This window comes from Streptomyces sp. NPDC029216, from assembly GCF_040648015.1.
Lineage (GTDB): Bacteria > Actinomycetota > Actinomycetes > Streptomycetales > Streptomycetaceae > Streptomyces.
On the sequence record NZ_JBEZWL010000052.1, the window covers coordinates 1 to 49,446 of the forward strand.

The following is a 49,446-nucleotide window of genomic DNA, read 5'->3' on the forward strand; positions in this document are numbered from 1 at the left end:
CCGACAGTCCTCGTTTTTCCGGGGCGGGACGGGCTGTCAAGGGTGGCCGAAGGCCATCGCGAAGCGACGCGACCGAAGGGAGCGCCCTTGACAGCCCGGCCCGAACCGGAAGGACGATGGGACTGACGGGAAGCCCCCAGCCCCTCTCCGAGACCGCCCGACCTGGGCTCGGCTCCCCGACACCCGGACCCGCAGACGGGGAGGCGGGTGGGCAAACACCGCCCACCCCCGACCCCTCGCGGGGGAGATGGCGGGCCCGCACCGCGAGCAGGCAGCTGGCGTCTAGCCGCGGCCCCCCGGCGCCCCCTACCCCGGCCCCGGCCCCGTGGACCCCCGCACCACCAGCTCCGGCTGGAACACGTACTCCGTCCGCTGGACCGGCGTCCCCGCCACCGCCTCCAGCAGGGCCCCCACCGCCGCCGTGGCCATGGCGCGCACCGGCTGGCGGATCGTCGTCAGCGGGGGGTCGGTGAAGGCGATCAGCGGGGAGTCGTCGAAACCGACGACCGACACGTCCTCCGGCACCCGCAGCCCCCTCTCCCGAGCCGCGCGGATGACGCCGAGCGCCATCAGGTCGCTCGCGCACACCACCCCCGTGCAGCCCCGCTCCAGCAGTGCGCCGCCCGCCGCGTGGCCCCCCTCGACGGTGAACAGGGTGCGCTGGACCAGCCCTTCCGCGTCCGCCCCCGGCCGGGCGGCCAAGAAGCCCTGCTCCTTGCGCGCCGAGGGGACGTACCGCGTCGGCCCGATGGCCAGCCCGATCCTCCGGTGGCCCAGCTCCTCCAGGTGCCGCACCGCCATGTCGGCCGCCGCCCGGTCGTCCGGGGAGACGAACGGCGCCTGCACGTGCTCGTTGAACCCGTTGACCATCACGAACGGCAGCCCGCGCGCCGCCAGCCGCTGGTACCGAGCCGGATCCGCCGTCGCATCGGCGTGCAGCCCGGACAGGAACACGATCCCGGTGACCCCCCGCTCCTCCAGCTGCTCGACCAGTTCGTCTTCGGTCGCCCCGCCCGGCGTCTGCGTACACAGCACGGGCGTGTACCCGTGGCCGGCCAGCGCCTGCTCGATGACCTGCGCGAACGCCGGAAAAATGGGGTTGGTCAATTCCGGGATCAACAACCCCACCAGCCCATTGCTGCGCCGCTTCAGCCGCACCGGCCGCTCGTAGCCCAGCAGGTCCATGGCGGCCAGCACCCGGTGCCGGGTGCCGGCCGCCACGCCCGCCTTGCCGTTGAGCACACGGCTGACGGTCGCCTCGCTGACCTGGGCCTGCGAGGCGATGTCCGTCAGCCGCAAGGGTGAACTCACCCCTGCCACCACACAGCGGTGTCGGCCGGCAGCACGCCGGCGTCGGCGACCGGCCCGCTCGCCAGCAGGACGGCACCCGGCGCGGGTATCCGCACAGGACCGTCCGTCGTATTGGCGGCGCACACGAAGGAACCACGCCGGAACATCAGGACCCCCTCCGGCGCCTCCAGCCACTCCACCGCGTCCCCCGCCCCCAGGTCCGCGTTCTCACGCCGGATCCGCAGCGCGGCGCGGTAGAGCTCCAGCGTCGACCCCGCGTCCCCGGTCTGCGCCTCCACACTCAACGCGGCCCACTCCTCGGGCTGCGGCAGCCAGCTGCCCCCCGGCCCGAAGCCGTACGGAGCGGCGTCCCCCGACCACGGGATCGGCACCCGGCAGCCGTCCCGCAGGCCGTCCTGCCCGTTCGCCTTGAAGAACGAGGGGTCCTGGCGCACCTCGTCCGGCAGATCGGTCACCTCCGGCAGGCCCAGTTCCTCCCCCTGGTACACGTACGCCGACCCCGGCAGCGCCAGCATCAGCAACGCGGCCGCCCGCGCCCTCTCCAGGCTGCCGAACCGGGTCCGGTGCCGGACCACGTCGTGGTTGGACAGCACCCAGGTGGTCGGCGCGCCGACGGGCCGCATGGCGTCCAGCGATTCGTCAACGGCGGCCCGCAGCGCAGCCGCGTCCCACCCCGTCGTCAGGTAGTGGAAGTTGAACGCCTGGTGCAGCTCGTCCTGCCGCACGTACAGAGCAGTACGCGCCACGCTCGGCGCCCAGGCCTCGGCGACCCCGATCCGCTCGCCCGCGTACTCGTCCAGCACCTTCCGCCACGACCGGTAGATCTCGTGGACACCGTCCTGGTCGAAGAAGGGCAGCACCTGGTTGCCGAGCAGCTTGAGCTGCTCGTCGCGCCCCAGATCGGGCAGCCCGGCGGCCTTCACCAGGCCATGGGCGACGTCGATCCGGAAGCCGTCCACCCCCAGGTCGAGCCAGAACCTGAGCACGGACCGGAACTCGTCCTGCACAGCCGGGTGTTCCCAGTTGAAGTCGGGCTGCTCGGGAGCGAACAGGTGCAGGTACCACTCCCCGTCCTCGACCCGCGTCCACGCCGGCCCGCCGAAGATGGACTCCCAGTCGTTCGGCGGCTCCTCGCCCGACTCCCCCTTCCCCGGCCGGAAGTGGAAGCGTTCGCGCAGCGGGGTCCCCGGACCCTCCCGCAGCGCCTGCTTGAACCATTCGTGCTGGTCGGAGCAGTGGTTGGGGACGAGGTCCACGATGATCCGCAGGCCCAGCCCGTGCGCTTCGCGGATGACGGCGTCGGCGTCGTGCAGGGTGCCGAACATGGGGTCGATGGCCCGGTAGTCGGCGACGTCGTAGCCGGCGTCGGCCTGCGGGGAGGCGTAGAAGGGGCTCAGCCAGACGGCGTCGACGCCGAGCTCCTTGAGGTAGGGCAGTCTGCCGCGGATGCCCTCCAGGTCCCCCATGCCGTCCCCGTTGGAGTCGGCGAAGCTGCGCGGATAGACCTGGTAGATCACCGCGTCTCTCCACCAGCCGGACCGGGTCCCGGTCGGGGTGGGGAGTGCGTCGGCGAGGTGCTGGGTCATGGTGTCCTTGGAGAGATCGGGCCGGTCGTACGACGGACGCGGGGAACGCAGGGGTGGTCAGCCCTTGGTGGCGCCCGCCGTCATGCCGGCGACGAGGTGACGCTGGGCGAACAGGAAGAAGATGGCCGCGGGGATGGCGATGAGCACCGAAGCCGCGCTCATGGCACCCCAGTTGGAGGTGTACTGCGTGACGAAGGTCTGCAGTCCGCCGGCCAGGGTGAGGTTCTCCTCGCCGACCATGAAGGCGGAGGCGTAGGCGACCTCTCCCCAGGCGGTGATGAAGGCGTAGAAGCCGGTCACGGCGAGGCCGGGCTTGGCGAGCGGGAGGATCAGGCGCCAGAAGGTGCCGAAGGGGTTGAGCCCGTCGACCCGGCCGGATTCGTCGATCTCGACCGGGATGGTGTCGAAGAAGCCCTTCATCATCCACGCGCAGAACGGCACGGCGATGGTGAGGTACGTGATGATCAGGCCGAGCGGCTGGTTCAGCAGCCCGAGCTCTCCCATCAGGTTGTAGAGCGGGACGATGAGGATGGCCATGGGGAACATCTGCGTGATGAGCAGGGTCCACATGAGCGGCTTCATGCCGGGGAACTTGAACCGGCTGACGGCGTAGCCGGTCGTGGCGGCGATGAAGACACCGAGCACGGTCGTCACGCCCGCGACGAGCACCGAGTTCCAGAACCAGCTCAGGAAGTGGCTGGACTCCAGCAGGTACGAGTAGTTCGCGAGGGTCGGTTCCTTCACGAAGTCCGTGCTGATGGCGTACTTCGCGGGCTTCAGCGAGGTCAGCAGGATCCACAGCACCGGGAAGACGGCGATGACGGACGCGACGAGGAGCGTGGCGTGCAGCCCGAAGGAGGCCAGCGGCGACCGCGCACCGCGCGGGCGGACGGCCTTCTTGGCGGCGGTTTCGTTCAGGGACACGGTCACCACACCTCTCCCTGCTTGCGCAGCGAGCGCCGGTAGACCAGCGCGAAGATCATGAGCAGGGCGAGGATCAGCACGCCCCAGGTCGCGGAGCCGGCGAAGTCGCGCGGGCTGGCGACGAAGGCCTCGCGGAAGGCCTGGGTCACGAGGATCTCGGTGGAGTCGCCGGGGCCGCCCCGCGTGAGCAGGAAGATCACCGGGAACATGTTGAAGGTCCAGATGGTGGAGAGCAGGATCACCGTCATGCTGACGGCGCGCAGCCCGGGCAGCGTGATGTGCCGGAACCGCTGCCACGGTCCCGCGCCGTCCATCTCGGCGGCCTCGTACAGCTCCGCGGGGATCGACTGGAGGCCGCCGAGCAGGGCGACCATCATGAACGGCACGCCGAGCCAGACGTTGACGGCGATGACGGAGATCTTGGCCCAGGTCGGGTCGTCCAGCCACGGAACGGCCGAAATGCCGCCGCCGTCGAGGATCTTGTTGAGGATGCCGTTGTCGCGGTTGAAGAGGAACCGCCAGGCGAAGACGGAGACGAAGCCGGGCACGGCCCAGGGCAGGATGAGCGCCATCCGGTAGGCGGCGCGGCCGCGGAACTGCCGGTTCAGGACGGTGGCCAGGGTGAGGCCGAGGGCGAAGGTGATGGAGACGCAGGCGACCGTCCACATCACCGTCCACACCAGCCGCTGCCAGAAGACGGGGTCGCCGAGGACCTCGGTGTAGTTGTCGAGACCGACGAACTCGTACGTGGCCTCGATGTGGCGCACGCCGATCGTACGGGCGACGTTGCGCTCGCTGGCGTTGGTCAGCGAGAGGTAGACGCCGCGGACGAGCGGCCAGCCGACGATCACGCCGAGGACGAGGACGACCGGGGCGACCATGGCCCAGGCGTACCAGTGCGTGGCGAGGGCGCGGCCGATCCCGCCGCGCGTGCTTCCGGTGGCAGTCGTGTCAGTCGTGCGGCCGGGGCCGCGGCCGGCGAGGGTCGTCTCGCCGTCCGCGGCCTTCGCCACCGACCGGCTGGTGTCAGCAGCCATCGTGCGTGTTACTTCCAGCCCTTGAGGATCTTGCGGAACTCGACGCCGGCCGCCTTGGCGGCGTCCTCCGGGCTGGAGGCCCCGGTGACGGCCTTGGTGTATTCGACCTTCAGCGGCTCGAAGAGGGAGCCGTTCTCCGGGATCCAGGCGCGCTCGACGGCCTTGTCGACGGCCGGCTTGAAGAACTGGACCATCTCGCTGCTCTTGACGTCCGGCTGCTCGTAGGCGGCGGTGCGCGTCGGGAGCAGGCTCAGCTCCTTGGCGGACTGGACCTGGACCTCCTGGGAGGTCATGTACTCGACGAAGGCGTGCGCGGCGGCGGTGTTCTTGGAGCCGGCGTAGACGGCCAGGTCGTGGCCGCCCTGCGGGGCGCCGGCCTTGGCGGAGCCGGCCGGGACGGCGACGACGCCGAGGTTGGACTTGTCCTTGAACTGGTCGCCCGCGTAGCTGTCGGCGACGGCCCAGGGGCCGTTGATCATCATCGCGACCTCCCCGGACTTGAAGGCGGTCTGCATGTTGGTCCAGCCGTCGGTGGCGTTGGTGACCGCCGCGCCGGAGGTGACCAGGTCGCGGGCGGCCTTGAAGCCCTTGACGCCGGCCGCGTTGTCGACCGTGACGGTCTTGGTCTTGGCGTCGACGAGGTCGCCGCCCTCGCCGTAGATGAACGGCAGGAACCAGTAGGAGTCGTCGCCGCGCAGGTAGAGGCCGGTCTTGCCGCTCTTGGCCTTGATGGCGGCGGCGGCGGTCTTCAGCTCCTCCAGGGTCTTGGGGGGCTGGACGCCGGCGTCGGCGAGCATCTTCTTGTTGTAGAAGAGGCCGAGGGTGTCGATGACCTGCGGGACGGCGAAGGTCTTGCCCTCGAACTTGCCGCTGGCGGCGGCCTGCGGCAGGAACTCGGCGTCGACCTTCTTGGCCTGGTCGGCCGGGACCTCGTCGAGGTAGCCGAGGGAGGCGAAGTCGGCGACCCAGCCGACGTCGGCGCGGATCACGTCCGGCGCGTCGGCGCCGCTGCTGAAGGCGTTCTTGACCTTGTTCTGGGCGTCGCCGTACGGCACGTTGACGTACTTGACGGTCACCTTCGGGTGCTTCGCGGTGAAGGCCTCGGCGATCTTCTGGAAGCTCGCCTTCTCGGCGTCGTTCGAGGTGTCCCACCAGGTCACGGTGCCGGACAGCTCGCCGCCGGCCTTCGTCTCGCCACCGCTGTCCTTGGTGTCCCCACCGCAAGCCGTCGCCGCGAGCGCCAGGGTCGCGACCAGCGCGGTGGCCGCTATGCCACGCCGCATATGAACTCCTTCGATGATCCCGGCCGCGCCCTCGCGGTCCCGAGTTGCAGGGAACGTAACAAGACTGAAAGCTGACGGAAAGACCTTGCGGCAATTTTCTGCAAGCGGAGGGGATCGTTACATCCGTGTGTCCCTACGGTTGCCGCAGCTTGCTGTTGGTTCGAGGCCGCTTCGATCCCACAGGCCCGCAACCACAGGGCGTGTAGGCGCGTTGACTGCGATATGAACCACGAGTTGACGGCCTTCCCGCTTGCAAGAGTTTCCAGCGACCCTGCCGCGGGCGGCGGCTGGTGGCGCGATGCCGTCATCTACCAGGTGTACGTCCGCTCCTTCGCGGACAGCGACGGTGACGGCGTCGGGGACCTGCGCGGGGTGCGCGAGCGGCTCCCGCACCTGGCCCGGCTCGGGGTCGACGCGGTGTGGCTGACCCCCTTCTACGTGTCCCCGCAGGCGGACGGCGGCTACGACGTCGCCGACTACCGGGCCGTCGACCCGCTCTTCGGGGACCTCGCCGACGCCGACGACCTGGTCCGCGCCGCGCACGCGCTGGGGCTGCGGGTGATCGTGGACGTGGTGCCGAACCACACCTCCGAGCGGCACCCCTGGTTCCAGGAGGCCCTCGCCGGCGTGCCCGGCGCCCGGGAGCGGTACCTGTTCCGCCCGGGGCGCGGGGTGGACGGCTCGCTGCCCCCGAACGACTGGGAGTCCGTCTTCGGCGGTCCCGCCTGGACCCGTGTCCCGGACGGGGACTGGTACCTGCACCTGTTCGCCCCCGAGCAGCCGGACCTCGACTGGGAGCACCCGGAGGTGGCGGAGGAGTTCGCCTCGGTGCTGCGGTTCTGGCTGGACCTCGGGGTGGACGGCTTCCGGGTGGACGTGGCGCACGGCATGGTCAAGGCCCCGGGCCTGCCCGACATCGGCCGGGGCGCGCAGGCCACGCTGATCGGCACCGAGCCGCTCCCCTTCTTCGACCAGGACGGGGTGCACGCCATCCACCGCTCCTGGCGCCGCCTGCTCGACTCGTACGGGGGCCAGCGGATCGGGGTCGCCGAGGCCTGGGCGCCGACCTCGGAGCGGCTCGCGCTGTACGTGCGGGCCGACGAGCTGCACCAGGCCTTCAACTTCCGGTTCCTGAACTGCCCCTGGGACCCGGTGGCGATGCGGACGGTCATCGACGAGTCGCTGGCCGCGACCTCGGCGGTGGGGGCGCCGACGACGTGGGTGCTGTCCAATCACGACGTCGTACGTCATGTGACGCGGTACGGGGGCGGGGCGCAGGGGCTGGCCCGGGCGCGGGCGGCGGCGCTGCTGATGCTGGCGCTGCCGGGGTCCGCGTACGTCTACCAGGGCGAGGAGCTCGGCCTCCCGGAGGTCACCGACCTCCCGGCGGAGGCCCGCCGCGACCCGGCCTTCCGGCGGCGGCACCCTGCGGGCGGCCAGGCCGGGGCGGAAGGGGCGCACGTTTCCGCCGAGGCAGAGGGGCAGGACGGGCAGGAGGGGTTGCGGGACGGGTGCCGGGTGCCGATCCCCTGGTCCGGCGACGAGGCCCCGTACGGTTTCAGTGACGGCGGGAGCTGGCTGCCGCAGCCCGGCGGGTGGGGCGGACTCAGCGTCGCCGCGCAGACCGGCGACCCCCACTCCACCCTGGAGCTCTACCGCGCCGCCCTGGAGCTGCGCCGCGCCCTGCCCGGCCTGGGTGCGGTCGAGGCGGGTCAGGGCGGCCCCGACGAGGAGTGGCCCGGCCCGGGGGCGGGCCCCGCGGTCTTCGCCCGGGGCATGCGCTGGCGCCCGGCCCCCGAGGGGGTGCTCCTCTTCACCCGGCCCGGTTTCGCCTGCACCCTCAACACCCGCCCCGCCGCCGTGGAGATGCCGAGCCCGGGCCGCCCCGTCCTCTCCAGCGCCCCCGTCGAGACCGACGGCCGCACGGTCCGTCTTCCCCCTGATTCCTGCACGTGGTGGGCTTTGTGAGCCGCCTACCGGTACAGTCCAATCCCGTGACCGCACGGCTTGCCGACATCGCAGCCCAGGCGGGGGTCAGCGAAGCCACAGTCAGCCGCGTGCTCAACGGCAAGCCCGGTGTGGCCGCAGGCACCCGTGAGTCCGTGCTGGCCGCGCTCGACGTGCTCGGATACGAGCGGCCCGTACGGCTGCGGCAGCGCAGCGCGGGCCTCGTCGGCCTCATAACCCCTGAGCTGGACAACCCCATCTTCCCGGCGCTCGCGCAGGTCATCGGCCAGGCGCTGGCCCGGCAGGGATACACGCCGGTGCTGGCCACCCAGACGCCCGGCGGGTCCACCGAGGACGAGCTGACCGAGATGCTGGTGGACCGGGGGGTCTCCGGGATCATCTTCGTCTCCGGACTGCACGCCGACACCACCGCCGACATGGGCCGCTACGACCAGCTGCGCGGCCAGGGCGTCCCGTACGTCCTGATCAACGGTTTCTCCGACAAGGTGCGGGCCCCGTTCGTCTCCCCCGACGACCGGGCCGCGATGCAGCTCGCGGTGACGCACCTGACGGCGCTGGGCCACACCCGGATCGGCCTGGCGGTCGGCCCGAAGCGGTTCGTGCCCGTGCTGCGCAAGATCGAGGGCTTCCGGGCCGCCATGAAGGAGCGGCTCGGGCTCGGCGAGGCCGAGGTCGAGGAGCTGATCCAGCACTCCCTGTACACCCTGGAGGGCGGTCAGGCCGCGGCGGCGGCGCTCATCGGGCGGGGCTGCACGGCGGTCGTCTGCGCCAGCGACATGATGGCGCTCGGCGCCATCCGGGCCGCGCGCCAGCAGGGGCGGCGGGTCCCGCAGGACGTCTCCGTGGTCGGCTTCGACGACTCCCCGCTCATAGCGTTCACCGATCCGCCGCTGACCACCATCCGCCAGCCCGTGCAGGCCATGGGGCAGGCGGCGGTGCGCACGCTGCTGGAGGAGATCGGCGGTACGCCGGCCCCGCACAGCGAGTTCGTGTTCCTGCCGGAGCTGGTGGTGCGCGGGTCGACGGCGTCGGGTCCCGGGCAGCGCCGCGGGGCAGGGTAGCGGGTCGTCCGCGGGGTGTCCTCCGCAGGGCGGAGCACAGGCGCCGAAGACCGTCCGGAGGGATGATCGGAGGCGATGACGCATCTGGCAGACTCTCTCCCCATGGGTGAAGCGAGCGTGAAGACACTGGAAACCCCGGCTGCCGCCGGGGGCACCACCAGCACGGACGTCACGTCACCCACGGTGGCCGCGGGCGAGACCCGCCGGGGAGCGGAGGACACCCTCCTCACCCGGCTGCGGGTGCCGCGCAGGCCGCGGATCTGGTTCGAGGTCCTGCTGATCGCGCTCAGCTACTGGACGTACTCGCTGATCCGCAACGCGGTCCCCGAGCAGAAGGCCGCCGCGCTCGCGAACGCCGACTGGATCTGGAGCGTCGAGCGCGGCCTGGGCATCGCCGTGGAGCACAGCGTCAACCACGCCGTGAACTCGGTGACGTGGCTGGTCGTCGGGATGAACTACTACTACGCCACGCTGCACTTCATCGTGACCATCGGCGTGCTGGTGTGGATCTACCGCTTCCATCCGGGCCGTTACGCGGCCACCCGCCTGGTCCTCTTCGCCACCACGGGCGTGGCGCTGCTCGGCTACTACTTCTTCCCGCTGGCGCCGCCCCGGCTGATGAACGGGCAGCGCTTCATCGACACCGTGCTGGTGCACCACACCTGGGGCTCGATGGCCTCGGGGAACCTCAAGCACATGTCGAACCAGTACGCGGCGATGCCGTCCATGCACATAGGGTGGTCGCTCTGGTGCGGCCTGACGATCTTCGCGGTCGCCTCGGCCCCCTGGGCCCGGATCCTGGGCCTGCTGTACCCGGCGGCGACCCTGGTCGTCATCGTGTCCACGGCGAACCACTTCTGGCTGGACGCCCTCGGCGGCATGCTCTGCCTGGCCTTCGGCTACACGGTCTCCCGCACCTGGTACGGCTCCCTCCCCCACCGCCTCCCCCGCAGCCCGCTGGACACCACCCCCCACCCGGCAACGGCAGCCCTGCTGAACCGCCTCCGCCGCCCCTGACGGCCGGGGCCGGCGGGGCCTCAGTCGACGGCCCTGAAGTACACCCGGCTGCTCTTCCCGTCCACCCCGGTCACCGCGAGCTGGAGGAAGTCCAGGTCCCGCTGGACGCAGGGGGCGCACACCTGCGTCTCGCGGACACCGGGTGCGGAGACGGGCTCCGGCAGCCCGAGCCGGTCGAACAGCCGGCGCTCGCCGGCGAAGGGCGTCCCCGGCCGCACGGGGTGCTCCGGCTCCAGCCCGTCGACGAAGCCGTCGACCTCCGCGGTGGGCAGGACGAACGAGAGCAGGAGCATGTCGTCGTGACCCCGCTGCTGCGCGGCCTTGGCTTCGGTCGCCGTGGCGGGGATCTCCACCCTCAGGTGCCGGGCCACCGCGTCCACGGTGACCCCCTCCAGCCAGTAGGGCACCTGCGACCCGGCCGGACCGCCGCCGCATCCCGCGACGAGCCCGGCGGACACCGCGAGAGCACCGCACACGGTGCCGAGCCGTATGCGCCGGCCCGTCACCGGGCATCCCCGTTGCGGCCGGGGTCGGTGCGGGTGCCGTCGCGGCCCGGGTCTGCGGGGGCGGGGGCGGGAGCACCCGAGATCAGGTCGTATTCCTGCACCGAACTGCTGCCCCTCAGGTCGAATTCCCTCGCCAGGCCGACCGTGTGGAACCGAGCCATGTCGGCGTCGGTCACCGAGGTGGGACCGATGGGCGTGGACTTCCCATGGTCCCAGTTGTAGCGGTCCCACACGTTCACCTGGTACTCGATCCCGACGTGAGGCTTCCCGTCCGGACCGGGCACCGCTGTCACCACCCCGGTCGTGTTCATCATGCCTCTGCCGACGGCCAGGTACCAGTTCCGCTCGGGCCCCGTGCCGTCAACGTGTTCGTAACCCACTCCGTAGGTCTCCACCGGTATGGCGACCGGTTTGCCGCCCGACTTCTCGAAGGCTTCCAGTGCCCGGCGACGCCACTCCTCCCGCTCGTTGGCCCGCGCGGTCGCAGCGGCAGCCCTCAGGTGCGCGTCGTCGCTCAGCATGCGGTCGACATCCAGCTCCAGCGGGGTGCCGGAACCTCGCAGGTAGTGGTCCATGTGCCGGGCCGCGTCAGGCATCCCGGCGAAATCGCCCGCGGTGGCCATCCCCTTGGCCTGGAGGAAGTTCCAGTAGTCCGAGGGCCCCGGCGACTCGGAGCCGTACCGGCCCGCGCCCTTGTCCGCCGACACCCGCTTGACCTGGGGGGTCAGCAGACCGGCGGCGATCAGGTCGCCCTTGTGCTGGGTCCACATCTGTGCCCGGGACTCGGGGCCCAGGGACTGCCACAGCCGCTGGAGTTCCTTGCGCTGCTTCTCGTCGGCGTGCCCGCCCAGGGCAGCCAGTTTCAGGGCCCTCGGCAGCATGTCCTGGTCGAGTGAGGTGTACACGGCGTGCCCCGCGTTGTTCGGGTCGCCGCCGTGGCCGGCCCGGAGGGCCCTGACGGCTGCCGCGTCGACCTCCGCCGCGTGGGTCACGACCCCGGTCAGCGTGTCGGCGTACCACCGCATGAGGTCCGTCGTGCGCTGGCTGCGGGTCACCGAGCACTGGAGGGCTTCGCTGATGACCACCGAGCCGTCTTTGCCCGCCGAGACGGCGAAGCCGTTGTTCCGGGCGTCCTCGGTCAGGCCCCTGGCCTGCTGCTGGAGTCCCACGAGCTCGGCATGGGCGTCGTCGATCACGCTGAAGATGCTCTGCGCCTCCGTGTGGAGGTCCTCGAACTCCTTCACCGTCTTGTCGACGAACTGACGCGTCACGCCCGCGTTGACGCCCTCCCACCGGGCCTTGCCGGCCTGTGACTTCATGCCGTCGCGGGCGTCGCCCCCGAGGCGCTGGAGGTCGCCCGCCATCCGCTTCCAGTCGGCGACCGCCGCTCCCAGCTTGGCGAGGTCGGCCTGCATGAGCTGGTCGTAGTTCATACCGGTCCCCCTACGTGAAGTACTCGGTGAGTCGCGAGACGGGCACGGCCGAGCCGTCCCGGTTGCGCAGGGAGGCCGCGATGGCCTCGTCGTCCGCGGCGTGCGCCTTCTTCGAGTAGTCCAAGTGGTTCGAGATGTGCGCGCATGCCTGGAGGACGGCCTTGACCTGCGAGGTCCACACCGACACCGTGGTCTCCAGCTCACCGCCCAGCGCGAAGCCGCTCGCCTTCAGGGCCGCGGCCGCCTGCATGGTGGAGCCGGCGCCCTGCCCGTCGATGCCCGCGCCCGCGATGTCGGCCTGCTTCTGGAGCCGGCCGTGCAGGGCGAACGCCTCGTGCCCCACCGCGCCGAGGTCGTCCTGGTGCACGACGAGATCGGCGTCCGCCGGCCCCCCGGGCACCTGATCGAGTCGCATCGGCGTCCGCCGAGCCGCCGCGTCCGCCTTCGCCTGGTCCCACTCGTTCCACCCCATCGGAACATTGCATCATGCGCCCGGGGGGACCTGATCACGGATCAGGACGGTTCAGGACCCGTAGAAGAGGTCGTCGACCACCGCGCGGGCGCGGCGGGTCGTGCGGCGGTAGTCGTCCAGCATTTCGCCGACCCTGCCCTCCGGGTAGCCGAGGTAGCGGCCGACCGCCGCCAGTTCCCGGGCGTCCGTGGGGAAGGTGTCGCCGGCGCGGCCGCGGACCAGCATCACGGCGTTGCGGACCCGGGTCGCCAGGACCCAGGCCTCGTCGAGGGTCTGGGCCTCCTCGGTCGGGATCAGGCCGGCGGCGTGGGCGGCGGCCAGGGCCTGGCGGGTGCGGGTGGTGCGCAGGCCGGGTTCGGCCCAGGCGTGCCGCATCTGGAGGAGCTGGACGGTCCACTCGACGTCGCTGAGGCCGCCGCGGCCGAGTTTGGTGTGGAGGGTGGGGTCGGCGCCGCGCGGGAGGCGTTCGGACTCCATGCGGGCCTTGAGCCGGCGGATCTCGCGGACCGCGTCCTCGCCGAGGCCCTCGGCGGGGTAGCGGAGCGGGTCGATCAGGTCGATGAAGGTGCGGCCCAGGTCGGTGTCGCCCGCGACGGGTTCGGCGCGCAGCAGGGCCTGGCTCTCCCAGGTCAGGGACCAGCGCCGGTAGTAGGCGGCGTAGGAGGCCAGGGTGCGCACGAGGGGGCCGGAGCGGCCTTCGGGGCGCAGGTCGGCGTCGATGAGCAGCGGCGGGTCGGCGGTGGGCAGCTGGAGCAGGCGGCGCATCTCGGCGATGACGGTCTGGGCTGCCTTGGCGGCTTCCTGTTCGTCGACGCCCTCGCGGGGGTCGTGGACGAAGAGGACGTCGGCGTCGGAGCCGTAGCCGAGCTCGTGGCCGCCGAAGCGGCCGACGCCGATGACGGCGAAGCGGGTGGGGAGGGTCTCGCCCCAGTGGTCGCGTACGGCGGCGCGCAGGGCTCCGGCGACGGTGGCGGCGGTGAGCTCGGAGACGGCGTCGCCGACCCGGTCGACGAGGGCGCCGCAGTCCTTCTCCGCGGGGCTGTCCTCGGTGCCGTAGGAGGCGATGATGTCGGCGGCGGCGGTGCGGAAGAGCTCGCGGCGGCGGACCCCGCGGGCGGCGGCGACGCCGGCTTCCGCGCTGTCGGCGCGGCCGACGGCGGCGAGGACCTCCTGTTCGAGGGCCTCGTGGGTGCGGGGCTGGAGGCCTTCGGGGTCGCCGAGGAGGGCGACGGCCTCGGGGGCGCGCATGAGGAGGTCGGGGGCGAGGCGCCCGGCGGACAGGACGCGGGCGAGGTTCTCCGCGGCGGCGCCCTCGTCGCGCAGCAGGCGCAGGTACCACGGGGTCTTGCCGAGGGCGTCGGAGACCTTGCGGAAGCCGAGGAGTCCGGCGTCGGGGTCGGCGGAGTCGGCGAACCAGCCGAGGAGGACGGGCAGCAGGGTGCGCTGGATGGCGGCCTTGCGGCTGACGCCGGAGGCGAGGGCTTCGAGGTGGCGCAGGGCGGAGGCCGGGTCGGCGTAGCCGAGGGCTTCGAGGCGCTGGCCGGCGGCGGCCGGGGAGAGCCGGGTCTCGCCGGGGGCGAGCTGGGCAACGGCGTCGAGGAGGGGCCGGTAGAACAGCTTCTCGTGGAGGCGGCGGACGACGGAGGCGTGCCGGCGCCAGGCCTTGTTGAGCTCGGCGACGGGTTCGGTGCGCAGGCCCATGGAGCGGCCGAGACGGCGCAGGTCGCTCTCGTCCTCGGGGACGAGGTGGGTGCGGCGGAGCCGGTAGAGCTGGATGCGGTGTTCCATGGCGCGCAGGAAGCGGTACGCGTCGTGGAGCTGGGCGGCGTCGGCGCGGCCGACGTAGCCGCCGGCGGCGAGGGCGTGGAGGGCGTCGAGGGTGGTGCCGGAGCGCAAGGTGGTGTCGCTGCGGCCGTGGACGAGCTGGAGGAGCTGGACGGCGAACTCGACGTCGCGCAGGCCGCCGGGGCCGAGTTTGAGTTCGCGGTCGATCTGGGAGGCGGGGATGTTGTCGACGACTCGGCGGCGCATCTTCTGGACGTCGGCGACGAAGTTCTCGCGTTCGGCGGCCTGCCAGACGAGGGGCGTTATGGCCTCGACGTACTGGGCGCCGAGCTCGGGGTCGCCGGCGACGGCGCGGGCCTTGAGGAGGGCCTGGAACTCCCAGGTCTTGGCCCAGCGCTGGTAGTAGGCGAGGTGGGAGGCGAGGGTGCGGACGAGGGGGCCGTTGCGGCCCTCGGGGCGGAGGTTGGCGTCGACGGGCCAGATGGTGCCCTCGACGGTGGTCTCGGAGCAGATCCGCATGAGGTGGGAGGCGAGGCGGGTGGCGGCCTGGATGCCCTTGCCCTCGTCGGTGCCGGGGGCGGCCTCGCCGACGAAGATCACGTCGACGTCGGAGACGTAGTTGAGTTCGTTGCCGCCGCACTTTCCCATGGCGATGACGGCGAGGCGGCAGGCAGCCGCGTCCTGGGGGGCGGCGGCCGAGGCGATGCGCAGGGCGGCGCGGAGGGTGGCGGTGGCGAGGTCGGCGAGTTCGGCGGCGGTCTGGGCGACGTCTATGGTCGCGCAGACGTCGCGGGCGGCGATGGAGAGCAGGCAGCGGCGGTAGGCGACGCGCAGGGCGACGGGGTCGTGGGCGTCGGCGAGGCCGCGTTCGAACTCGGGCAGGCCGGGGTGCAGGTCGGCGGCCTCGTAGGTGACCAGGGCCTGCCAGTCGCGGGGGTGGCGGGCGAGGTGGTCGGCGAGGGCCTCGGAGGCGCCGAGGACGCCGAGGAGGCGGTCGCGCAGGGGTTTGGCGGCGACGAGGGTGTCGAGGAGGAGGGGCAGGTCCTCGGGGGTCTGTGCCTCGGCGAGGCGGACCAGGCCGAGGAGGGCGAGGTCGGGGTCGGCGGTGGCGCCGAGGGCGTCGAGGAGCACCGGGTCGGTGCGTACGGCGGCCAGCGCCTCGGCGTCGAGGAGCCGGGACGCGGCGGTGGGGTCGGTGAATCCGCTCCGCAGCAGCCGGATGAAGGTACTGCTCCTGCGTCCCGGGACTGTCATCCCGCCGCCTCCCGAGTGTGTCGCCGCCGCCGGTGGTCTGGCCCTGTCCGGGAGCGAGCCTAGCCGGAGCAGGCGTTCGACTCACCGGGTGCCGTGGCCGATATCATGAGGCGGATTATCGGATTATCTGCTTACTTATAAGTCCGCTAGATCTGTGCGCCAGGGGCCCGGTCCCCGCCCGACCGGCCGCGAGGAGCCCCATGTCCGACGGACCGCCGTCCTCGCGCCCTGCCGCCGCGCCCGCTCCCGAGCCCCGCCCGACCCGGTCTGAGGCGGCTCGCGAGGCCCCCGCGACCCCGGCCGCGGACCGCGCCGCGCGCCAGGCCGCCGCCGGACGGCCCCGGTACGGCATCCCCGCCCCGCGTACCCCGCAGGAGAGCCCGGCCGCCCCCGTACCGCACGGGCACGACCACGTCGGACACCCCCGCGCACGCGCGATCGTCAAGGCCGTCGGACTCCTCGCCGCCACCGCGGCCGGCGGCATGCTCATCCTGCGCGGCAACGAGGCCCTCACCGGCCTCGACGCGCCCAGGACCCCCGACTCCAAGGCCACCACCGCCACGGCCGCGGACGCCCCCGACCCCGGCCGGGTGCTCCAGATCGTCGCCCATCCCGACGACGACCTGTACTTCATGAACCCCGACCTCGCGTACTCCATAGCCGCCGGCCATCCCGTCACCTCCGTCTACCTCACCGCCGGCGAGGCCGACGGGATCAACGCGGGCGCCGGCAAGGCGGCCTCCGCCCGGGCCGACAAGCCCGCCTACGCCGAGGCCCGGCAGAACGGCATCCGCGCCGCCTACGCCAAGATGGCCACCGGCGACCGCAGCAGCGCCTGGAAGCGCAGCTCGATCCCGACCAAGGGCGGCGGCCACGCCGAGGTCGACGTCCTCGTCGCCCGGCCCCAGATCAACCTGGTCTGGCTGCAGCTGCGCGAGGCCGGCAACGTCTACCAGGACGTCCCCGACAGCCTCCACGGCCTGTGGGACGGCAAGGTCCCGCACCTGGAGTCGGTGCTCGCCTCGGGCAGCCCCGTCCGGCACGGGTTCACGTACACCAAGGACCAGGTCGTCCAGACGCTCGTGGGCATCCTGGAGCGGTACCGGCCCACCACCGTCCGCGCCCAGGACCCGACCCCCGGCCGCTTCCGCGACTCCAAGCGCTACACCGACCACCAGGACCACTTCTACGGCGCCCGCTTCGTGCAGCTGGCCACCGCCGAGTACGCCGAGCGGTTCAAGAACCGCCCGCACTTCGCCGTGCAGAACTACGTCGGCTACTTCAACGGCTCCCTCCCCCGCGCCCTCGGCCCCGACGAGGCCAAGGAGAAGCTGGACATCCTGGACACGTACGCCTGGCTGGACAAGGAGAACCACTGCGGCAGCGAGGCCGGCTGCGGGGACCTCAAGGTCGCCGAGCACCCCTCGGGCAACGGCTGGACCCAGTCCATCAACTACGCGCGCGGCACCGGCACCACCTGGCTGACCTCCGACGCGGAGCACGGCCTGTGGGCCTTCAAGGTCCTCGACGGCCAGGCCGTCCTCTGGCACCGCAGCGGACTCATAGGCCGCTGGAGCGGCCCCCGCCCGCTCCCCGGAACCGGGATGGACCAGGGCATATCCACCGTCACCCTGAAGGACGGCCGGATAGCCGCCTTCGGCACCCGCACCTCCTTCGGCGACAAGCCCGCCGACTACCGGCGCGAGGTCGTGTACGCCGTCCAGCAGGCCCCCGGCTCCGAGGAGTTCGGCCCCTGGCAGTCGCTCGGCACCCCGGAGGGCTCCGACGCCGACTGGACCTCCGACATCAGCGCCCCCGCCGTGTCCGTCGACGGCACCGGCGCCCTCGCCGTCTACGTGCGCGACGGCGCCTCCACCCTGCGCGGCCGCGTCCAGCGCCCGGACGGCGCCTGGGGCCCGTGGGAGGCCCACGGCGGCGCCGACCTGCACGGCACGCCCGTCACCGCCACCGACGGGACCGGGCGGCGGATGGTCTTCGCCGCCACCACCAAGTCCGTGACCGGCTGGGTCCAGCCCGAGCCCGGCGCCCCCCTGGGCCCCGCCACCCCCACCGGCCTGCCGGAGACCACCCTCCCGATCACCGCGGACGGCCGCGAGGGCGGCGTACGGGTCTGGTTCCGCAAGCCCGGCTCCGGCAACGTCCGCACCGCCCTGATGACGGGCGACGACGGGCTGAGGGCGACCGGCCTCACCGACCTCGGCGGGCTCCAGGGCTACGGCTCCGTGACCGCCAGCGGGCACCTGCTCGCGGGCCGCTCGGCGGGCGGCCTGCTCGGGTCCGACGTGGCCCCGGGGCAGCCGTGGCAGCGCTCGCCGCTGATGTTCGTCGGCGCCCCGTCCAGCACCATGACCGGCAAGAACCTCGTCAGCCTGGCCGTGGTCGGCCTCGACGCCCGGCTGTACGTCACCTCGTCCGCGGACGCGCCCGACGCGTACCTGGCGCCGTGGCAGCCGGTGGGCCCGCGCAACACGACCCCGTGATCCCGCCCCACCAGGCATAGGCGGCAGATCGGCTGGACAGACACCATCCGTGTCACACCAGCGCCAACACCCCACAACAGGACCATCCTTACCGGGCCCGGTACCCGGCCACGTCCACGATCCGGTCGGCCGCACGCCCCGCGGCCGCCGACGGTGCACAATCACACCCGGTCGTTTTCGGAAAGCACGCGTCATCGGTGAAATCGGTGAACCAACTCGCCCGATTTCGCCTCTCAGTGACTGCACAGCGGTTCTTCCCGCCCGGAACGACCCCAAGGCGTAACCGATGCCCGTTTCCCGCCGCCGCTTCCTCCTCGCGGCCGTCGTGCCCATGCTCACCCTGGGCGCCTCCGGCGTGCTCTCCATCACCTCCGGCCAGCAGACGGCGGCCGAGGCCACCCAGGGCAAGGACCCGTCCGTCCTCCTCCCCGCCAGCACCACCTCCGGCACGGTCGTGCAGATCGTCGCCCACCCCGACGACGACCTGTTCTTCATGAACCCCGACCTCAGCCGCACCCTGCTGGCCGGGCTCCCCGTCACCACCGCCTACCTCACCTCCGGCGAGGCCGACGGCCGCAACGAGGCCAACGGCGGCCAGGCCAAGGACCCGGAGCAGCCCGCCGACCGCGCCCGCTACGCCGAGGCCCGGCAGAACGGCATACGCTCCGCCTACGCCCAGATGGCCACCGGAGACCGTACGAGCGCGTGGAAGCGCACGGTCATACCCACCGCCGGCGGTGGCCAGGCCGAACTGGACGTCCTCGTCGCCCGGCCCCAGGTCAACCTGGTCTGGTTCCAGCTGCGCGAGGCCCGCAACCCGGCCGCCGACAACCCGGACAGCCTGCGCGGCCTGTGGAACGGCCGGATACCGGCGCTGGGCGCGCAGCTCACCACCGGGACCCCGGTCAAGCAGCAGTTCTCGTACACCAAGGACCAGCTCGTCCAGTCCATATCCGGGATCCTGGAGCGCTACCGGCCGACGACGATACGGATGCAGGACCCGACGCCGAACCGCTACGCGGACACCGGCAAGTACACCGACCACCAGGACCACATGTACGGCGCCCGCTTCGTGCAGGCCGCCACCGCCGCGTACGCCGAACGCGTCGCCGACCGGCCGCGGTTCTCGGTGCAGAACTACCTCGGCTACCACAACGGCACCCTCCCCCACGCCCTGGACCCGCAGACCGCCGAGACGAAGATCGGCTACCTCAAGACGTACGCCTGGCAGGACCACGCCGACTACTGCGGCTCCCCCGACGGCTGCGGCGACCGCAAGGTGGCCGGCAGCCCCACCGGCCGCCACTGGGCCCAGTCCCTGCGCTACGCCCGCGCCGACAACGCCGGCTGGCTCACCGAAGGCACCCCCGGCCGGCTCTGGGCCTTCGCCGCCCTCGACGGCCGGATGGCCGTCTGGACCCGCGACCGGGCCGGCGCCTGGACCGGCCCCGCACTGCTCCCCGGCACCGGCATCGACGCCGGCGCCACCACCGCCCGCCTCCCCGACGGCCGCGTCGCGGTCCTCGCCACCCGCACCGTCCTCGGGCCCCGGCCCGCCGACTACCGGCGCGAGGTGGTGTACGCCGTCCAGACCGGCCCCGACGGCCCGTTCGGGCCCTGGCAGTCGCTCGGCACCCCCGAGCCGGGCGACGAACCGGGCACCTCCGCCATCAGCGCCCCCGCGGCCGCCGTCGACCCGGCGGGCCGCCTGACCGTCTACCTCCGCGACACGCGCCGCACCCTGCGCGCCCGGGTCCAGCAGCCCTCGGGCGCCTTCACCGACTGGCAGAAGCTGGGCGGCGAGGACCTCCAGAGCGACCCGGTCACGATCACGGACGCCTCGGGCCGCCGCCACGTCTACGCCACCACCACCACGTCCGTCCTGGCCTGGACCCAGCCCACCCCGGCCGCCCCGCTCGCCGGCCCGTACCCCACCGGCCTCCCCGCCACCACGGTCCCCCTCACGGCGGCCCGGGACGGCGCGGGCGTCCGCCTCTACTTCCGCCGCCCCGACTCCGGGGTGGTCCGCAGCGCCCTGGTCACCGCCGGCCCCGGCACCCCGCAGGTCTCCAGCGTCTCCGAGTCCGGCGGCCGGGCGGGCTATGGCGCGGTCGGCGTCGCGGGCCGCCTCCTGACGGGCCGCGCCGACACCGGCACGGTCTCCACCACCACCCTGGGCGGCCCCCCGGCGTGGACGGAGTCCCGCATGCTCTACGCGGGCGCCCCCTCGGCCGTCCTGGACTCGGCGGGCACCACGACGACGGCCACCCTGGGCCTGGACGCCCAACTCCACACCGCCACCCCCCGCCCCACCACCCCCACCCCGACCTGGCACCCGGCGGTCCTCCCCGCCCCGAGCACCTGAGCCCTCGTTCCCACGGAACTCCACGCCCCGTACTGTCCGTTGGGAGTGATCACAGACCGAAGCGGAACAGTGGAACAGGAGACGGACAGCATGCAGCCTTCGCTGGACAGCATCGAACTGTCGGCCGCCGTACAGGGGATACGGGACCAGCTCGTCGCGGCGGCGGCGGAGTCGGCGGGACGGGAGATCCTCTTCGAGGTGGACGGGATCACCCTCGACTTCGCCGTGGAGCTGCGGCGCGACGTGGGTGCGAAACTCGGGTTCAAGGCCTGGGTCCTCACGGGTGACGCCCACGCGAGCGCGGCGAAGTCCGTGACCCACAAGGTCTCCATCACCCTGCGCCCGAAGACCGCCGCCGACGGGGCGTCCGTCGCCATCGGCAGCGAATCCCCCGTGGACCTCCAGGACTTCACGGTCGTGCCGTCGAACGAGCGCTGAGAGCCGGGTACCGAGAGATGAGCGCCCGGTCCAGACAGCGGATCGCCATCGTCCAGTCGGCACGCCAGGGAAGCGGCTACCTCATCGGCTCACGGCTGGTGCTGACTTCGGCGCACCTGCTGGCCGAAGGAGCGGCGATCCAGGCTGCCGTACCCGGCGGGACGGGGGCACAGCCGTGCCGTGTCGTCTGGCTGCGGGACGACGGCGTCTGTGACGCCGCCCTCCTCGCGGCGGACGCCCACCTGGTCGCCGACCCTTCGGGATGCCCGCCGGCCGACGTCGTGTGGGGCCGCCTCCACGACCTCACCCCCTGGCCGGACTGCGAGGCCGTGGGGTATCCCCAGGCCGCCCGCAGGAGCCGGGCGGGAGCGGACAGCGAGCAACTCGTCGGTACGCTCAAACCCGGCTCGTCCCTGATGAGCGACCGGTACGTACTGGACAGCATCCACTCCGCCCCCGGCCGGGCGGGGACGCCGGGCGGCTCCCCCTGGCAGGGCATGTCCGGAGCGGCCGTCTTCGCCGGGCACCACCTGATCGGGGTGGTGAGCGGCGACCCCGTGCAGTGGGGGCACAGCCGCGTCGAGGCGGTACCCGTCTCCGTCTTCGCCGAGGACCCCGCCTTCCAGCGGACCGTGGAGGAGTTCACCGGGATCCGCCCGCGCCTGACCACCATCAGCCGGACACCCGCGCCGGCACCGGCCCCCGAGGAGGCCCACCCGGCCGCGGAATGGATCTCCGTATCCGAGGCGGATCCCATCGACTACGGCATCCACCACGTCCAGGCCGGCCCGGGGCTCCCGCAGGTCATCGCGCACATCGCGCGTGAAGTGGACACGGAACTCGATCAGCTGATCACGGACATGGCCCCCGTCGGGGGCTTCGTCCTCCTCACCGGCGATTCCGCCGCCGGGAAGACCCGGGCCCTCCTGGAGGCCATGAAGCGGAACCTGGCCGACTGGCTGGTCTGCCGTCCCGACCCGGACGCCGACCTCTCCTTCCTGTACCCGTGCGCCGACGGCGGCCGCCGCGTGGTCTGGCTGGACGACCTGCACGCCTACCTGCGGCCGGACGGACTGACCCCGCAGCTCCTCGGCGCCTTGAAACAGGGCAACGTCGTCGTGCTCGCCACCATGCGCTCGGAGTTCTACGACCACTACGCGCCCTCCCGGGGCAACTCCCGGGACACGAGCGAGGGTTCAGGGCCACGGCTGCCCAGCTCGCCCGCCCGCGTCGTGCGGGCGGCGTGCAGGGTCGAGCTGGGGCGGACCTGGACCGAGGCGGAGCGCGCGTCCGCCGCCGGGCATCCGGACCCCCGCGTCGTCCAGGCGCTCGCGGCGGACACGGCCTACGGCCTGGCCGAATACCTGGCGGCCGGCCCGCAGGTCCTGGCCCTGTGCAAAAGCGCGTCCCGGGCCGGAGCCAATCCACGCGGTGCGGCACTGGTGGCGGCGGCCGTTGATCTGGCACGGACCGGGCTGGACCGCGCATTGCCCCCGGAGTCCCTCGAACGCCTCCACGAGCACTATCTGAGCAAGGCGGGAGGCCACGCCCTCCGTCCGGAACCCCTCGCCGAGGCCTGGCAGTGGGCCGACCGCGTGGTGCTCGGCGTCACGAGCCCGCTCATTCCGGCGGGCCACGGCCGGCGGAAACCGTTCGACTACCTCGTGTCCGACGCGGCCCGCAGATCGGGCATCGACTCCCTGCCGCTCCACGTCTGGGACGAGGCCGTCCGGGTCGTGGACGACACCCGGCGCGCACTCGTCTCCACTTCGGCCAGGTTCGCCGGCCGCCCCGAGATCGCCAAGGCGGTACTCCGCCCCCTGGCGGACGCCGGGGATCCCGACGGGCTGGTCAACCTCGGGGCGCTCCTGGCCGAGGAGGGGGACCACGAGGGCGCGGCGGAGCTGTTCGCCCTGGCCGCGGAGGCCGGTGACGGCACGGGCGCGCACAACCTGGGCGTGACGTACATGCAGCTCGGCGATCTGACCCGCGCCCGCGCGTGGCTCACCACCGCCGTCGAGCGGGGCGAGGGCCAGGCCCTCGGCGCCCTGGGCCTGGCCGAGGAGAAGCTCGGCGACAAGGAGCGGGCCGTCGAGGCCTGGCGCCGGGGAACCGAGGCCGGCGACGCGGCCAGCGCCCTCTACTACTCGGAGTGGATGGGCTCCCGGTGGAACTCCGACGAGGCCCTGGAGGCCCTGCGCGTCGCCGCCGACGGGGACCTCCCCGTCGCGAGCCTGTCCTACGCGGGCGCGCTCCTCGCCCGGGACCAGCCCGAGGCGGCGAGCCGGTACACGGCGAAGGCCGACGACGACGCCCGCCGGCAGGCCCTGCTCGGCAACGGGGCGGGCGCGCTGATGGCGGGCGTCTCGGCGTACTTCAACGGCGATCTCGCGGCCGGCGATCGCTGGTGGGCCCTGGCGGCCGAGCGGGGGGCCGAGCCGGAGTGGACCGTCCTGCGGGCCGAGGACGGGTCCGGCGGACTTCCCGCCCTGGCCGTCAGCGGCGATGCGCTCGCGCGCCTGGGCGAGGAGGAGACCCGGGTCCTGATGGCGTCCCTGTGGGCGGGCGACTGCCTGAGCTGTGGGTATTCCCTGGGTGACGGGGTTCCCGCACTGCACGTGGACGACCACGTCGACCATGCGGACGCCCGGCTGTTCCACTTCGGCGCGTGCCGCTACCCGCGCTGGAACGAGTCCGCGCTCATGACCTTCGCCAGTGACGCCGGTTCGAGCTGGAGGTCCTTCACGGGGTTCGTCCGCAGCCCGCGTCATCCCTCGGGGATCGTTCCGGCGCTCTTCGTCAACCCGTCCCTGGAATGGTCCCAGCTCAGGCCGGACGGGTCGGGGAGATGGTCGGTCGCGGGGATGTTCGGCCCCCGCTCCACCCTCGCCCCCGCCCTCGGTCTGCAGCCCTTGTGGAAGGGCGTGCCGTCCCCTTCACCCGAGAACCGTGTCCGGGTGTTCGCGGGCGGGGGCGAGGTGGCCGTGCCGACCCTCGCGGCCACCTGGTCGGCCCAGGCCACGGAGCCGCTCCTCGACCTCGTCCGGCAGTCCGGGGGGCTCGTGCTCGTGGTCACCAGCGCCGTGGGCCCCGGCGCCGTGACGGTGGAGGCGATGGCGCAGGCGACGGGCTCCTGGGACGCCATGGCCGTATGGGCACCCCTGGAGCGGGACCCGAGCGGCTGAAACGACTCCGGGCCGACGGTCACCGACCGCCGGCCCGGAGTCCGGAGCATCCCGCGGCTACAGCACCGGGAGGTTCTTCCGGAGTTCGAAGGCGGTGACCTCCGAGCGGTATTCCTCCCACTCCTGCTTCTTGTTGCGGAGGAAGAAGTCGAAGACGTGTTCGCCGAGGGTTTCGGCGACCAGTTCGCTGCGTTCCATCAGGGAGATGGCCTCGCCGAGGTTCTGCGGGAGGGGTTCGATGCCCATCGCGCGGCGTTCGGCGTCGGAGAGGGCCCAGACGTCGTCGTCGGCGCCCGCCGGGAGTTCGTAGCCCTCCTCGATGCCCTTGAGGCCCGCCGCCAGGAGGACGGCGTACGTGAGGTAGGGGTTGGCGCCCGAGTCGATCGAGCGGACCTCGACCCGGGAGGAACCCGTCTTGCCCGGCTTGTACATCGGGACACGGATCAGGGCCGAGCGGTTGTTGTGGCCCCAGCAGATGTACGAGGGGGCCTCGCCGCCCGAGCCGGCGGTGCGGGAGGAGCCGCCCCAGATGCGCTTGTAGGAGTTGACCCACTGGTTGGTGACCGCGGCGGTCTCGGCCGCGTGCTTCAGGAGGCCCGCGATGAAGGAGCGGCCGACCTTCGAGAGCTGGTACTCGGCGCCCGACTCGTAGAAGGCGTTGCGGTCGCCCTCGAAGAGGGAGAGGTGGGTGTGCATTCCGGAGCCCGGGTACTCGGAGAAGGGCTTCGGCATGAACGTGGCCTGGACGCCCTGTTCGAGCGCGACCTGCTTCATGACCAGGCGGAACGTCATGATGTTGTCGGCCGTGGAGAGGGCGTCCGCGTAGCGGAGGTCGATCTCCTGCTGGCCCGGGGCGCCTTCGTGGTGGCTGAACTCGACCGAGATGCCCATGGATTCGAGCATGGTGATCGCCTGGCGGCGGAAGTCCATGCCGACGTTCTGCGGAGTGTGGTCGAAATAGCCGGAGTTGTCCGCCGGGACGGGACGGGTGCCGTCCAGCGGCTTGTCCTTCAGCAGGAAGAACTCGATCTCCGGGTGGGTGTAGAAGGTGAAGCCCAGGTCGGAGGTCTTGGCCAGGATGCGCTTGAGGACGTAGCGGGGGTCCGCGAAGGACGGGGAGCCGTCCGGCATCAGGATGTCGCAGAACATCCGGGCGGTCCCGGGGGCCTCGGCCCGCCACGGCAGTATCTGGAACGTGCCCGGGTCCGGCTTGGCGATCATGTCGGACTCGTAGACGCGGGCGAAGCCCTCGATCGCGGACCCGTCGAAGCCGATGCCCTCGTCGAAGGCCTGCTCCAGCTCGGCCGGAGCGACCGCGACGGACTTCAGGAAGCCCAGCACATCGGTGAACCACAGGCGCACGAAGCGGATGTCGCGCTCCTCGAGCGTCCGGAGGACGAATTCCTGCTGCTTGTCCATGCCTTCATCCTCGCAGTTCAGACGACCTGTGCACCACCGACCCGGGCGGGCCGGGGGCACAGCCGGGTCCGTCCAGTATCTCTAGTGGTGGTTTCCGCCACATTACGCACCCCCCAAAGCCGATGGCACCCCCGCTCCGACCTCGGGCCCGTCATGAGCATTACCATCTCCGGCCATGGGGGGCTGGGAGCACACGCGGAGCGGGCGTCACGGGCGTCACGCCCGTCGCGGCGTCCTCATGCTGATGCTCGCCCTCGGCGTGGTGGCCGGGGTGGGCTTCCTGTGCGTACGGACCGGGGCGGCCGCGCCGAGCGGAGAAGGGCCCGTACGGGTGTACGCCGCGCACGGCCCGCACGCCGCCTGCGTGTCCCCGTACGACCTGCCGGGCTGCTCCCCCCACTCCCATGCGACCCCGGCCGTGCTGCCCGCCCCGCCGCCCGCCGTCACCGCGGCGCGGCCCGGGCCGGCGCCCTCCGCCCGGCCGGCGGCCCCGGGCCCGGTACGGCCGCCGGGGACCCTCGCGCGCGCCCCCGACCTCCACGCCCTGCAAGTGCTGCGGACCTGACGGACCCGGCGCGGTACACGACACCACCGGCACCACCCCACACCCCCCTCAGCAGAAGGAACCAGGGCACATGGCCAGCAGGACGTCCGACCAGAACTCCCGCCAGAACCGCATAGCCGAGATGCGCCGCGCAGAGAAGGCGCGCGACCGGCGCAACAAGATCATCGCGATCAGCGTCTCCACGGCGGTCGTCGCCGGGCTCATCGGCTTCGGCGCGTGGGTGATCATGGACCAGAAGCAGAAGGACCGGGACGCGGAGGCGGCCCGCAAGGCGCCGGTCAACGGCGAGCAGACCTGGGACGCGAAGAAGCTCGGCCGCAACCACGTCGAGACCCCGGTCAAGTACGAGATGAACCCGCCGGTCGGCGGGGACCACCACCCCCGCTGGATGAACTGCAACGGCGACGTCTACAAGAACGCGATCCCCGAGGTGAACGCCGTGCACTCGCTGGAGCACGGCGCGGTCTGGGTGACGTACAACGAGAAGGCCGACAAGGCCGACGTCGACGCGCTCGCCGGGAAGGTGGGCAAGACCCCCTACACGCTGATGAGCCCCGACAAGGAGCAGACGGGCACGATCATGCTCAGCGCCTGGGGCAAGCAGCTGACGGTCGACAAGGCGGACGACCCGCGGGTGGCGCAGTTCTTCACCAAGTACGTGCAGGGCCCGCAGACCCCCGAGCCGGGCGCGGCCTGCACCAACGGTCTGGGCGAGAAGTGACCGGCAGCCGTACGAACCGCACGTACTGGGCGGCGGGCACGGCGGTGGTGCTGGCGGCGCTGTTCGCGGCGGGCGCCGCCTTCGCCACGGCCGACGGCTCACAGGACGGGGACGGGGGCTCCGCCGCCCCGCGGACCCCGGCGCTGTACTCGCCCGACGCGGGCTTCGCCCGGGACATGGCGGTGCACCACCAGCAGGCGGTGGAGATGTCCTTCATCGTCCGCGACCGCACGCAGGACGAGCCGGTGCGCGGGCTCGCGTACGACATCGCCAACACGCAGGCCAACCAGCGCGGCATGCTGCTGGGCTGGCTGGACCTGTGGGGGCTGCCGAAGGTGGTGGCCGACGAGCCGCCGATGTCGTGGATGGAGTCCTCACAGGAGGGCGGCGGGCATGCGGGCCACGAGGGGCACGCCGCGAAGCCCGGCGCGCTCATGCCCGGCATGGCCACCAAGGAGGAGCTCGACCGGCTCGGCGGCAGCAGCGGCCGGGACGCGGAGGTGCTCTACCTCCAGCTGATGACCGACCACCACAAGGGCGGCGTCGCCATGGCCCAGGGCTGCGCCAAGCAGTGCCGGACCCCGGTGGAGCGGAAGCTGGCCCAGGGCATGGTCGAGGCGCAGCAGTCGGAGCTCACCCTGATGACGGACATGCTCAGGCAGCGGGGGGCCGCACCGCGCGGGTGAGGCGGCCCGGCGGGAGCGGGGCCACCGCGTGCCGGACCGCCCGCGCCACCTGGTGCGGGCGGTCCAGCATGACCAGGTGGCCCGCCGGCTCGGCCACCTCGAAGCGGGCTCCGAGCCGGTCGGCCAGGGCCGCCTGGCGGGCGAGCCAGCGCCGGGCCGCCCGGCCGCGGGCGCCGTCGTGCCCGACGAGGACGGTGGCGGGGGCCGGCAGGGGGTGGCGGGCCCGCAGGGCGAGCAGCTCGGCGGCGGTGTCCGGGTAGCGGGAGTTCTCCAGCAGGATGCCCCGCCAGACCCGGCCGGTGCGGTAGCAGCGGCGTACGAGGTCCGGTGCGGCCGGGTCGGCGGCCCGGCGGCCGGCCCGGGAGGCCCGTACGGCGGCCCGCCGGGCGGCCGGTCCCAGCGCGGCGGGGAGGCCCGCCGCGGTGAGGGCCCGGCCGAGCGCGCGGGCGGCGCCGGTGCGCAGCGCGGCGGGCAGGAGCGTACGGGGGGTCTCCTCGACGCTGGAGTCGACCAGGACCAGGGCGGCGGTGCGGCCGGGGTACAGGCGGGCGAAGGCCTCGGCGTGGAAGCCGGCGAGGGAGTGCCCGACGACGGTGACCGGGTCGGTGACGCCGAGGGCGTCGAGCAGGCCGGCGATGCGGCGGGCCTCGCCGGCGGCGGTCGGCGGGGCGGTGGCCGGGCCGCTGAGGCCGTGGCCGGGGCGGTCGAAGCGGATGACGGTCCGGCCGGCGGCCACGAGCAGCGCGGCGACCTCGTCCCAGTCGAACCAGGCCATGGCGAGGCCGGCGCTCAGCACGACGGGTGGGCCCTGGCCCTCCACGACGGTGTGGAGGGCGACGCCGTCGACCCGGAGGAAGCGGCCCGGTGGGTCGGGCTGCCGCGTCATGTGCGGCGCTCCCGGTGGACGGAGTACGCCAGCAGGCCCAGCCAGAGCGCCACCAGCAGGACCTGGAGCCGCTGGCCGGCGCCCAGGGCCCAGGTGCCGTGCCCGGCGGTGAACAGGGTGATGGCGGTCAGGGTCCAGGCGGTGGCGAGGAGTTCCAGTACGACGAGGGCGGGTCCGTAGCGGGCGAGCGGGGCGAGGCGGCCGTAGCGGCGGGCGGCGACGGTGAGGGCCACGATGCCGACGAGGGCGCCGGTCATGGCGAGGCTGCTGCTGACGGCGTGTGCCTGGTGGGTGGCCGGTACCAGGCCGGCGGTCTCGCGGGCGGCGCACTCGGGGTCGGCGGTCGGCCGGCAGCTGAGCGGGAGCCAGGCGTCGGCGGCGGTGGCCGCGCCGAAGAGGGTGACGCCGGCCCAGCCGGCGACCGCCCAGGGGCGGCGGGCGTCGGCGTACCGGAGGAGGCGTAGCAGGGCGAGGAGCCCGCCGAGGAAGACGAGCAGGCCGGCGGTGAAGTCGGTGGCCCGGAAGAGGCCGCCGAGGGGCTGGTCCTGGGCGGCGAGCTCGCTGACGTACGTCTCGACGGGGTTGAGGCCCGTGGAGAGCACGACTTCGAGCACCCACGCGGTGTAGGCGGCCGCGCCGAGGCCCACGAGTCCGGCGACGGACCCGCTGCCCGGACCGTTCCCGTGGCCGGCGGCGGGGGCGGGGTCGGCTTGTGTACCCATGGTGTGAATGATCCTCAGCAGATCCGGCGGCGGCGCGCAGCGCTCCACGCGGCGCGGCAGGCGGCGGTCGGCGGGGGCCGTCCGGCGGAGTCCCTCACGGGGGAGAACGAGGCGGCGGCCGGCGGCGTTCCCCGCCGGCCCGGCGGGATTCCGACAGTTCGGCCGATTTCCTCCGCTGCGGGGCGGCCGGGGGGCCAATGCGGTTGGAGGGGGCGGTCGGCCATGGCAGGCTGCCCGCATCTCCGTACGCCACACTTCGCAAGGACGCCGCCAGGTATGAGTACGCCGCCGACCCCGCCCGCCAGCCCGTCCGGTCAGCCGACCGAGCCCGCGGGCACGCCGATACCCGAGGGTCCGGCACCGACCGGCGCAACACCACCGGAACCCACGGCTCCGTCACCGGAGCAGCCCCCCGCGGCGGCCGACCCGGCCCGGCCGGAGTCCCCGGCGACCCCGCCCCCGGCGGAGGAGCCCACGCCGCAGGCCGTACCGACCCCGGCGGAGGCGCCGGAGGGCCGGCCGTCGCCGGAGGAGCCCGCCGCTGCGACCGAGCCTGCCCCCGCGGAATCGGGGCCCGCCGCCGAGACCGTACGGCTGTCGCTGGACAAGCCCGCCCCGGCAGGGGAAGAGCTCGCGGCGACGATCCCGGCCGGCGGCGACTGGCAGCCCCTCGGCACGACCCCGCCGGCTGCACCGGAGGACGAGACCGCCCGGCTGTCCCTGGACAAGCCGACCGCCCCGGCCGCGTCGGAGGCGCCGGAGGGCCGGCCGTCGCCGGAGAAGCCCGCCGCTGCGGCCGAGCCTGCCCCCGCGGAATCGGGGCCCGCCGCCGAGACCGTACGGCTGTCGCTGGACAAGCCCGCCCCGGCAGGGGAAGAGCTCACGGCGACGATCCCGGCCGGCGGCGACTGGCAGCCCCTCGGCACGACCCCGCCGGGTGCGGCGCCCTCGACGGAGGCAGCCGCACCCGCTCCGACGGACGGCCCCGGCGAAGCCCCCGAGACCGCCCGGCTGTCCCTCGACAAGCCCGCGGCCGCGCACGAGACCACGCCGATGGCGCCGGTCGGCGCGCCCGCCGCCCCGGCCGCCCCCGCGGCGGCTGGACCGGCGCAGTCGGCGCCGCCGGAGGTCAACCCGTGGGCTACGCCCGCCCCCGGGCAGTTCACCCCGCCGCCCGGGGTCGCGCACGGGGCCCCCGGGAACCCCTGGGGGCCGCCCGGCGGTGGCCCGTGGGCGCAGCCCGGGCCGGGTGGGCAGCCCGGGTACCCCGGCCAGGCCGGGCCGGGCGGGTATCCCGGGTATCCCGGGTACCCCGGGTACCCGGGTCAGCCCGGGGTGGCCGGGTACTACCCCACCGCCCCGCGTACCAACGGTCTGGCCGTCGCCGGGCTCGTCCTCGGGATCCTCTCCGTGCTGCTCGGCGGCATCCCGTTCCTCTTCTGGCTCGGAGCCCTCCTCGCCCTCACCGGCCTCGGGATCTCCGGCGGCGCCCTGGCCCGTGCGCGGACCGGCGCGGGGCGCAAGGCGATGTCCGTGGTCGGCGTCGTCCTCGGGATCGTCGGACTCGGCGCCTCCGTCGGCGGCTGGTTCCTCACCACCGCCATCCTCGACAAGGCCCACGACCGGATCGCCCACGAGCGGATGAACGACCCGGAGTGGGGCGAGGACCCGGAGGACTGGGAGGACGAGCCGTCCCCCTTCCCCACCCTCCCGAAGCTGCCGAAGCCGCCCAAGACCGCCGAGCAGGGCCCCGGCTTCGCCACGCCCGTCCCCTTCGGGCAGACCGTCGCCTACCCCGACGGCCTCAAGGTGAGCCTGGCGCCGCCGCGCAAGTACGTCAGCAAGGCCGACTGGATGGACGTGGGCAACGCGGTGGAGGTGTCGTTCACCATCACCAACAACACCGGCAAGCCCCACAAGGTCATCTACGCCATGCCCGCCGTGAAGGACGACAAGGGCGGCTCCGCCAAGCTCGTCTTCGACGGCGAGACCCCGAAGCGGATCGAGGGCGTGATCCAGCCCGGCGAGTCCGCGACCGGCGTCGCCGCCTTCGAGGTCCCCGAGGGGACGAAGAGCATCAGCGCCGAGCTCTCCCCCGGCATCCTGATGCCCGCCGCGAAGTTCAGCGGCGCCATCCGATAGGGCGCGCACGGACGGCGAAACGGCCCGGGCCCAGGACATCGCGTCAGAAAGACGATTACACTGGGCCCGTGCCTCAACTTCGCCTCGCGCTGAATCAGATCGACTCGCACGTCGGCAACATCGCCGCCAACACCGACTCGGTCGTGCACTGGACCCGGCACTCCGCCGAGCAGGGCGCCCACCTCGTGGCGTTCCCCGAGATGACACTGACCGGGTACCCCGTCGAGGACCTCGCCCTGCGCGGTTCCTTCGTCGACGCCTCCCGCACCGCGCTGGTGGACCTCGCGCGGCGCCTGGCGGACGAGGGCCTCGGCGAGCTCCCCGTGGTCGTCGGCTACCTCGACCGGGCCGAGCGGGCCGCCGCCCGGCTCGGCCGCCCGGCCGGCTCCCCGGAGAACGCGGCGGCCGTCCTGCACCGCGGGGAGGTCGTCCTGCGCTTCGCCAAGCACCACCTCCCCAACTACGGGGTCTTCGACGAGTTCCGGTACTTCGTGCCGGGCGACACCCAGCCGGTGATCCGGGTGCGCGGCGTCGACGTGGCGCTGGCGATCTGCGAGGACCTCTGGCAGGAGGGCGGCCGCGTCCCGGCCACCCGCTCCGCCGGCGCCGGGCTGCTGATCTCGATCAACGCCTCCCCGTACGAGCGCAACAAGGACGACGCCCGCCTGGAGCTGGTGCGCAAGCGCGCCCAGGAGGCCGGCTGCACCCTCGCCTACCTGGCGATGATCGGCGGCCAGGACGAGCTGGTCTTCGACGGCGACTCGATCGTCGTGGACGCCGCCGGCGAGGTCGTCGCCCGGGCCCCGCAGTTCTCCGAGGGCTGCGTGCTGGTGGACCTGGACCTGCCGGCCGCCCGGCCCGACGCCCCCGAGGGGGTCGTGGACGACGGCCTGCGCATCGACCGCGTGATCCTGTCCGAGGAGCCGGTGGAGCCGTACGAGCCGGTCGTGACCGGCGGCTACGCCGACCGCCTCGACGACGACGAGGAGATCTACGACGCGCTGGTCGTGGGGCTGCGCGCGTACGTGAAGAAGAACGGGTTCCGCTCCGTCCTGATCGGCCTCTCCGGCGGCATCGACTCCGCGCTCGTCGCCGCCGTCGCCTGCGACGCGATCGGCGCGCAGAACGTGTACGGCGTCTCGATGCCCTCGAAGTACTCCTCCGAGCACTCCCGGGGCGACGCCGCCGACCTGGCCGAGCGGACCGGCCTGAACTTCCGGACCGTCCCGATCGAGCCGATGTTCGACGCCTACATGGGCGCGCTGGGCCTGACCGGCCTGGCCGAGGAGAACCTCCAGTCCCGGCTGCGCGGCACCCTGCTGATGGCGCTGTCCAACCAGGAGGGGCACATCGTGCTGGCCCCGGGCAACAAGTCGGAGCTGGCCGTCGGCTACTCCACCCTCTACGGGGACTCCGTCGGCGCGTACGGGCCGATCAAGGACGTGTACAAGACGGACGTCTTCCGGCTCGCCCGCTACCGCAACCGGGCCGCGGCCGAGCGGGGCGAGACCCCGCCGATCCCGGAGAACTCGATCGTGAAGCCGCCGAGCGCCGAGCTGCGCCCGGGTCAGGTGGACACGGACTCGCTGCCGGACTACCCGGTCCTCGACGCGATCCTGGAGCTGTACGTGGACCGCGACCAGGGGCTGGAGGCGATCGTGGCGGCCGGCTTCGACCGCGCGCTGGTGGCGAAGACCATCCGGATGGTCGACACGGCCGAGTACAAGCGCCGCCAGTACCCGCCGGGTACGAAGATCTCCGCGAAGGGCTTCGGCAAGGACCGCCGGCTGCCGATCACCAACGGCTGGCGCGAGCACCCGTAGGGCTCCGGGCACCCGCAAGGCCCCGGGCACCCGTAGAGGGCCCGGGACGTGACGGAAGGGGGCCCCGCCGCGCCGGCGGGGCCCCCTTCGTCGCGTCCGGACCGGCTACTTGCGCACCGTGAGGCGCGCCGCCACCGGGAGGTGGTCGCTGCCGGTGCGCGGGAGGGTCCAGGAGGCCTCCGGCTTCACCCCGCGGACCATGATCTGGTCGATGCGGGCCATCGGGAACTGGGCGGGCCAGCTGAAGCCGAAGCCGTTGCCGGCCGCGCCCTGGGTGGAGCGCATCTGCGAGGTGACCTCGGACAGGGAGCGGTCGTTCATCGTGCCGTTGAGGTCGCCGAGCAGGACGACGTTCTTCAGCGGCTCGGCGGCGAGGGCCGCGCCCAGCGCGTCGGCGCTGTTGTCTCGCTGGTTGGCGGTGAAGCCGGCGTTGAGCTTGACGCGCACCGACGGCAGGTGGGCGACGTAGACGCCGAGGTCGCCGAAGGGGCCGGCGACGGTGGTGCGCATGGCCCGGGTCCAGCCCAGCCGGATGTCCACGGGCTTGCTGGAGGTCAGCGGGTACTTGCTCCACACGCCGACCGTGCCCTCGACGGCGTGGTACTTGTACGCGCCCCCGAGGGCCTCCTCGTAGACCGGGACGGCGTCGGCCTTGAGCTCGGTCAGGGCCAGGACGTCGGCCCCGGACTTGGCGACCGACCGGGCCGTGCCGCGCGGGTCGGGGTTGTCGGCGTCGACGTTGTGGGCGGCGACCATCAGGTTGCCGCCGGGGCCCGACTTGTCGTTGACCAGGCCGCCGAAGAGGTTCACCCAGACCACGCCCGTCAGCAGCAGGGCGATCAGGGCCGTGGCGGACTTGCGGACCACCGCGGCGACCAGCAGCAGCGGCACGAACAGGCCCAGCCACGGCAGGAAGGTCTCGGTGAGGCTGCCGAGGTTGCCGACGTCGTTGGGCAGCTCGGCATGGAAGATCATGATGCCCGCGATCAGCAGGGCGCAGCCGGCGGTGACGACGCCCCGCTTCCAGATGCCCGGATCACGGCCCAGTTCGGCCAGTTTGCGGCGCAGTTCGGCCCATCGGCGTCGCAGACCGGATCCGGAGGGCCCGGGCTCTGAGCCGCCGTTCCCCGTCTCCGTCATGTACGCCTGTGCCATGCCATGTCCTCGCTGCCGTGCTCGCGCTCCGTCCCCGCACCTTGACCCTAGGCGATGTCGGGAGCCTTCCGTGCCGTCCTCGCGGCCGTACCACCGGGAGGACGAACGGCCGTGCGGCTGGGGTTCCGCTTGTCACGAAACGCGCACATTGGCTCCTGCGCGCCTGGAGCCGCGCCGGGAGTGTGACGGACCGGTCAGCGCGCCTCGGCTGCGCCACTTCCGTCCACGGCCGGACGGGTGCCACCATGGTGGGTGAGTCCGGGGACGCCGTGAGGGCGCCTCGAGATGACACAAGGAGCAGTTGCAATGACGCATGCCGTTTCGCCTGCCCGCGAAGCCGCCTCCCCCACCCTGTACGGAGGCACGGGCACCCGGCGGATCACCGTCCGCGACCTCACCCTCGCCAAGGAGCGCGGCGAGAAGTGGCCGATGCTCACCGCCTACGACGCCATGACGGCGTCCGTGTTCGACGAGGCCGGCATCCCGGTCATCCTCGTCGGCGACTCGATGGGCAACTGTCACCTCGGCTACGAGACCACCGTCCCCGTGACGATGGACGAGATGACGCTGCTGTCGGCGGCCGTCGTACGGGGCACCAGCCGGGCCCTGGTCATCGGCGACCTGCCGTTCGGCTCGTACCAGGAAGGCGCCGTACAGGCGCTGCGCAGCGCCACCCGTCTCGTGAAGGAGGCCGGTGTCGGGGCCGTGAAGCTGGAGGGCGGCGAGCGCTCGCTGCACCAGACCGAGCTGATCGTGCAGTCCGGCATCCCGGTCATGTCCCACCTGGGCCTGACCCCGCAGTCCGTGAACGCCATGGGCTACCGGGTGCAGGGCCGGGGCGACGAGGCCGCGCACCAGCTGCTCCGCGACGCGAAGGCCGCGCAGGACGCGGGTGCCTTCGCGGTGGTGCTGGAGCTGGTCCCGGCCGAGCTGGCCGCCGAGGTCACCCGGTCCCTGCACATCCCGACCGTCGGCATCGGGGCGGGCGCGGAGTGCGACGCGCAGGTGCTGGTGTGGACCGACATGATGGGCCTGACCGGCGGGAAGATGCCGCGGTTCGTGAAGCAGTACGCGAACCTGCGCGCGACGATGGGTGACGCGGCGAAGGCCTTCGCCGAGGACGTGGTCGGCGGAACGTTCCCGCAGCCGGAGCACGCCTTCCACTAGTTCCGCACGCCGGTGATCCCGTAGGGGCCGGCGTCCCGCCGACAGGGGTCGGCGGGACGCCGGCCCTCCGTCTTTTCCTGTCGGTCGGCTGTCGGTCGGCTGTCGGAGCTTTGTCAGTGACGGCTGGTCCCATGGTGGACATGACGCGAAACGACAAGAATCCCCACGCCGTCGAAGTGCGGGGGCTGGTGAAGCACTACGGCGAAACGAAGGCCCTGGACGGGGTCGACCTCTTCGTCCGCGAGGGCACCGTGCTCGGTGTCCTCGGTCCGAACGGCGCGGGCAAGACCACCCTGGTCCGCTGCCTGTCCACCCTGATCACGCCCGACGCGGGCACGGCGACGGTCGCGGGCTACGACGTGGTCCGCCAGCCGCGGCAGCTGCGCCGCACCATAGGCCTGACCGGCCAGTACGCCTCGGTCGACGAGAAGCTCTCCGGCTGGGAGAACCTCTACATGATCGGCCGGCTGCTGGACCTGTCCCGCAAGGAGGCCCGGTCCCGGGCCGACGAGCTGCTGGAGCGGTTCTCGCTCACCGAGGCCGCGAAGAAGGCCGCGATGCACTACTCCGGCGGTATGCGCCGCCGGCTCGACCTGGCCGCCTCGATGATCGGCCGCCCGGCCGTCCTGTACCTGGACGAGCCGACCACCGGCCTGGACCCCCGCACCCGCAACGAGGTGTGGGACGAGGTGCAGCGGATGGTCGCCGAGGGCGCGACCGTCCTGCTCACCACCCAGTACATGGAGGAGGCCGAGCAGCTCGCGAGCGAGCTGACGGTCATCGACCGCGGCAAGGTCATCGCCAACGGCAAGGTGGACGAGCTGAAGGCGCGCGTCGGCGGCCGCACCCTGCGGATCCGGCCCGTGGCCTCCGCCGACCTGCCGGACATGGCCCGCGCCCTGTCCGAGGCCGGTCTGGACGGGGTGGCCGGCTCCCAGGCCGTGCCGGACGAGGGCGTACTGCTCGTCCCGATCCTGAGCGACGAGCAGCTGACCGCCGTCGTCGGCCTGCTGGCCGGCCGCGGGTACGCGATCGCCGACCTCGGCACCTACCTGCCCAGCCTCGACGAGGTGTTCCTGTCCATCACCGGACAGCGGCCCGCCCAGGTCGAGGACTCCGTTCCCACCGAGAAGACCGAGGAGGTCGCGGCATGAGCACCGTCACCACCACCAAGCCCGCGGCCGCCCGGAGCGGCGCGGCACCGGCCCCGTCCGACGACGGCCGGATCGGCCTGCGGGGCAACCTGCGCCACATCGGCGCCCTGGTGCGCCGCAACGCCCTGCAGATCAAGCAGGACCCGGAGTCGATGTTCGACGCCGTGTTCATGCCGATCATCTTCACGCTGCTGTTCGTGTTCGTCTTCGGCGGCGCGATCTCCGGCAAGGGCAACCAGGAGCAGTACGTCAACTACGTGCTCCCCGGCCTGATGGCCATGATGGGCATGAACATCGCCATGGGCGTCGGCACCGGCGTCAACGACGACTTCAAGAAGGGCGTGATGGACCGGTTCCGGTCCATGCCGATCGCCCGGTCCTCGGTGCTCATCGCCAAGATCGTCGTCGAGCTCGGCCGGATGATGGTCGCCATCGCGATCCTGCTCACCGTGGGCTTCATGCTCGGCCTGTCCGTCCAGTCGGTGGTGGACCTGTTCCTGGCCATCGGGCTGTCGGCCGTCTTCGGCGCCTCCCTGATGTGGATCTTCATCCTGCTGGGTCTGACCATGAAGACCGCCCAGGCCGTCCAGGGCATGGCGATGCTGGTCCTGATGCCGCTGCAGTTCGGCAGCTCGATCTTCGCCCCGCCGACGACCATGCCGGGCTGGCTCCAGTCCTTCACGGAGTACAACCCGCTGTCGAACCTGGCCGACGCGGCCCGCGGCCTGATCAACGGGACCCCGCTGGGCCACTCGGTGTGGGTCACCCTGGCCTGGTCGGTGGCCATCACCGCGATCGCCATGCCGCTCGCGGTGCGCAAGTTCCGCCAGAAGACCTGATCCGGCCGGCCGGACCGTTGCGGATCGCGTCCCGGACGGTCCGGCACGCACGGGGGGCGGATCAGTAGAGGGCGGCGGCCTCCTCCATCGTGAGGCCGCCGCCTTCGGCGCGTGCGGCCTCGTACGCCTCGTCCCCGAGCGCCGCTCGCGCCAGTTCCTCGGCGCGGGCGGCGTCCTCGCGTTCCGTGGAGACCGGGACGTGCCGGGGCGGCAGGTGGGCCTGGTAGGCGCCGACCAGCCGCGCCGCGGCGTGGGCGCGCTGCCGGCCGCCGAGCGAGGCGAGGGAGAGGGCGGCCGTCACCAGGAACAGGGCGGGCAGGTAGGGGGCGACCATCGTCGCGAGCGGGTGGCGCTGGGCCTCCCGGGCGCCGCGGACCCGGTCCAGCGCGTCCTCGTACCGGCCGTCCCGGTTGTCCAGCCAGGCCGTCGTGGCGTGCAGGAACACGTCGAAGACGGCGAACGCCCCCTGGGAGAACTCCTCGCGCAGGACCGCGATCTGGGCGCGGGCCTCGGGGATCCGGCCGGTGCGGCCGAGGAGGTTGGCGTAGAACATGCGGGCGGCGGGCATGGCCTCGTTGCCGAACTGCTGCTCGGTGGCGGTGATCTCGCCGAGGATCTTCTCGGCCTCCTCCAGCCGGCCGTTCTCGATGAAGGTACCGGCCATCCGGACCCGCATCACCATCACCTGCGCCCGGGCGCCCAGCCGTTCGGCGTACCCGATGGCCGCGAGGTAGTCCTGGCAGGCGAGGTCGTAGTCGCCGCTCTTCTCCCGGGACTCGGCGCGCGCGGACAGCGCCTCGGCGCAGCCCCAGTCGTCGCCGAGCTCGCGGAAGAGGGCCAGGCTCTCGTCGGCGTCGCGGGAGGCGTCGCCGGCCCAGTCGGCGCGGTTGGCGAGGATGTTGGCCCGCAGCTGGAGGGCGGAGGCGAGCTCCCAGCGGTAGCCGAGCTCACGGGCCGCGGTGACGGTCTCGTCGACGACCCGCTTCAGCAGCCCGGCCTCTCCCGCGATCATGACGGCGTAGACCCACAGGGAGCCCGGCGTCCGGCAGGTCTGGGGGAGGCCGGGCCGGTAGGTGGCGAGGACGCCCTCCACTTCGGCGCGGACCTCCTGGCTGTCCCAGGTGGCGGCCATGTGGTCGCGGGAGGAGAGGCGCACCAGGTGCAGGGCGCGCCAGGCCTCGGCGAGGACCTCGCCGGAGTAGGGCGGGGGCGAGTCGAGGAGCCGCTCGTGGACGGCCTCGGCGGGGACGTGGGGCGGCGCGAAGGGGTCGGGGCCGAGTGCGGCGACGGCGTCGGTCCAGTGCCGGATCTCGGCGCGCAGGTCCTGCATGTGCCAGTACCAGCCCAGGGCGTGGACCAGACACAGGGCTTCGCCGGCGTCGCGGGTGGCGACGGCCCGGCGCAGGGCGGTACGGAGGTTCTCGTACTCGGTGGCGATCCGGTCGGCGGCGGCGCGCTGGCCGTGGCCGCGCAGGCGGGGCTCGGTGGTGCGGGCGAGTTCGCGGTAGTGGACGAGGTGGCGCTGCTCGGTCTCCTCCCGGTCCCGTCCGGCGCCTGCGTCGGCCAGGCGCTCGGCGGCGTACTCGCCGACGGTCTCCAGGAGCCGGTAGCGCATGTCGCCGGCCGGGCCGGGGGCGGCGACGACGAGGGACTTGTCGACGAGGGCGGCCATGACGTCGGCGACGTCGAGGGCGCTGCCGTCGCCGCAGACGGCCTCCGCGGCCTCCAGGTCGCAGCCGCCCGCGAAAACGGACAGCCGGCGCAGCACGGCCCGTTCCGGTTCGTCCAGCAGGTCCCAGGACCAGTCGACGACGGCGCGCAGGGTCTGCTGGCGGGGCAGCACGGTCCGCGCGCCGCCGGTGAGGAGGCGGAAGCGGTCGTCGAGCCGGTCGGCGATCTGCCGGGGGGTGAGGAGCCGCAGCCGGGCGGCGGCCAGCTCGATGGCCAGGGGCAGTCCGTCCAGCCGGCGGCAGATCTCGGCGGCCGCCTCCGGGTCGTCGGCGACCCGGAACCCGGGCCGGGCGGCGGACCCGCGGTCGTCGAGCAGCCGCAGCGCGACGGGGTCGGGCAGCGGTTCGACGGGCCGCAGGAACTCCCCGGGCACGCCGAGCGGCTCCCGGCTGGTGGCGAGGATCCGCACGCCGGGGCACTGGGTCAGGATCCGCTCGGCGAGCTCGGCGGCGGCCCCGATCACGTGCTCGCAGTTGTCGAGGAGCAGCAGGAGCCGGCGGCGGGCGCAGTGCTCGGCGAGCCGGTCGAGGGGGTTGTCGCCGGTCCGGTCGGTCAGCACGCGCAGTTCCTCGGCGGCGGCACCGCGCAGCTTGGTCTCGCGGGCGCCGAGCGCGGCGAGGGCGGCCTCGGCGACGTCCTCGGGATCGTCCACGGGCGCCAGCTCGACGAGCCACACCCCGTCGGGCCAGTCGCCCGCGGGGTGCGCCTCGGCGGCCTCCTGGGACAGCCGCGTCTTCCCGGCCCCACCGGGCCCGAGCAGCGTGACGAGCCGCGCCCGCGAGAGATCACCCCCGATGACCCGGATGTCCTCTTCCCGCCCGACGAAGGTGGTCAGCCGCGCCCGCAGGTTCCCGGGGGCGGGGGCCGGGGGGTGGGCCGGGGCCGGCCAGGCCGGACCGGGGGTGACGGGCGCCGGGTGGGCGCCTGCCGGGGCCGGGGGGTGGGCCGGGGCGGGTTGGGCCGGCGCGGCGGCGGCTGGGGTCGGCGGGGTGGCGGGGGTGCCCGAGAGGAGTTCCGTGTGGAGGGTGCGGAGGGCCGGGCCCGGGTCCGTGCCCAGGCGGGAGGACAGGTCCCGGCGGACCGTTTCGTAGGCGGCCAGCGCCTCCGCGGGGCGGCCCACGTCGCGGAGGGCCCGGATGCGGAGGGCCTGCAGGAGCTCGTCCAGGGGGCGGCGGGCACACAGTTCGGTGAGCTCCGGCAGGGCCTGTTCCGCTTCGCCCAGCGCCAGCGCCGCGCCCAGCCGGCCCCGCCGCGCGTCCATCCGTACGGCCTCCCAGCGCGCGGACTCGGCCGCCGGGTCGGGGAGGGAGGCCAGCGCGGGGCCCCGCCACAGCGCGAGCGCCTCGTCGTACAGGGCCGCCGCTCCGGCGGGGTCCGGGGCGGCCGCGGCGGCGCGGACGAGCCGTTCGAAGCGGTACAGGTCGACCTCGTCCCGCTCCGCCTCCAGCCGGTAGCCGCCCTCCGCGGAGCGCACGGCCGCGTGCCCCAGCGCCCGCCGCAGCCGGGCCACCAGCGCCTGGAGCGCGGCGACGGCGTCGGCCGGCGGATCGGTGTCCCACACCTCGGCGACCAGCAGCGCCACCGGCACCGTCCGGCCCGGCCGCAGCGCGAGCGCGGTCAGCAGCGCGCGCAGGCGCGCTCCGCCGACGGCGACGGGGGTCCCGTCGTCGCGGATGGCCTGGGCGGTGCCGAGAATCGTGTAGCGCACCGGCCCATTGTCCCCGTCCCCCGGCCGCCCACGGGCCGGGAGCCCGGGATAGGTTTCGCCGCATGGTTCACCAGGGCAGCCGCGACGAGCGGCGTATCAGTTCCGTTTTCCTCGGCATCGTCGCCGTCATGGCCGTCACGGGCTGGGCGGTGTGGACGGGGTACGCGACGAGCCCGGGGCTGGCCGTGTTCCTCTTCGTCACCTCGGCGTGGGTCGTCTCGCTCTGTCTGCACGAGTACGCGCACGCCCGTACCGCCCTGCACGGCGGTGACATCACGGTCGGCGCCAAGGGCTACCTCACCCTGAACCCGCTGAAGTACACGCACGCGCTGCTCAGCATCGTGCTGCCGGTGGTGTTCGTGATCCTGGGCGGGCTCGGCCTGCCCGGCGGGGCCGTGTACATCGAGCGCGACCGGATCCGGGGCCGCTGGCGGCACAGCCTGGTCTCGGCGGCGGGCCCGCTGACGAACGTGGCCTTCGCCGTCGTGTGCACGGCGCCGTTCTGGCTGGACGCCCTCGACGGGGTCCCGTGGACGTTCCGCTTCGCGCTGGCCTTCCTGGCGCTGCTGCAGGTCTCGGCGGCGATCCTGAACTTCCTGCCGGTCCCGGGTCTGGACGGCTACGGGGTCATAGAGCCCTGGCTGTCGCACCGCGCCCGCCGCGAGCTCGCGCCGCTGGCGCCGTTCGCGCTGATCGGGGTCTTCGCACTGCTGTGGATCCCCGAGATCAACGGCGTGTTCTTCGACGCGGTACGGGGCGTCCTGCGCGCGCTGGGCGTCTCGGACCTGGAGACGTACTGCGGCCACGACCTGTACCGCTTCTGGCTCGACCAGGACGGTTTCTGCGCGGTCCCGGCCGACTGACCGCCCGGCTAGGCGGCGCCGCGCTGCTTCTCCGCCTTGGCCTTGCGCACGTAGAACCAGGCCATGTTGGACGTCACGCCGGCCAGCAGCACCCACACGATCCCGAGGAAGCTGCCCTCCACGAAGGCGACCACGGCGGCGGCCACGGCAAGGACGCAGACGACAACGGCGAACACGGCAAGGCGGGGCATCCGGAACAGCTCCTCGGCAACACGGAACGGGGTCGAGCCCCACCAGTGTCCCCCATCCCCGCGGGGGCTCGTTTTTCCGCCGATCGCGCGGGAAGGAGATCCGCGCCCCCGGGCCCCGCGGCCGTGGGGCGGGGGCCCGGGGTGGTGGGGTCAGACGTCTGTGAGGCGCAGGCCGGCGTGGGCCTTGTAGCGGCGGTTCGTGGAGATGAGGTTGGCGACCATCGCCTCGACCTGGTGGGCGTTGCGCAGGCGGCCCGCGAAGACGCCGCGCATGCCGGGGATGCGGGCCGCGAGGGCCTGGACCAGGTCGGTGTCGGCGCGGGATTCGCCGAGGACCATGACGTCGGTGTCGATCTCCTCGACCGAGGTGTCCTGGAGGAGGACCGCGGAGAGGTGGTGGAAGGCCGCGGTGACCCGGGAGCCGGGGAGCAGGGCGGCGGCCTGCTGGGCGGCGCTGCCCTCTTCGACCTGGAGGGCGTAGGCGCCCTGCTTGTCGAAGCCGAGGGGGTTGACGCAGTCCACGACGAGCTTGCCCGCGAGGTCCTCGCGCAGGGCTTCCAGGGTCTTGGCGTGGCCCTCCCACGGCACCGCGATGATGACGATGTCGCTGCGGCGGGCGCATTCGGCGTTGTCGGCGCCCTCGACGCCGAGGCCGAGTTCCGCGGCGGCGGTCTCGGCGCGGTCGGCGGCGCGGGAGCCGATGATCACCTTCTGGCCCGCGCGGGCGAGCCGGTAGGCGAGGCCGCGGCCCTGGTCGCCGGTGCCGCCGAGGACGCCGACGACCAGGCCGGAGACGTCGGGGAGGTCCCAGGGGTCCTTGGCCGGCGGCTTCTGCGTGCTGTCTGAGGAAGTCATGGGGGCGAGCGTACTGCCGAGTACCGTTGGGCCGAAGGGGCGGGAGAGGTGCGGAACCGGTCCCGGGCGCCCGGCGCGTGGGGCAGGATGCGGGCCATGGATGCCGTGCGGGTGGCGCTGCTGCGCGAGGTGCTCGCGGGGACGCCGTGGCCGGGTGAGGCCCGGCGGTTCGCCGGGGCGCTGCGGCGTGCGGTGGTGCCGGCCGGCGGGGGCCTGCTGCTGGTGGGGACGGAGCAGTACGAGCCCTGGCACCTGGCGGCGCACCTGGTGGACGAGGCCGCCTGGTCGGGCCGCCCGGAGCTGGCGCCGACGCTGGTGCGGCACCGGGTGCTGCCCGGGGCGCCGCCGCACCTGTCCGTCGGGCTGGGCCGGCTGGAGGCGGCCCGGCGCGGGCACACGCTGCTGGTGGTGGCTCCGGAGCGGCCGGGCGAGGGGCTGCTGGAGCGCATCCACGACGCCCGGCGCGCGGGGGCGGCCGTGCTGTCGCTGGACGGCGGGGACCCGGATCTGGGGGCCCTCGCGCACGACGCGCTGTCGGTGCCGGCCGACGACTGCGCGCTGGACCTGGACACCGTGCAGCACCTGGTCGGTGCGGCGGCCGGGGAGAACGGGCTGCCGGCGCGGCGGGGTACGGGTCGGGGTCCGGGCGGGCGCCGGCTGCGGGACCGGCTGGCGCGGCTGGCCGATCAGCTGACCGCGCCGCCGCCCAGCCGCTGGTAGCGGGGGGATCCGTCAGGGCGTCGCCGTGCCGGTGCCGTCCCCCTCCTCCTCGCCGGCCCGCTCGTTCCACTTGGGGTCGTTCTGCCACTCGAGGTTGCGTTCCCGCGCCGTCTCCATGGCGTGGGACGCCTCCTCGCGGCTCGCGTACGGGCCGAAGCGGTCCTTGGCGGGGCACTCGGGGCCTTCTTCGACCTTCTGGTGGACCAGGCAGTAGTACCACTCGCCCGGCTTCCCCACCTGGCGCTTCTTGAACAGGGCCATCGTCTCCAGGCTCCTCTCGGTCCTCGTCTACAGCGCCATGCTGCCCCATGGGGGCTGGATACACTCGCTTGCATGTCTGGCCAGTCGCTGCTCGTACCAGGCGAGCTCTCTCCCGCCCGTTCCGTTCCCGGAAACATCCGCCGTCCCGAGTACGTGGGCAAGCCCGGCCCCAAGCCGTACACGGGACCCGAGGTGCAGTCCGCCGAGACCATCGAGGCCATGCGCGTGGCCGGCCGGGTCGCCGCGCAGGCGATGGCGGAGGCCGCGAAGCACATCGTGCCGGGGGTGACCACGGACGAGCTGGACCGGGTCGCGCACGAGTACATGTGCGACCACGGCGCCTACCCGTCGACGCTCGGCTACCGGGGCTTCCCCAAGTCGCTGTGCTCCTCGCTCAACGAGGTCATCTGCCACGGCATCCCCGACTCGACCGTCCTGCGCGACGGCGACATCGTGAACCTGGACGTGACCGCGTACATCGGCGGGGTGCACGGCGACAACAACGCCACCTACCTGTGCGGTGAGGTGGACGAGGAGTCGCGGCTGCTGGTGGAGCGCACCCGCGAGGCCCTGAACCGTGCGATCAAGGCGGTCAAGCCGGGGCGCCAGGTCAACGTCATCGGGCGGGTCATCGAGTCGTACGCGAAGCGGTTCGGTTACGGCGTGGTCCGGGACTTCACCGGGCACGGCATCAACGCGTCGTTCCACTCCGGCCTGATCATCCCGCACTACGACAGCCCGCACGCGACCACCGTCATGGAGCCGGGCATGACGTTCACGATCGAGCCGATGCTGACGCTGGGTACGCACGAGTACGACATGTGGGACGACGGCTGGACGGTCGTCACGAAGGACCGCAAGCGGACCGCGCAGTTCGAGCACACGCTCGTGGTGACGGAGACGGGCGCGGAGATCCTCACCCTGCCGTAGGTGCGGGCGAGGGGATTTTTTACCGACAGAGCGTCGGGAACACATTGACTTAGGTATGCCTAAGCAGGAGGATCGGGCGTGGCGGCAGTGTGCCGTCGCGCCCGATTCCTCTCTCTGGAGGTCCGTCTTGGACGCCTTCTCCACGGTCATCCGTGTCGCCTCGCACGAGCAGCACACCGAAGCCGAGACCTCCACGTTCATGAGCGACCTGCTCGGCGGGCGGCTCGGCGTGGACGCCTACACCCGCTACACCGAGCAGCTGTGGTTCGTGTACCGGGCGCTGGAGGACGCCGCCGACGCGCTCCGCGAGGACCCGGTCGCGGGGCCGTTCATCCGGCCCGAGCTGATGCGGGTGGCGGAGATCGAGCGGGACCTCGCGCACCTGCTCGGGCCCGGCTGGCGCGAGAGCGTACGGGCCCTGCCCGCGACGGAGGCGTACGCGGCCCGCGTGGCGGAGTGCGCGGCGACCTGGCCGGGCGGGTACGTGGCCCACCACTACACCCGCTACCTGGGCGACCTCTCCGGCGGGCAGATCATCCGGGACAAGGCGGAGCGCACCTGGGGCTTCGCGCGCAAGGGCGACGGCGTGCGGTTCTACGTCTTCGCGGACATCGCCAACCCGGCGGCGTTCAAGCGGGGGTACCGGGAGCTGCTGGACGCGATCGCCGCCGACGATCTGGAGAAGCAGCGGATCGTCGACGAGTGCAAGCGGGCCTTCGACTACAACGGGGCGGTGTTCCGGGAGCTGGGCGAGGAGTTCCCGCTCAGCGCCTGACCCCCGGCCGGGCTAGGACGCGAAGCGGACGCGGCCGCCGATCTCCACCGTGCCGTCCGGGCCCGGGGCCGTGAGGATCTGGGAGCCGGCGCCCTGGGTGATGTTCAGGGCGCGGTTCAGTTCGGCGGTGAGGAGGATCGCCGCCGAGCCGGTGGCCTCGTCCTCCGGGATCGCCCCGTCGGGGCGGCGCGGGAAGCCGCGGGCGCGGATGCGGCCGGCGGGCTCGTCCTCCCAGGCCCAGGCGTACAGCCAGCCCTCGCCGGGCGGCGGGGTGGGCAGCGCCTCGACCTCGGCGGCGCTGGCGTACTGCCGGGTGTTCTTGCCGGTGACCCACTCGGGGCGGGCCGTGATCCAGGTGAACTCCCCGTCGTTGCGGGCCCATACGGACCCGGCGGGCGGCTGGAGCTCCTCGATGTCGAGCAGCCAGGCGAGTCCGACCAGCGGGTGTCCGGCGAAGGACATGCGCGTGCCGGGGGTGCGGATGTCGACGACCCCGCGTTCGGGGTCGTCGACGAACACCGTCTCGCTGTAGCCGAGTTCGGCGGCGAGGGCCTGCCGGGCCGCGTCGTCCGGGACGGTGCGGCCGTCGCGGACGACTCCGAGCAGGTTGCCGTGCCGGCCGTCACCCGCGCAGAACACCTTGATCACGTCGAGATCGTTCACAGCGGCATTCAAGCACGGCCCGGCGCGGGCTCAGTTCTGGGAGGCGACCCCGTTGCGGCGGCGGCGCCCGAGGCAGACCGCGCCCGCGCCGGCGGCGACGACCGCACCGGAGGCGGCGAGCAGGACGCCGGCCGGGATGTCGGAGCCGGTGGAGGCGAGGTTGCCGCCGGTCGCTCCCCCCGTGGAGCCCCCGGCCGTGCCGCCCGTCGAGCCGCCGGAGGTGCCGCCCGTCGTGGCGGTGGTGCTCGCGCTCGGCGTCGGGAGCGGGGCGTCCTTGTCCACGGAGACCGTGAGGTTGACGTCGTCGGCCCGGTCGCCCGCGTGGTAGTCGGAGCGGGCGCCGTCGGCGGAGAAGGCGGCCGCGCCCTCGGCGGTGAGGGCGGCGCGGACGGCGTCCAGGGTGAGCACGCCGTTCTTGGTCTTGTAGTCGGCCTTCGTCAGGTCGAGCGTGGCGAAGGAGACGTTCGTCTGCGTACCGGCGGCGTTCTTCACGTCCAGCACGAGCGTGCCCTTGGCGCCCTGGGCGTCGATGCGGACGTTGGCGAAGGTCAGGTCGATGTGGTGGGCCTGGTCCTGGAAGCGCAGGCCGCCCTGGAAGGAGGCGTGGAGCTTCTGGGCCTTGGCGTCGAGGGTGCCCGCGCCGCCGCTGAAGGAGAAGCTGTCGCCGTTCTTGGCGGCGCCGCCCTCGGGGGTGACGGTGCCGCCCGACGTCGTGACGTAGGTACGGAAGGACTCCTTCACGCCCCAGGCCAGTTTGCCGCTCCGCAGCTGCTGCGGGCCGTCGGCGGGCGGGGTGGCCGAGGCCGACGGGGTGACCGAGGGGGAAGGGGTGGCCGAGGGGGAAGGCGTGCTGGACGGCGAGGGCTTGGGGGCGGGCGAGGACACGGGCGCCGAGGGGGTCGGGTCGGTCGGGGGCTTGGGGAACTCCAGGGCGGCCGTCAGCCGGTCGCCCTCGCGGCCCGCGTAATCGGACGGTCCGAGGAGGTCGGCGAGCTCCTTGGTGAGGGTGGTCTTGAGGCCGGCCGTCTTCTCGCCGGCGAACTCCACCGTGGCCACGACGACGTCCGGGGCGAGCTTGCCGTTCCGGGTGACGTCGGCCGTCAGCGTCTTCGTACCGGAGTCGATGCGGAGCCTGTCGAGGGTGACGGTGAAACCGTGGGCCTTGCTCTCGAAGGTGACGGAGCCCTTGAAGGCCGCCTTCACGACGTTGCTGCCGCCCTTGTCGTACTGGCCGGTGGCCGCAGTGAAGCGGAAGGTGCCGTCCCGGTTGACCTCGGCGCCGTCCTTGGCGGTGATCGTGCCCTGGGCTATGTGCTGGACGTAGTTGCGGTAGCTGTCGAGCAGGCCCCAGTCGAGGCTGCCGCCCGTGACCGGTACCGGCGCGGCGGTGGCCTGGGCTCCGGCGGCGGGGGTGCCGCCCTCGGCCATCGCGGGGAGGGCGAAGGCGGTGGTGCCGAGGGCGGCGGCGGTCAGGAGGGCGGCCGCGACGGCGGCCGGGCGGAGGGAGGGGGAGGTCATGGCTGAGGACTCCTGGAAGAACGGGAGGGGGAGGGACCCGGTGTGCGAGGACTCCCCCGCCCCGGCGGCCGGAGCGGCGGCGGAGAGCTCACCCTGCCGGGCTTCAGGTCGAGATGGGCGCCCGCGAGTGGACCGTACCGGTGAACTGGGCGTCCAGCACGCCGATTTGGCCGCCGTACGTCCCCGTGGCCGCGGAGATCGCCGCCAACGCCTTCCCCGGCCGCTGCGCCACACCCGCGCACCAGTGCGCCCCTGGCGCTCCGCCAGCGGGCGGAGCCCGGGCAAACCGGACGGCAACCCCGGCCCCGCACGGAATGCGGACGGGGCTTGACCTTCGCTTGACTTTCGCTTGAGCCGGTCATGGAGGGGTCGTGACGGGCTCGTGTCCGGGGCCGGAAGGTGAGAGCTGAATCACTGGACGAGTGGGTATCGGTCAGGTAAGCCTCGGTTAAGTTAGGTCCGCCTCACCAGGCTGCCCCACGCCTCCACCCTCGCCAGGAGCCCCCATGCGCCCCGCCCGCCTCACCGTCCTCACCACGGCCGCAGCCGTCGCCGCGCTCACCGCCGTCACCGGCTGCGCGGAGAAGAGCGACAAGGGCGGCTCGGACGTGATCCACGTGAACGCGACCGACAGCGCCTGCGAGGTCTCCAAGACCGACTTCCCGGCGGGCAAGGTCTCCATCGAGGTCGAGAACAAGGGCTCCAAGGTCACCGAGCTGTACGTGCTCTTCCCGGACGACCGCATCGTCGCCGAGCGCGAGAACATCGGCCCCGGCACCAAGGCCACCATCACCGCCGAGATCAAGGCCGGCGAGTACCTCTTCGCCTGCAAGCCCGGCATGAAGGGCGACGGCATCCGCACCAAGGTCAAGGCCACCGGCAAGGGCGGCGGCGAGAAGCGCAGCCCCGAGCTGGACGCCGCCGTGGCCGCGTACCGCAAGTACGTCCAGGAGCAGGCCGACGAGACCCTCCCGAAGGCCCAGGTCTTCGCCGACGCCGTCAAGGCCGGCGACCTGGAGGCCGCGAAGAAGGCCTACGCCCCCTCCCGCCTGGGCTGGGAGCGCACCGAGCCGGTCGCCGAGTCCTTCGGCGACATCGACCCGAAGGTCGACGTCCGCGAGGACGGCCTGGAGGCCGGCCAGGACCCGGCCAAGGACTGGACCGGCTGGCACCGCCTGGAGAAGGCCCTGTTCCAGGACAACAAGATCGGTGACGACGAGAAGAAGCTCGCCGACACCCTGATGACCGACCTCACCGCCTGGCAGAAGAAGGTCGGCGAGGCGGAGATCACCCCCACCTCCATGGCCAACGGCGCCAAGGAGCTCCTCGACGAGGTCGCCACCGGCAAGGTGACCGGCGAGGAGGAGCGCTACAGCCACACCGACCTGGTCGACTTCAAGGCCAACGTCGAGGGCGCCCAGAAGTCGTACGAGCTCCTCAAGTCCGTCACCGCGAAGAACGACCCGGAGCTCGCCAAGCAGCTGGACACCCAGTTCGCCGCGCTGAACACCCTCCTGGACAAGTACCGGGCCGACAAGAGCAGCTACGAGTTCACCGCGTACGACAAGGTCGGCGAGGCCGAGCGCAAGGAGCTCTCGGACGGCGTCAGCGCCCTGGCCGAGCCGCTCTCGAAGCTGGCCGCCGCGGTCGCCAAGTAGTCCACAGCCAGGCAGAGCGGGAGATCCCACCATGACCGACGCCCAGGAGCCGAAGGTGTCCGAGGCCCAGGAGTCCACCCAGGAGTCCGAGTCCGCCGAAGGCGCCGCCGCGCCCTCGCGCCGTGCCGTGCTCGGCTGGGGCGGCGCGGGCCTCGCGCTCGGCGATCG

At 73.1% G+C, this 49,446-nt stretch carries 39 protein-coding genes; 20 read left to right on the plus strand and 19 right to left on the minus strand.

Annotated elements, in window-relative coordinates:
• Positions 1-306 precede the first annotated feature (306 nt).
• The 5 genes from AB0F18_RS19820 to AB0F18_RS19840 are packed head-to-tail and all read right to left on the minus strand — an operon-like array spanning position 307 to position 6,141.
• Positions 307-1,320 (minus strand): LacI family DNA-binding transcriptional regulator, encoded by a 1,014-nt coding sequence (locus AB0F18_RS19820; RefSeq protein ID WP_362062315.1) that lies wholly within the window; start codon positions 1,318-1,320, stop codon positions 307-309.
• Positions 1,308-2,897 carry a glycoside hydrolase family 13 protein gene (locus AB0F18_RS19825; protein ID WP_362062318.1) on the minus strand — a complete coding sequence of 530 codons (1,590 nt, stop codon included), beginning with the start codon at positions 2,895-2,897 and terminating at the stop codon, positions 1,308-1,310. The genes AB0F18_RS19820 and AB0F18_RS19825 overlap by 13 nt, the downstream gene beginning before the upstream one ends.
• 57 nt (positions 2,898-2,954) lie before the next feature.
• Complete coding sequence (locus AB0F18_RS19830; RefSeq protein WP_362062321.1) at positions 2,955-3,827, minus strand: carbohydrate ABC transporter permease; 873 nt, start codon at positions 3,825-3,827, stop codon at positions 2,955-2,957.
• Positions 3,824-4,858 carry a sugar ABC transporter permease gene (locus AB0F18_RS19835; RefSeq protein ID WP_362062324.1) on the minus strand — a complete coding sequence of 345 codons (1,035 nt, stop codon included), beginning with the start codon at positions 4,856-4,858 and terminating at the stop codon, positions 3,824-3,826. The genes AB0F18_RS19830 and AB0F18_RS19835 overlap by 4 nt, the downstream gene beginning before the upstream one ends.
• Before the next feature lie 8 nt (positions 4,859-4,866).
• The gene (locus tag AB0F18_RS19840; protein WP_362062327.1) at positions 4,867-6,141 is read right to left on the minus strand and encodes an extracellular solute-binding protein; all 1,275 of its coding nucleotides are present in this window, start codon (positions 6,139-6,141) and stop codon (positions 4,867-4,869) included.
• Between the two features lie 222 nt (positions 6,142-6,363).
• On the opposite strand from AB0F18_RS19840, the gene AB0F18_RS19845 reads away from it, so the two are divergent.
• The 3 genes from AB0F18_RS19845 (at position 6,364) to AB0F18_RS19855 (ending at position 10,187) form a co-directional block, all read left to right on the plus strand.
• On the plus strand, positions 6,364-8,109 hold the full coding sequence (locus AB0F18_RS19845; protein WP_362062330.1) for a glycoside hydrolase family 13 protein: 1,746 nt from the start codon (positions 6,364-6,366) through the stop codon (positions 8,107-8,109).
• A 26-nt stretch (positions 8,110-8,135) separates the two neighbouring features.
• On the plus strand, positions 8,136-9,170 hold the full coding sequence (locus tag AB0F18_RS19850; RefSeq protein WP_362062333.1) for a LacI family DNA-binding transcriptional regulator: 1,035 nt from the start codon (positions 8,136-8,138) through the stop codon (positions 9,168-9,170).
• 84 nt (positions 9,171-9,254) lie between these two features.
• Positions 9,255-10,187 (plus strand): phosphatase PAP2 family protein, encoded by a 933-nt coding sequence (locus tag AB0F18_RS19855; RefSeq protein ID WP_362062421.1) that lies wholly within the window; start codon positions 9,255-9,257, stop codon positions 10,185-10,187.
• A gap of 20 nt (positions 10,188-10,207) precedes the next feature.
• On the opposite strand, the gene AB0F18_RS19860 is transcribed toward AB0F18_RS19855, so the two are convergent.
• Genes AB0F18_RS19860 through AB0F18_RS19875 form a run of 4 tightly spaced genes read right to left on the minus strand, consistent with a single transcriptional unit; the run spans position 10,208 to position 15,637 of the window.
• Positions 10,208-10,693 carry a hypothetical protein gene (locus AB0F18_RS19860; RefSeq protein WP_362062336.1) on the minus strand — a complete coding sequence of 162 codons (486 nt, stop codon included), beginning with the start codon at positions 10,691-10,693 and terminating at the stop codon, positions 10,208-10,210.
• Complete coding sequence (locus tag AB0F18_RS19865) at positions 10,690-12,126, minus strand: hypothetical protein (protein ID WP_362062339.1); 1,437 nt, start codon at positions 12,124-12,126, stop codon at positions 10,690-10,692. The genes AB0F18_RS19860 and AB0F18_RS19865 overlap by 4 nt, the downstream gene beginning before the upstream one ends.
• A gap of 10 nt (positions 12,127-12,136) precedes the next feature.
• The gene (locus tag AB0F18_RS19870) at positions 12,137-12,598 is read right to left on the minus strand and encodes a hypothetical protein (RefSeq protein WP_362062342.1); all 462 of its coding nucleotides are present in this window, start codon (positions 12,596-12,598) and stop codon (positions 12,137-12,139) included.
• A gap of 51 nt (positions 12,599-12,649) precedes the next feature.
• Positions 12,650-15,637: a bifunctional [glutamine synthetase] adenylyltransferase/[glutamine synthetase]-adenylyl-L-tyrosine phosphorylase gene (locus tag AB0F18_RS19875; RefSeq protein WP_362062345.1), complete on the minus strand. Its 2,988-nt coding sequence runs from the start codon at positions 15,635-15,637 to the stop codon at positions 12,650-12,652.
• A 200-nt stretch (positions 15,638-15,837) separates the two neighbouring features.
• Here AB0F18_RS19875 and AB0F18_RS19880 point away from each other — a divergent pair, with 200 nt between their 5' ends.
• From AB0F18_RS19880 to AB0F18_RS19895, 4 genes are all read left to right on the plus strand, one after another.
• A complete protein-coding gene (locus AB0F18_RS19880; protein ID WP_362062348.1) occupies positions 15,838-18,138 on the plus strand; it encodes a PIG-L family deacetylase in 2,301 nt (766 codons plus the stop codon).
• Positions 18,139-18,424: 286 nt separating this feature from the next.
• A complete protein-coding gene (locus tag AB0F18_RS19885; RefSeq protein ID WP_362062351.1) occupies positions 18,425-20,503 on the plus strand; it encodes a PIG-L family deacetylase in 2,079 nt (692 codons plus the stop codon).
• Between the two features lie 90 nt (positions 20,504-20,593).
• The gene (locus AB0F18_RS19890) at positions 20,594-20,941 is read left to right on the plus strand and encodes a trypco2 family protein (RefSeq protein WP_362062354.1); all 348 of its coding nucleotides are present in this window, start codon (positions 20,594-20,596) and stop codon (positions 20,939-20,941) included.
• Positions 20,942-20,958: 17 nt separating this feature from the next.
• The gene (locus AB0F18_RS19895; RefSeq protein WP_362062356.1) at positions 20,959-24,126 is read left to right on the plus strand and encodes a tetratricopeptide repeat protein; all 3,168 of its coding nucleotides are present in this window, start codon (positions 20,959-20,961) and stop codon (positions 24,124-24,126) included.
• Between the two features lie 57 nt (positions 24,127-24,183).
• Here AB0F18_RS19895 and AB0F18_RS19900 read toward each other — a convergent pair whose 3' ends face one another.
• Complete coding sequence (locus AB0F18_RS19900; RefSeq protein WP_344153501.1) at positions 24,184-25,545, minus strand: glutamine synthetase family protein; 1,362 nt, start codon at positions 25,543-25,545, stop codon at positions 24,184-24,186.
• A gap of 238 nt (positions 25,546-25,783) precedes the next feature.
• Between AB0F18_RS19900 and AB0F18_RS19905 the strand changes: the two genes are divergently transcribed.
• From AB0F18_RS19905 to AB0F18_RS19915, 3 genes are all read left to right on the plus strand, one after another.
• Positions 25,784-26,110, plus strand: a complete 327-nt coding sequence (locus tag AB0F18_RS19905; protein WP_362062359.1) for a hypothetical protein — start codon at positions 25,784-25,786, stop codon at positions 26,108-26,110.
• Positions 26,111-26,180: 70 nt separating this feature from the next.
• Positions 26,181-26,831 (plus strand): DUF3105 domain-containing protein, encoded by a 651-nt coding sequence (locus tag AB0F18_RS19910; RefSeq protein ID WP_362062362.1) that lies wholly within the window; start codon positions 26,181-26,183, stop codon positions 26,829-26,831.
• Positions 26,828-27,517 carry a DUF305 domain-containing protein gene (locus tag AB0F18_RS19915; RefSeq protein ID WP_362062365.1) on the plus strand — a complete coding sequence of 230 codons (690 nt, stop codon included), beginning with the start codon at positions 26,828-26,830 and terminating at the stop codon, positions 27,515-27,517. The genes AB0F18_RS19910 and AB0F18_RS19915 overlap by 4 nt, the downstream gene beginning before the upstream one ends.
• Here the strand turns inward: AB0F18_RS19915 and AB0F18_RS19920 are convergent.
• Together AB0F18_RS19920 and AB0F18_RS19925 are read right to left on the minus strand one after the other, a co-directional pair.
• Positions 27,486-28,403, minus strand: coding sequence for an alpha/beta hydrolase (locus AB0F18_RS19920; RefSeq protein WP_362062368.1), 918 nt, complete (start codon positions 28,401-28,403; stop codon positions 27,486-27,488). The two genes, AB0F18_RS19915 and AB0F18_RS19920, sit on opposite strands and share 32 nt — an antisense overlap.
• Entirely contained in the window at positions 28,400-29,125 is a 726-nt protein-coding gene (locus AB0F18_RS19925; protein ID WP_362062371.1) for a DUF998 domain-containing protein, read from the minus strand. Before AB0F18_RS19925 ends, AB0F18_RS19920 begins: the two co-directional genes overlap by 4 nt.
• Positions 29,126-29,401: 276 nt before the next feature.
• Between AB0F18_RS19925 and AB0F18_RS19930 the strand changes: the two genes are divergently transcribed.
• A complete protein-coding gene (locus AB0F18_RS19930) occupies positions 29,402-31,267 on the plus strand; it encodes a hypothetical protein (protein WP_362062374.1) in 1,866 nt (621 codons plus the stop codon).
• A gap of 68 nt (positions 31,268-31,335) precedes the next feature.
• Positions 31,336-33,090: an NAD+ synthase gene (locus AB0F18_RS19935; RefSeq protein WP_362062377.1), complete on the plus strand. Its 1,755-nt coding sequence runs from the start codon at positions 31,336-31,338 to the stop codon at positions 33,088-33,090.
• 105 nt (positions 33,091-33,195) lie between these two features.
• Here AB0F18_RS19935 and AB0F18_RS19940 read toward each other — a convergent pair whose 3' ends face one another.
• Positions 33,196-34,245, minus strand: a complete 1,050-nt coding sequence (locus AB0F18_RS19940; RefSeq protein WP_362062380.1) for an endonuclease/exonuclease/phosphatase family protein — start codon at positions 34,243-34,245, stop codon at positions 33,196-33,198.
• Positions 34,246-34,551: 306 nt separating this feature from the next.
• On the opposite strand from AB0F18_RS19940, the gene panB reads away from it, so the two are divergent.
• From panB to AB0F18_RS19955, 3 genes are all read left to right on the plus strand, one after another.
• Positions 34,552-35,412, plus strand: a complete 861-nt coding sequence (gene panB, locus AB0F18_RS19945; RefSeq protein ID WP_362062383.1) for a 3-methyl-2-oxobutanoate hydroxymethyltransferase — start codon at positions 34,552-34,554, stop codon at positions 35,410-35,412.
• Positions 35,413-35,543: 131 nt separating this feature from the next.
• Positions 35,544-36,566, plus strand: coding sequence for an ATP-binding cassette domain-containing protein (locus AB0F18_RS19950; protein WP_362062424.1), 1,023 nt, complete (start codon positions 35,544-35,546; stop codon positions 36,564-36,566).
• On the plus strand, positions 36,563-37,405 hold the full coding sequence (locus tag AB0F18_RS19955) for an ABC transporter permease (RefSeq protein WP_362062386.1): 843 nt from the start codon (positions 36,563-36,565) through the stop codon (positions 37,403-37,405). The genes AB0F18_RS19950 and AB0F18_RS19955 overlap by 4 nt, the downstream gene beginning before the upstream one ends.
• Positions 37,406-37,466: 61 nt before the next feature.
• Here AB0F18_RS19955 and AB0F18_RS19960 read toward each other — a convergent pair whose 3' ends face one another.
• Complete coding sequence (locus AB0F18_RS19960) at positions 37,467-40,844, minus strand: BTAD domain-containing putative transcriptional regulator (RefSeq protein ID WP_362062389.1); 3,378 nt, start codon at positions 40,842-40,844, stop codon at positions 37,467-37,469.
• Positions 40,845-40,906: 62 nt separating this feature from the next.
• Between AB0F18_RS19960 and AB0F18_RS19965 the strand changes: the two genes are divergently transcribed.
• Positions 40,907-41,707: a site-2 protease family protein gene (locus AB0F18_RS19965; protein ID WP_362062391.1), complete on the plus strand. Its 801-nt coding sequence runs from the start codon at positions 40,907-40,909 to the stop codon at positions 41,705-41,707.
• An 8-nt stretch (positions 41,708-41,715) separates the two neighbouring features.
• On the opposite strand, the gene AB0F18_RS19970 is transcribed toward AB0F18_RS19965, so the two are convergent.
• A complete protein-coding gene (locus AB0F18_RS19970) occupies positions 41,716-41,898 on the minus strand; it encodes a hypothetical protein (RefSeq protein WP_362062394.1) in 183 nt (60 codons plus the stop codon).
• Positions 41,899-42,048: 150 nt separating this feature from the next.
• Positions 42,049-42,753 (minus strand): NADPH-dependent F420 reductase, encoded by a 705-nt coding sequence (npdG, locus tag AB0F18_RS19975; RefSeq protein WP_362062397.1) that lies wholly within the window; start codon positions 42,751-42,753, stop codon positions 42,049-42,051.
• Positions 42,754-42,849: 96 nt separating this feature from the next.
• Here npdG and AB0F18_RS19980 point away from each other — a divergent pair, with 96 nt between their 5' ends.
• Positions 42,850-43,473, plus strand: a complete 624-nt coding sequence (locus AB0F18_RS19980; RefSeq protein ID WP_362062400.1) for a hypothetical protein — start codon at positions 42,850-42,852, stop codon at positions 43,471-43,473.
• Between the two features lie 12 nt (positions 43,474-43,485).
• On the opposite strand, the gene AB0F18_RS19985 is transcribed toward AB0F18_RS19980, so the two are convergent.
• Positions 43,486-43,734 (minus strand): hypothetical protein, encoded by a 249-nt coding sequence (locus tag AB0F18_RS19985; RefSeq protein ID WP_362062403.1) that lies wholly within the window; start codon positions 43,732-43,734, stop codon positions 43,486-43,488.
• 72 nt (positions 43,735-43,806) lie between these two features.
• Between AB0F18_RS19985 and map the strand changes: the two genes are divergently transcribed.
• Positions 43,807-44,664, plus strand: coding sequence for a type I methionyl aminopeptidase (gene map, locus AB0F18_RS19990; protein WP_362062406.1), 858 nt, complete (start codon positions 43,807-43,809; stop codon positions 44,662-44,664).
• A 127-nt stretch (positions 44,665-44,791) separates the two neighbouring features.
• The gene (locus AB0F18_RS19995; protein ID WP_362062409.1) at positions 44,792-45,439 is read left to right on the plus strand and encodes a biliverdin-producing heme oxygenase; all 648 of its coding nucleotides are present in this window, start codon (positions 44,792-44,794) and stop codon (positions 45,437-45,439) included.
• 12 nt (positions 45,440-45,451) lie between these two features.
• Here the strand turns inward: AB0F18_RS19995 and AB0F18_RS20000 are convergent, their stop codons facing one another.
• Both AB0F18_RS20000 and AB0F18_RS20005 read right to left on the minus strand, forming a co-directional pair.
• Positions 45,452-46,102 carry a PhzF family phenazine biosynthesis protein gene (locus AB0F18_RS20000; RefSeq protein ID WP_362062412.1) on the minus strand — a complete coding sequence of 217 codons (651 nt, stop codon included), beginning with the start codon at positions 46,100-46,102 and terminating at the stop codon, positions 45,452-45,454.
• Positions 46,103-46,132: 30 nt separating this feature from the next.
• Positions 46,133-47,620 carry an HtaA domain-containing protein gene (locus tag AB0F18_RS20005; protein WP_362062415.1) on the minus strand — a complete coding sequence of 496 codons (1,488 nt, stop codon included), beginning with the start codon at positions 47,618-47,620 and terminating at the stop codon, positions 46,133-46,135.
• Positions 47,621-48,126: 506 nt separating this feature from the next.
• On the opposite strand from AB0F18_RS20005, the gene efeO reads away from it, so the two are divergent.
• Positions 48,127-49,278: an iron uptake system protein EfeO gene (efeO, locus tag AB0F18_RS20010; protein ID WP_362062418.1), complete on the plus strand. Its 1,152-nt coding sequence runs from the start codon at positions 48,127-48,129 to the stop codon at positions 49,276-49,278.
• Positions 49,279-49,446: the final 168 nt, after the last annotated feature.

Excerpts from the sequence above, each read along its gene's own strand:
- AB0F18_RS19825 (WP_362062318.1), bottom strand. The coding sequence starts at position 2,897 with ATGACCCAGCACCTCGCCGACGCACTCCCCACCCCGACCGGGACCCGG.
- AB0F18_RS19835 (WP_362062324.1), bottom strand. The coding sequence starts at position 4,858 with ATGGCTGCTGACACCAGCCGGTCGGTGGCGAAGGCCGCGGACGGCGAG.
- AB0F18_RS19840 (WP_362062327.1), bottom strand. The coding sequence starts at position 6,141 with ATGCGGCGTGGCATAGCGGCCACCGCGCTGGTCGCGACCCTGGCGCTC.
- AB0F18_RS19845 (WP_362062330.1), top strand. The coding sequence starts at position 6,364 with ATGAACCACGAGTTGACGGCCTTCCCGCTTGCAAGAGTTTCCAGCGAC.
- AB0F18_RS19865 (WP_362062339.1), bottom strand. The coding sequence starts at position 12,126 with ATGAACTACGACCAGCTCATGCAGGCCGACCTCGCCAAGCTGGGAGCG.
- AB0F18_RS19870 (WP_362062342.1), bottom strand. The coding sequence starts at position 12,598 with ATGGGGTGGAACGAGTGGGACCAGGCGAAGGCGGACGCGGCGGCTCGG.
- AB0F18_RS19875 (WP_362062345.1), bottom strand. The coding sequence starts at position 15,637 with ATGACAGTCCCGGGACGCAGGAGCAGTACCTTCATCCGGCTGCTGCGG.
- AB0F18_RS19880 (WP_362062348.1), top strand. The coding sequence starts at position 15,838 with ATGTCCGACGGACCGCCGTCCTCGCGCCCTGCCGCCGCGCCCGCTCCC.
- AB0F18_RS19885 (WP_362062351.1), top strand. The coding sequence starts at position 18,425 with ATGCCCGTTTCCCGCCGCCGCTTCCTCCTCGCGGCCGTCGTGCCCATG.
- AB0F18_RS19890 (WP_362062354.1), top strand. The coding sequence starts at position 20,594 with ATGCAGCCTTCGCTGGACAGCATCGAACTGTCGGCCGCCGTACAGGGG.
- AB0F18_RS19895 (WP_362062356.1), top strand. The coding sequence starts at position 20,959 with ATGAGCGCCCGGTCCAGACAGCGGATCGCCATCGTCCAGTCGGCACGC.
- AB0F18_RS19900 (WP_344153501.1), bottom strand. The coding sequence starts at position 25,545 with ATGGACAAGCAGCAGGAATTCGTCCTCCGGACGCTCGAGGAGCGCGAC.
- AB0F18_RS19905 (WP_362062359.1), top strand. The coding sequence starts at position 25,784 with ATGCTGATGCTCGCCCTCGGCGTGGTGGCCGGGGTGGGCTTCCTGTGC.
- AB0F18_RS19910 (WP_362062362.1), top strand. The coding sequence starts at position 26,181 with ATGGCCAGCAGGACGTCCGACCAGAACTCCCGCCAGAACCGCATAGCC.
- AB0F18_RS19920 (WP_362062368.1), bottom strand. The coding sequence starts at position 28,403 with ATGACGCGGCAGCCCGACCCACCGGGCCGCTTCCTCCGGGTCGACGGC.
- AB0F18_RS19925 (WP_362062371.1), bottom strand. The coding sequence starts at position 29,125 with ATGGGTACACAAGCCGACCCCGCCCCCGCCGCCGGCCACGGGAACGGT.
- AB0F18_RS19930 (WP_362062374.1), top strand. The coding sequence starts at position 29,402 with ATGAGTACGCCGCCGACCCCGCCCGCCAGCCCGTCCGGTCAGCCGACC.
- AB0F18_RS19940 (WP_362062380.1), bottom strand. The coding sequence starts at position 34,245 with ATGGCACAGGCGTACATGACGGAGACGGGGAACGGCGGCTCAGAGCCC.
- panB (WP_362062383.1), top strand. The coding sequence starts at position 34,552 with ATGACGCATGCCGTTTCGCCTGCCCGCGAAGCCGCCTCCCCCACCCTG.
- AB0F18_RS19950 (WP_362062424.1), top strand. The coding sequence starts at position 35,544 with ATGGTGGACATGACGCGAAACGACAAGAATCCCCACGCCGTCGAAGTG.
- AB0F18_RS19955 (WP_362062386.1), top strand. The coding sequence starts at position 36,563 with ATGAGCACCGTCACCACCACCAAGCCCGCGGCCGCCCGGAGCGGCGCG.
- AB0F18_RS19965 (WP_362062391.1), top strand. The coding sequence starts at position 40,907 with ATGGTTCACCAGGGCAGCCGCGACGAGCGGCGTATCAGTTCCGTTTTC.
- AB0F18_RS19970 (WP_362062394.1), bottom strand. The coding sequence starts at position 41,898 with ATGCCCCGCCTTGCCGTGTTCGCCGTTGTCGTCTGCGTCCTTGCCGTG.
- npdG (WP_362062397.1), bottom strand. The coding sequence starts at position 42,753 with ATGACTTCCTCAGACAGCACGCAGAAGCCGCCGGCCAAGGACCCCTGG.
- AB0F18_RS19980 (WP_362062400.1), top strand. The coding sequence starts at position 42,850 with ATGGATGCCGTGCGGGTGGCGCTGCTGCGCGAGGTGCTCGCGGGGACG.
- AB0F18_RS19985 (WP_362062403.1), bottom strand. The coding sequence starts at position 43,734 with ATGGCCCTGTTCAAGAAGCGCCAGGTGGGGAAGCCGGGCGAGTGGTAC.
- map (WP_362062406.1), top strand. The coding sequence starts at position 43,807 with ATGTCTGGCCAGTCGCTGCTCGTACCAGGCGAGCTCTCTCCCGCCCGT.
- AB0F18_RS20005 (WP_362062415.1), bottom strand. The coding sequence starts at position 47,620 with ATGACCTCCCCCTCCCTCCGCCCGGCCGCCGTCGCGGCCGCCCTCCTG.
- efeO (WP_362062418.1), top strand. The coding sequence starts at position 48,127 with ATGCGCCCCGCCCGCCTCACCGTCCTCACCACGGCCGCAGCCGTCGCC.